Here is a 57,671-nt window from a genome sequence, read left to right as displayed (position 1 = left end):
ATTGCTAAACTCTTGTCGGATCCGGCTGAGACTATTCGACGCCAAGCTCACAAGTTGCCCGGTATAGGTCTCCTCACCCAGACTACGGGCGGATATGTTCCGGCAGAGCTTCCCCTTACTCTAGCCACGGTGTCGCTGGAGGTACATGGCCGCGCTCTGAGCGCAATGCTGTCTCACGCTCGTCATTTGGAGTCGATTGCGGCGCGACAGATTGAAGCGGGTCATGGCCCCATTCTGACAACCGGCCGATAAAGTCGGCGAGCGCGTCCCATTCAACCGCAGGCGCCCCTTTTGCACCACAATCGGGACTTGGGCATCGCGGCGCCCCATTTTGCGGCATCGCACTGTTGTAGCGTCGCGTCGTGAAGCTCACTCTGGGACGTCGCAACCGAGACGCCTTGTGAAGAGCGCGTATTCGGCGGCTGACAGGCGTCAAAGGAGGGGGCCGTGGGTAGACTAGGCCAAAAAGAGAGATCGGCGGTTACTTTTAGGGCGAAGCGCCTGTCCGTGGTGGGGGCCGCCTTCGCGCCGAAAATCTCGCCAACACTAAAGCAACACAGGGCTGAACCTGGCTGGCAAAACGACAATGTCCGCCCATGCGCCCGTCAGGCGGCCGCAACTGAACTTCCCGGCGGACGCGCCAACGATCCATCCATCGAAGGGCGCTGGTCTCCACGCACAACGTTGGGGCTTCTGATCGTCACCTGTGGCGCCTTCTGGTGCGCGGTGGGCTGGATTGTTGTTATCGCGTTCGGCCGCTTGAGCAGTCTGCCCGATTGAACCGGCGCTAAGCCGCAAGAGCAACCCTCTATGCCGGCTAGGACAACGGCGGTCAGCTCTGAGAGGTCTTCGCCTCACGCGTCCAGAGGTGCGAGCTCGATGCCATCGATCCCACCAGCTCCTTCAACGACATCATAACCCGCATCGTCCACCTGAGTCGCTCAGCTTGTAGGGTCGCTCGCGAGGCTTCGCTTGGCGGATCTGAACGTCCGTTAGGGGCGCCTTGGGGGTATCTCGCTCTTGGGGTTGTCAAACGTATCCCACAGCTACCCCCAAGACTCTTAGATGCACAAGGCTTCCGACGGACGTGGATGGACAGTTTCATCGCTTCAGTCTCAATGGGAAGCGCCAAAATTCCCTACTGCGTAAGGGTTTATGTCGACCCTTGTGGCCGCTTGTAGACGCCTGCCTTCGGAAGGGGAATGGTGCCGGATACAGGACTCGAACCCGTGACCTTCGGTTTACAAAACCCCAGGGCGCGTCGATTAGAGTGTTGATATTCAACGGGTTGTAGCCGCGTAGGCGCTGAGACTTCGGGACTATTCTGGGAGATTTGGTAAAGCTAGTGGTCTAGATCGTCTCGCACCTGGCTCGTCATGCCATGTGCGGCGGGAGACAACAGCTACCGCGGGGGCTCCGCTGGAACCCTATTTCCTGTCGCCGGCGTCCTCAGCCGACTGCGGATCTAGCGGCTCATCATCGTCGAGCGCAGCCCGCAGTTCCTCGGTCAGGACATGGGCGTATCGCTCCGAGCTGCTGACTCGTGCATGCCCCAGGAGGCCTTGGACGGCTTTCAGGTTTTTCGTCTTCTTCAAGATCATCGAGCCTGCATGGTGACGGGCTCCGTGGATGCGGCGACCACCTGAGATCTTGGCGGCGTTCGCCGCTTTGCTGATCCGGTGTTCCAGCATCCCGTAGGTGAGGGGAGTGACCGTCTCTCCGACCTCAACGCACCAGACCTGATCTATGCCTGCGCCGCGAGCCTTGGCGACGAGTTCAGTCAGGGCCCTGGCGTGATCCCGCCGCAGAGGAAGATGCAGAATGACGTCGCGCTTGCGACCCTTCTGAAGGGTTAGGGTGGGGTCGCTGACGTCAAGATTGAGGGCGTGCAGGGCAAAGAAGAGTTCGCCGTAACGCAGGCCATAGGTCAGCATCATATCCAGGGCTAGCCGCACGTCTCCGTCACAGGCCGCGAGCCAGGCTGCCTTTTCTGATTGGCTGTAGACGCGGCTTTGAGCGCGCGGCTCGGATAGGCGAAGGTCACGCCAGTCGATCTCCGGCAGGCCGTGCAGCGTCCCCTGTGGCGACCAATGGGTGCGCGCGCGCTTGAGGATCGGGCGCAAGGTCTCGATGATGTCGCGGTTCACCGTGCTGTTCGAAACCGGATAGGCTCGGGCCTTGTCGCCCTTGGCCTTCCTGAAGGTCTCAGTCCGCCTGCGTTCGATCGCGTCCGCGACCACCGCTTGATCAATGGCGCTCAGGCGAGTCTGAGGGCCTAAGAGCGACAAGAGGACTTCGATCCGACGCTCGACATCGACGGCGTCGCCACGGTGTCGCCCCTTCTCCTCCCAGTAACGACCAGCAGCTTCATCCAGCGGCAGCTGACCAATGGCGCCAAGCTTCCCGGTCGCCACCTCCTGGCGCATCCGCCGCTCAAACTCCTCGGCGGCTCTCCTATTGAGGACGCCGGTGGAGCCCACATACCGCCGGCCAGCCACGACGAAGTCGTACTGCCATATCCGGCTCTGTTTCGGCTTGTAGACGCTCACGCGCCGATCCGGGCGCGGCAACTGCGTTCGGAGAACTTGTAGGTCTGGGGCTTGGGGACGATCGTGGCGCGAGCCTTCGACCGTTGAGGCGTCGGCGTTGCAGCGACCTCGCCAAGCAGGAAGCAGCGCAGGTCTCGCTCGGTATAGGCCCGACGCTTTCCCCGGGGGACCGCGCGGATGATGCCGTCGGCGGTCAAGGCGTCGAGGGTGCCGGCATCCACACCGATAAGGCGTGCGGCCTCACGCTTATTCAACAGCGCGACCGTCGCGAACGCCTCAGCGAAACGCGCTTCGGTCGTCGGCCCAAGGAAGCCAGATGGGTCAGTTTCAGATCTCACCTATGTATATAGCGTTTTACGGCGAAAAAAAATATTTGAGCCGCGAACGGGGCCGAATGGCCCCAACTGGTCCGTCCTGCGACTGGATTTTTGCAATCTGACGGCCGGGCCATGCCCGCGCCTACAGCATCAGGCCCAACGCCTTTAAGCTGACCACCTCGTGGCCCGCGACGATCAGATGGTCGTGGACGACAATCCGTAAGGGACGACAGGCCTCGACGATTTCTTGAGTAGTCTTGAGGTCAGCGTTGGAGGGAGAGGTTTGGCCGCTTGGATGATTGTGCACCAAGATGACGGCGCAGGCGTCAAGCTGAAGCGCGCGACGCACGATCTCTCGGGGGTAGACTGGGGCGTGATCGACGGTGCCTTCACCGAGTACTTCATCGGCGATCAAGTGGTTGCGTCGGTCGAGAAACAGGACACGAAACTGCTCCCGGGTTCGTTCTGACAGTCGGATCCTGAGGTAGGCCTCAAGCGTCGAACTACTGGCGATGACGTCACGCCTCCGAACTTGCCCCTGGGCAAGTCGTAGCGCCGCTTCGTGCAGCACCTTCAGATCCGCTGCGGGCGCTTTGCCTATGACGGCTTCAAGATCCTTGATGTCCGCAGCCAGCACCCCGTCCAGGGTGCCCCAGGTCCCGAGTAGGACCTGCGCCCAAGTGCGCGCGCCAGTCGGCATGCACCGGGAAAGGAAGAGTTCGAGGACCTCGGGATCGCCGAGCGCTCCAAGCCCGTATGCGACGGCGCGCTCACGGAGCTCAATCACCGCGCTATCTGATGGTTGGCAGACGAACTTCATGGCCGCACCCCGCTCAATCACGGAGGTGCTTCGAAGGCGGGCGCGCGAAGTTGCGTGAGGGCGGTCGCGCCTTTGACTGGTCGAGTGGACCGCTCCAACTAGACGCGCGCCAACTCAGATTAAAGCCAGGTTGAGTTTGGTTCGGCATCAACCCCGCTGATCGAACCGTTCAGCTATGAGGCCTGCGCCCGCTACTCGCTGCTACCGACCCGGATAGAAAGTTTCGTCAGCTCTGGGCTCATTGCCGTCGTTACCAACTTCCGCTCTCGGGCAGGAGGCTGGCAGGTCGGCCGCGACGACCAGGTTGGGTCTAGGGCGACATTGGAAAGGTCCGCCGTGTGGACGGAGCCGGTGAGCCCTCTTGCTAACGATACCGCAAGTCGCCAGCCTCACCGTATGAACTCTGTGCCGCCCTACGACCCCGCCACCGCGCAGGTCGATCAATCGAGTGAGAAGCTGCTATGGACCGGGGCCGCCGCCAACGGGGCCTTGATCCTCGCCCTAGTCGGCTTCGCTGGCGGCGCTGACGATCAGATCGCGGCGCTCCGCATAATCACAATCCCAGCAATACTTTGCGTGACCGGCTTTTCGTTTGGCGCGACCGCGATAATGCATGGCGCGGCACGGCTTGCCCAACGTCTGCTTGAAGCGACCGCCCATGCGAGGATCGCGCTCGCGCATCATCAGGCGGCAGCCTTCAAAGATGTCTTCGAGACTCCATCAGTCGATCCGATAGTCGCCCGGCTCGTCTGGGGCGATCAGGCCGATGACGAGGTTCGGAAACTGCTCCTGGGCCGGTTAGCGAACGCCAAGGCCTCTACCGACAGGAGTGACGCGACCTTCGAGGAAGGGGTCGCCGGCCTGGAGGCATGCGCGAAGGCGGGCAATTTGCATCTCCGGGCGGCTCAGCGCTGGCTTGGCGCGTCGTTTGCGGCGGCGGCGGTCGCCGTCGTGGTGCTGCTGGGGCAGGCATGGGCGACAAATACCTCTCCGGCGTTGCCGACGTTGCCGGGCGTCGCAGCGGCGCGCCGAACTCTGGCGGCTCCTCCAGCCGTCGGGGCGAAGGCCCCGCCGATCGTTGCTCCGCCTCAAGACCTGCCGCCCTGCCGGAACGGAGCGAAGGACTGCAAGCCCTGGGAGCGGGACTGGCCGGAGCCTCCGCCCGTCGGGGCCGTAGTCCTGGAACCTCGGAGGGATACTAGGTAAGCGGCCTAGTCCTTAGGATCGCCAGGGATCCAAAACCCTCGCTTTCGACGCCACTCCCTGTCCCGCTCTAGTGTGACTCTAGGCGGCAGCTGATCGATTCGAACTTCTCGGCGGGCCGTGAGCACCTTGGTTCGCCCAACGAGAATGACGATCCTCGCCGACAGGGCTAAGACTTCGCCCATTGTTACCCGAGCCAGTACATCGCCCGTCATGCGGTGTTCGGCGCGGGGGTACATCTGGCACCTCACGAAGCCGCTCCATGGAGGTTCAGGCGCATCCGGACCAACCGGTAGCCTGATTGAGGCTGGCTTCGGGCCGAGTAGTGTAACCTCAGCAATGACAGGCTCGTGAATCTCGCCCGGCCGCTCGTACGTCAGGCGCAAGACCGCGAGGCCGCTTGTATCGGCCAAGGGTTCGATCCAGGAGATGAGGATGCCTGCACGCTGCGCTAGACGGTCCTTGAGCACGAGGTATGCTGTAAACACAGCGGCGGCGGCTGCTACCCATCCACCCCAAGCTGCTACCCAGTCTGCCATGCTGTTCATGTGCTCCCCACAAGCCTGAAGCACCAATCTACACTCAATCATGGGCACGCTGCGGTCCCCCGCGAGACGTCGGAACAATGTCAGCTGTCGGCGCGGACCCCAATATCAGCTGTTGGCGCGATCCCGCTTATTGCGCTGGCTGGCGGGTGGACGGCTGTTGCTCGGCCGGTTCGAGCAAGCCCTCATGTCCCAGGTGCTCAGAGCACGGGTCGGCCGAGTCACCGCAGATTTCGCTGACACGATCCAGAGTCTGCACGGCAATCCGCCGGAATGCGCTGTGTGCTGGGAGGGTGTCGTCATCCAGCTGACCTGCTAGCTCTACGGAACGGGGCGACCAGAGGTTGGCGTGCAGGCGCATTGGAAGGTGAGGAATCGGCGTCGGATCCCACCTCGACCTCACATGGACGATTCGGCCATCGACGAGCCAGTGGATGCTGCCGGGCGTCCATTCGACAGCATAAGTGTGGAAGTCCGCGGTAGCATCGAACCCAAGGTCGATCTCATGCGGTGTTCCGCGATAGCCGTAGGCTATCGCTGTGCCCTCGTCGCCGGGGTTGAAGTACACGTTTGCGAGCATCCTGTTCGGGCGAGAGCCGAGCAGTTCGACATCAATCTCCTGCCTCGGGAGATCCCTGTGCAGGAAAAAGCCGGTGACGAGCCCGCTGCCACGCGCCGGACGTATCTCGGCTTCGAACCGGCCGTAGGTGAAGCTGTCGGTTGAGGCAAGAGCACCCGAGCTTAGGGGGCGAACGCCGCTGGCGCTTTTCCGAAGTGCGAAGCTAGCGCCTTCGGCACTGTGTTCGATCCCCGTAGGCTCGAAAGTCGCCATGTTGCCGGGGAATGTTTCTGTGAGGGCGCGAAAAGCGGCCGAATGGGAGGTCAGATCTACGTTTAGGCAGGGTGTGAATTCGCACGCCCGCGCGCTTGTAGCGCTTACGTCTTGGCGGGGCCGCCAGGCAGTTGGTGGAAGCACCCAAGGGGATTCGTCGATCTTGTTAGTTCCCAGCCTGTCCGTCTTCCGCGCCAAGTTCGCCTCCTCGGCGCGGAACACTCCGATGCCGTGCGAAACGCCGCGTGGAAATGCATGGTCGGGCACTGGGAGCGCCAACAAGTGCGATAGCGGCTCCCAGGGATTGCCGGCGAGGGCATCCATTGGCACGACGGCGGATCTGGCGACCGGCAGCGAGCGATGGACTCTATCGGGTGTCGCAGGATGATCGCTGGACTGACTGGTCGCGCCGATCACGAACCGCGCGTCGGGCCGTTGTCGAACTAGCTCTTCAATCGCTGCATCACCGAGGTTGGCGTCCACGTAGGCGTCGAATAGGCCCTCGGACTCGAGCATGGTCGCGAGGCGGTTCGAAGGCGCCTCCGCCGGGAAGGTGCGGACGCGGTAACCGAGCGTCGACAACGCCATTCCCATGACATCCGTGGCACCTGGCGCGTTCCAAGCCAGCACAAGGCCGCGTCCGCCTGCCGTGGGGCCGACGGGGCTCGGGCCAGCATCGACTGTTCCGGATCGAGCGAGGTACGGCAAGATGGAATAGGCGTTGTCGGACCCACCGTCGCCGCGTTGAAGGAGCGCCGATTTGGAGAGCGCCAGTACCCTGAGATCCCCGAAGCGGTGGTTGATCCAGAGGTCGACAGGCCCAACGACCGGCATCATTCGGAGCAGGCGTTCGGCACCGCTGCGAGACAAAACATAGCCAGAGAAATACCAAAGACCCCTAATGGGTCGGAACAGGTTGGCGGTGACATCTGCCCGTTCCGCCGTGCCGCCGGCATCCAAATAGGAAAGATACAGAAGGTGTGGCCCCTCATCGGGACCAAGACCTTGCAGTGCGGCGCGCCAGCCCTGGTCGATCAGTCGGTGCGCGCCATGCACGAAGTACACATCGTCCTCCAGAACCAGCACATACTTGTGCGGGCCTCGCGCAATCCTCTTCCATGCCTCAACATGGGAGCGGGCTACGGCGATCTCCTGTCGTGACATGCGGATGGCCTGGTCGCGACCAAAACACTCCTCGAGCCGCGCATCAGGCTGCACAAATAGCTGATCGCCCATGGTGTAGATCGGGTCGACATCGGCTGTAGGCGCCGTTTCGCGGCCATCCCGGGCATCGATCGCGGGCAGGCGTTCCACGAGCTGCGAAAGGCGACGGCCGCCTTGCGCCCGGAAGCGCCCGAGCTCCTGCTGGAGCCACCGCCACCGACCGGGTTGACGGTCAAGATTGATCGCCAGGATCGCACCAATCTGATCATCGCCCGGTCCGAAGGCGTGGATCGACTTCGGGGGCAGCAGGCGCCTTGCCGCCAAAGCCACTCTAAAGCTTACGCCGCGCAGGCTCCCAAAGCCTTCACGCAGATTCATATCTTCCCCGCCGTACAGACCACGTCAGCCCCAATCGACATTTCGCCAGTTGCGCTCGTCAGCCCGGTAGGACAAATCCCATTTCGTTCTCGCAATGCGGTCCCAGCATCGCAGCAGTGCGAAGTCGTGGATGTGCCCAGCGAGGGCGAGTTCATGGGCGTGCGCGGCCAGCACTGCCGTGAGATTTCCAGGCCCGGTGATCGACTGAATGTCTCGGCGCGAAGAGCTGTTCAGAAGAGCAGCCGTGGCGCGCTCCAGAGCCCGCCGCAGCACGGGGTGCCCGGGCGGTGCCACCAACGGGTTGTTGTTTACGTAGTAGATGCGCCCTGCCTCGGGAGCGTCGTTATCCCAGAGTTCGGCACCCTCCACCATCGTGCCACTTGGCACGTCGTAGCAGAGCGGCTGGAGCTTCAGTCGGTCGTCACCATAGAGGAGCGGCCAAAGCCCCTCTGTCACGACGTCGTCAGCGTCGACATAGAAGCCGCCCAATGCAAGTACGTAACAAAGTCGGAAATAGTCGCTGCGCATAGCGGGATGGCCGCACTGCGCGAATGCCGCGGCATGTTCTAAACCATACGTCTGGGAGATGAAGGCGGTGGCAGAGACATCGTTGTATAAAGCGATCTCGAATCCGTCCTTCTCCAGAACCTCCCAGCTTTGAAGGCATCCCCTTACGTCCGCCGGCAAGGTCTCTGCATCATGCCAGAACCTGACGAGCACCTTCGGAATCGTGCACCAGCCAGTCGATTGGGTCTGTGCCGCGGACCCGTCGTGTAAGATGAGCCTTCGCATAAATCGGCTGCGCAGCTGATCATCTTCGTGGAAGCCAGCTGAAAAGCCCTCAGCCTCAAGGCTGAGCTCAATCGACATAGCATCGCCTGTCGATCAACGGACGGGCCGGTTGATAAGGTGATCTTGGCCAATGCATCACACCATCCAAGGCGGATAGCGCCGCCACTTTACCGTCAAGGTAGAGCTTGCCGGCACTGCTGCGCAACACGTGTATCAGCATATGAGCCGCCAATCGTGTATCTGGGCCTTCGCCGGAACTCGGCTTCCCGAATTGTGATGCGCCCCGCAGGATTGTCAGTGGAGAGGCGGCGATCGTCGCCTCCGGCGGTCTCAGGACGGGAGAAGTGCTTAGCGACTACTGACTGCCGTACTCCCCTCTCGGCTTGGGCGGTTCCCTCGGTGGTGTCGGTCTTCGGCAATGGGCGTCAGCTCTTCGGCCGGACGCGGATGTCAGCTCATGGCGCGGAGCCGCCGTAAGACCGCCTACCGGCCATATGGCCTGCGCGGTTGAGCGAAGGTAGTCTCGCTTGATGGAGCCCGTTCCCTATCTCGCTCAAACGACGGCCGGCGGCTGTGGGCCGTGCTCTTTCATCATGGTGGCGCGCTACTTCGATCCAGGCCTATCGCTCACCGAAGAAGATGCGCTGAAAGAGTTTGGATTCGGGGACAGGCCCCGGCACTTTGCCCTGGCGCCGTGCTTCTTCCACGCTGGGAAGGCTCTCGGATTGAAAGCCCAGATTAAGTCTATGGATCGCGCGACGCTGCGAGGCGAGTTGGAAGAAGGGCCGGTGATCGTCCTACACAGGGCGTCCGAGGAACCGGGCGCTGTGCCCCATTTTTCCGTAGCTCTGGCGGGGACCAAAACGCACATCACGCGGCACGATCCAGGGTTCGGGGCAGGGCTCATTGACGACTGGGAGCGCTTCGAACGCCTCTGGGGCGCGGTGAAGGTGGACTGGTTTCCCTTTGCAGGAAATCAGGCGGTGATTCTCCGCCCGGAACCGTGACTGAGCCCTTCAGCCTTAGACAGATGATTTGGCGGAGCGAGGTGAAGGTCGGCTTGTGGGCTATGAGCCAACTTCCGGACTTGGCGCATGACGGAAGTCGTCAGTTCAATCCTGATAGCGCTGAGGGAGTCGAACCAGGGACAAGGTGAATGTTCGCATTCTCTCGCAGCAGCCCCACGCGGTGCGCCCGCGGCCGATTGCTCGAAATGGAGCTGTGAGGGATTACTTGGCTCCAATTCGCGCCCGCCTTTCGGCGACGACTCGGAGGCGCCACCCGGCGCCCGGTCCCAAGGTCTGCGGGCGCGTGAGCCCGACGGGCAATCAGCCATGATGGGCTTCAAGCCGGGTTCCATCGACCACTAGATTTTGATCACTCGGCACGAAGAGGGCGCCAAGACCGACGCCGTTTTTGTCGAAATGGTCAATCACTCGAACTCGATCCCAAGCATCACTATCCGCGCATGGCTCGGCCCTCGCGCGCCGTCATGCCGATCAGCCCGAGCGCCCATCTTGATACTGCGGTGGCCGCGACGAACATCCGTCAGGCGAAGAGCCTGACCCACGGTCTGGAGACGATCTATCAGATCGCATGAAGCACAGCTGATGCTCGCGGAACGATGGATTTAAGAGTCGAAAAGAAGGCAAAGTAGACTGAGACCAAACTTAATTATACACCTTCCCGATCCGAGTGACACGATCGCTTTCGTCATGCCTCCGGACCTCCTGGTACGGCGACGAGACTACGAGTAGCCGACGCGTAATTCGTCTAACCACCGCGGAGCCAGTCACTATGGTCACGCCCAAGGCTAGCGACGCTGCTGGCAGAGCGCAGGTCAAGCGCAAGCGCAATCCGAAGATCGGGCCGCCACCGATTAGAACCATCCGTCTCAAGCTGGCGAACAAGCGGAGAGATGGAGAGGGCGTAGGCAAGGCGATCGTCTTTTCGATCGACGCTAAACACCCCGGCGTCATTCTGCCCGCACCGTTGAGCGGCAGCGAAGCAGCAAAGCTCAATTTCGTTCTCCAGCATCAATTCGCCGACCTTCGCGATGATGCTGACGCCTTCAGAGTCCGGCTTTCTGTCAAGGGCGAGTGGGACGAGCTGGTCGTTCCGTACAGCGCGCTAATCGACTTCTACGAGCGAGCGGACGTGCAACCGATCGCCGAAGGGGCGCCGTTCTCTTCTGCCGACATACCGCTCGAACCGCAGGCCATCCGAAGCGCGTTGGAGACCAAGTCGAAGGTCGGGCCGAGCGACACCCTTGGGATCCAACTGAACTTTCCGGCGGAACGGGCGACGTTCCAACCCGCAGCTCGGGCCACGGGCGCGTTCGAACTGATCATCGACAACAACTATTGGGACCTAGTGGTCGATGAGACGCAGTTCGCAATCACGGTAGAGGGGCCGCAAGGACGCCAGCGCATCACCGTACCGTATGACGCTGTCGAAGAAGCTTTCGCCTTCAGCTATCTCGGCGAAAGCGGCCTGGAACCACTGGGACTGGAAGTTGTCACCATCAACAAGGACGAGCTAGGAAAAGCTGAATCCCAGCTGCGGACAGGGTTGGTGGAGGCGCTGATCGGCATCAAGCCATCGCTGGCCATCGCCGTGTTCCTGACCGCCGCTACCTTGGCGGTTGCTTCAAGTGCGCTGATCCTCGTGGCCGCGTACGATCATAAAGTACCCGCGACGCATATCGCGTTCTTCTCATACATCAGTCCCCAACTCATGGCGGCGTTCAAAGCTGGCCATATTCCGCTCAGCACCTTTCTGACAGACAAGGCCATCCTGGGTGGGCTTAGCGCATTGTGGTCGGCGTTGCTGGCAGTCACGGCCCTGTCTCTTGTCTTGCCGATGCACGATCCAAAGCCGATGCATATGCAGGCGGGCATAAGGGGTTTCTTCTTCGCTTACGTCATCGTCCTGCTGATCTACGGCGGCTTCACGATCAGCTTCCGGTACTTGCCAGGCGTGTTGAGAATCCTCTGGATCATCGTGGTCTATGCGCTCGGCGAAAGGCTCAAGCGCGCCTACCCGCCGAAGCGGATGGGAGCGGAACATTTTTCCCAGATGGTCGACGGGCTTTTCGCGATAGCTGCCAGCCTGATCATCGCCCAAGGCATCGACAAGACGTATGACCAGGCGCTGTCCGGACCAGCCTACGTCCTCATCTACTTCCTCATCATGCTCGTCTTTGGCCGGTGGATGGTACGGGGAATGTTGATGCAGCAAATGGCCCGCGCCGACATGATGGCGCCGAACATTGAGCTTCCGGAGGGAGGGGGGCCGCGCTGGCGTCAAGCAGGCAATGCAGCGGTTGGGATTCTCTCCCAGTTCCGGCGCAGGCGCGAGCGGCTCGTGATGCTTTCGTTCGAAGAGCTGCTCGGCGAGTATAAGCGGCAGCTTCATGGGGAAGAGCGAAAGCTGTTTGCGAACGCCAGCCTGCGGGACGCGACGCCTGGAATGGTCGGGCTGCTATTTGCCGCGATGCTCGTCTGGAGCGTCCTCGTGATGTTTGCGATCTGGGGGGCGGCCAATATCGACCTTTATATCCTTGGCGTCGGTCGCTGATCGGGATGCGGTTGGCCAGCTGACGGAGCGCGGGAGCGCGACGCGGACGAATGACTACGAGAGGGATGACAGGCCTTTGACAATGATCTCGTTCTTGAAGGGGGCATTCATTACGCCACGTCGGCGACTAACCTAAGGCCCAACTAGAGTCGATCCAGTCCTGTGAGCTCAATGGCCGAACGTCCGGAATGTGGCTCGGTCCCAATGTCGGATCGTGGCGCGCAGCGGCCGCTAGCGTTCAAGCTGGGACCAGGCCGCGGCGACAGTGGCGAAGGCCTCCTCAGTGTCTTCGGTGTCGGGCAGCGGTGTGCTGGGATCGAAAAACGCCTTGAGAACGTACGACGTCATTTCGAACGAGGGGCTCTCGCTCTTCAAATCGAACAGCGCCGAGGCGCGGTTAAGACGCTCACTTGCGTGAGGATGTGTCGTCGACCCGCGGCGAACACGATCAATCAAGCCCAGCCAGGCGATGGCGCAGGCGACGCCGAATGTACGAAATTCGATGTGCTCTGGGGGGCAGTTCTGAAGCAGCCAATGGTTAGCGAACGCATCAGCATCCACCTCTTGCTGTTTCCGTTCGTCCGCGCTTACATTCTCAGAATGCTCAAGCTTAAGGTGGCCAATTTCGTGGAGCAACGCCCAGGCGCTAGCGAACAGGAACAGGTTATTCGCGGCTTTGCTGGCGACATCCTTGGCCTTGGTGTCGGGAGGAACTAGGTCATCGGGCCACTCCGCCGCCTGATCGCGGATCAAGGCGTCGGCCGCTCCGACTAGTTTCCACGCTTCAATAACCGTGGGTGCGTTGGCGGAAATTACACTCTCGGATCGCCGCAACGCCTGCGCGCCAGCGTCAGCGAACAGAAGCGCAGCCCGACACGCTGACCACAGGCTGAGGAGCCCGCTAAAGGAGCCTCGCACAATGTTGTCTTTCGCGTCGGCCCAGAAGTTTACCGGTCCATCCCAAAGCTCGAGCCCGGCAAAGCCGGAGCCCAGATAGCCGGCAAGTTCGTTTTGGCGCTCTGGCGCAGCGTGGAAGAGGACTCCTCCGAGCGGAGGGTCGAATGCGCGGATCAATGGTTCGGCTTTCATCAGCACCGAATAGCCAGATACGGGCGCTGAATGTCCAGTATCCGGAGGTGAGCCAATGTCTGCTCGTGGCGCTTCCCGGACATAACCCCGCGGCGTCGCACCGCTCCAACAGAGCCTTGGGCGATATCGGAATTGGAACGGTTTCTCCGCGATCTAGGAGAGTGGAGTTGCGCTGCCCAGGATGACAGCTTTGGCTTCCGCCAAACCGACCCACTCCCGCTTGAGAGCGATCAAGCGGTGCAGAAGCCGGTGGCAGGTGGCGCAGAGAAGGGCGACATCGGAGAGCTTCGTCGGGCCTTCCCCAGCCGTTGCGATTGGGACGATATGGTGAGCTTCGAAGGCCGCCGCGCGCAGCTCGGGGGACAATCCGGCGTGAGCCTCTCCGCAGACATCGCAGTGCAGGGCATCGCCCTGCCGCTTCTTCAAGAGCGCTTTGCGCAAACCCGCGCTCCGCTCGCGCCGAATGTGGCTTTGGGTGAGTAAACGACCCTCGTAGAACTCGAAGTCCTCAGCCTCATCGACCTGCCGTGATGCGGTCTCCAGGTTGGCGACGATTCCGGCGCGGATGAGCGTGGCGAGTCGAGTGACTTCGGCGGGATTGGCGCCAAGTTCGTCCCAGATTTCGCGGTCCATTCGCGAGACGTTGCCAAGGCCCTTTCCGGTCTCACGGCTCCGGAGGTTCTGCACCTTGAAAGCGGCTCCGTCGGGATTGCGGAACGTCGGCTTACGCGCCGCTTCGCCGTGATAGGGCAGGGCGCGCAGCGTCTGGGACAGGGCCATGATCTGGGGGTCTTTAGCGCTCGGGCTTTTGCCTGCCAGTGCGAAGTAGGCCTCAAGGGCCAGGATGGTTTCATCACGGTTCCAGTTGGGGTTCCCGTGCCCATGTGTGACCGCCATCGCTTCCCCAGACCTTGTCGCAGCTCACCGTAGCGCGGTCTGGTCGGCTGCGTCGATTGCACGGCGCCACTGTCGCAGTCGGCTATGACCGTCGCGCCCTATGCTGAACCCGAAGCGCGATCGCAGATAGGCCCCCGACTGCCGGGCCCCCCCCTGTGCCCGGCATCCGACACATGAGTAGGCACCAGGTGAGGTCTCAATCGGTGGCCTCGAGTTCCCGCGGTCGCGGCTTGAGCACGAAATCACCGTGCGGCTCAGGATCTTCAAGCAGCGCCTTGCCGCCGCCGTCGAGCTTCAGCCAATCCATCCCCTGCTGCAGCGTCAGGACGCGGGTCTGACGGCTGTGCAGCGGCTTTCCAGTGTCTGCCTGAGGCGTCGAGAACAACGGACCCGGCGGGCCGGTGACGAAGGTGAAGCTGGTGAGTGGGCCGTCATGGTCGGCCGGATGGGCCGTGTCCCATAGTCCCGCGAAGAACCTCACCCGGTCCCTCTCATGTGCCGGCGCCCAGCTGATCTCCCAGCGGCGTTTGGGCTCGCCCTTCTTCCAGCCCGGCGGCTCGTCGTATTCGATGAAGCTGGAGAAGGGGATTAGCGCGCGGCGGCGCTTGTAGGGCTCGCGGAAGGCCGCGGTTGTGTCCACGGTCTCAAGTCGGGCGTTCGTGCACATCGCCTTCCAGGCCGACAGGGGCCCCTTGTGGAAGAACGGCACTAACCACCATCGGGCCTCCAGACCCTCGACCCCGGCCATGGGATCGGCCGGATCGACGGCGCGGATCATCGTGGCGCGGTTAGTGGGTTTGAACGGCCGATCCAGCGGCCTGTTGGGCTCGGCGTCGGCCCAGTTGATCGGAACGTTCAGTTCCGAGAACTGCCAGTCATAGTCGCCGCGGCGGACCCGGAGCTGATATTCGTTGCACATTGCCTGAGTAAGGCGCGGCGTGGCGGCTCAGGCAAGCCTGCCGTCAGCCAGGAGGCCAGCGTCATGGCCGATCCGATCCGAGCCGCTCAGTACCTCCGGATGTCGACGGACGACCAGGTCTATTCGATCGAGAACCAGCGCTCGGCGATCGCCCGCTATGCCAGCGAGCGCGGCTTCGAGATCGTGTGCTCTTACGTCGATGCGGGCAGAAGCGGCCTGACTCTGACCGGTCGCCCAGGGCTGCAAGCGCTGCTCTCCGACGCCCGAGGACCTGCGCCCGACTTCCGGGCCATCCTGGTGTTCGACGTCAGCCGCTGGGGCCGTTTCCAGGATATCGACCAGGGGGCCCACTACGAGTTCCTGTGCCGGAAAGCCGGGATGGCGGTCGAGTATTGCGCCGATCCCTTCGACAATGACGGCGGCCTCGAGGGCGTGCTCATCAAAGAGCTTAAGCGGGCCATGGCCGCAGAGCTCAGCCGGGACATGTCGATGAGGCTCCGGATCGCCAAACGCACCGTGGCGAGGAAGGGCTATCTGGCCAGCGGGTCGGCGGTCTATGGCCTGCGCCGCCATGTCGTCGACCAGGCCGGCCGAGTGCACGGCGTCCTGGAAGCTGGGGAGCGAAAGGTCTCCAGCCGCTACCGGGTGATGCTGGCGCCCGGCCCCCCGTCGGAAGTCGCAACGGTGGCGCGGATCTTCCGGCTCTATGTTCTGACTGGCCTCCGCCCCGGCGGCATTGCGGCGCTGCTCAATGGTGAAGGTGTCACCGCTGTGGCCGGCCGTACCTGGAGCGCAGGGTGCGTCCGACGGGTGTTGCGCAATGACACCTATCTGGGCGTCCTCACTTTCGGCCGGCGATCGTGCCCACTCGGAGAACGCCCTGGCCCGATGCCTCAGGAAAGCTGGACGCAGGTTGAGGCGAGCTTCGAGCCACTCGTGTCACGAGATCTGTTTGCTGACGCCCAACGGCTGATGGATCGCTATCGGCGACTAAGTGACGAGGAAGCCCTGGCGCGCCTCGCGCGGGCGGTGTCGGCCTCCGTCCGAATGACCGGCGATCTCATCGACGCCAACCCGGACCTGCCTTGCGCGGCGGTCTATCGCAACCGGTTCGGCGGCCTCAAGAAGGCCTACGGCCTTATCGGCTATTCCCGGACGCGTAAGCCCGGCCAAGGGCCTGGTAGGTGGCCCCGGCTATCTTCACCGACCAGTCCGTGACGGGCTCGCCAATCCGGGCGGCGCAATACCTGCGCATGAGCCGGGACACGCAGCGGTATTCCCTGGAGAACCAGGAAGCCCAGATCGGCGCCTATGCCACTGAGCACGGCATTGAAATCGTGCGGACCTTTGCCGACGCCGGCAAGAGCGGTTTGCGACTGGAGGGCCGACCGTCGCTGCAGGCCTTGCTGGCCACTGTGCTTGCCGGGCAGGCCGACTTCGCGGTCATCCTCGTCCAGGACATTAGCCGCTGGGGCCGTTTCCAGGATTCCGACGAGGCCGCACACTACGAGTACATCTGTCGGGCGGCCGGGGTGGACGTCCGCTATTGCGCCGAGGCCTTCAGCAACGCTGCCACGCCGACCGGCTCCCTCCTGAAGGCGATGAAGCGTGTGATGGCGGCGGAGCACAGCCGTGAGCTCTCGCGTAAGTGCTTTGCCGGAGCTGCGCGACTATCGGCTTTAGGGTTTCGCCAAGGCGGGCCCGCCGGTTACGGCCTGCGCAGGTTGCTCGTCGATGAGAGCGGCCGGGCCAAGGCCATGCTGGCGGCTGGAGACCAGAAATACCTGGCGACTGATCGCGTGCTTCTGATCCTCGGTCCGCCCGAAGAGGTCGAGACGGTTCGCCGGATCTATCGGCTCTTCACCTATGAAGGCTGCGGCAAGCAGGCGATCGCCGATCGACTGAACCGCGAGGGAGTCCTGGGCGAGGCGGGTCGTCCGTGGCGCGCCTGGACGATCGCCCAGGTGCTTTCCAACGAGAAGTACACGGGAACGATGGTCTACGGCCGGGAAGCCCGCTGGCTTGGCGGGCGCAAGGTCATCCGCCCGCGGGCTGATCGTATTCGAGCCGACGGGGCTTTCGAGGCCATTGTGTCGCGAGAGTTGTTCATGGCCGCGCAGAAGGTCACCGAGGCCCAAGCCGTCCACGCGACGGACGCCCAACTGCTAGACCAGCTTGCCCGGCTCCATGCGCAGACAGGCGTCCTCACCGACAAGGTCGTCAACGATGCGCCGGGTGTCGCAAGCACAAACACCTACATCCGCCGGTTTGGCGGCCTGCGAGAGGCCTATCGAAGGATCGGCTATGTCCCCACCCGGTCCAGCCGGCAGGGATGCCCTCATATTCCAGAGCGCGAGATTTTATCCGGGTATATTGACGGCGACCGTGAGAGCGGCGAGAAGCAAGCCGCATCATCCCTTCAGGACCCTGTTGTCATGTTCACTGCGTTCGCCGGCGAGAAACGCATCGCCTCCGGCGACCTGCCGACAGTCGCATTGGCCGTGAAGACCGCCGTCGATGCGGGGGTCGAACGGAATATCGTTTTCGATGATGCGACCGGCAGGACCGTGGACCTGGACCTCCGCGGCACGCCGGATGAGGTAAAGGCGCGCTATGCGGCGCCCAAGCCAGAGGACGCGGCGTCTGGCGACGAGGCCGCCAAGCCCGGTCGTGGCCGACCCAAGCTCGGCGTGACGGCCCGTGAAGTGACACTGTTGCCGCGGCACTGGGACTGGCTGTCTGGACAGCCCGGAGGCGCGTCAGCAGCCCTGAGGCGTCTGGTTGAGGCGGCGCGCCGGGAAGGCGCCGAGGCTGACGCAGCGCGACGGGCCCAGGAAGGCGCCTACCGGGTCATGTCGACGCTGGCGGGAAACCTGCCCAACTTCGAGGAGGCCACGAGAGCGTTCTTCGCTGGGGACCAGAAGCAGTTTCATAAGCTCTGCGAGGGCTGGCCGCGCGATGTGCGGGAATATGTCGGCGGTCTGGTTGACGCGATCGGGCATGCCGACTGACAGGTCAGCGCACCGCTATAACCGGCGGTCCTCAGCTCAAGGCGATTGCCTGGCGCTGGCTGCGGCCAGAAGAGCTTGCGCAGATCTCATCCAAACGGGGGTAAGCGTGTGACTGACCGCGGCGTGGTTCGGGTGTTGGCCGGTCTGTGTGTCGTCTTGGCGATGATCTGCATAGGCCTGGCGTTTGCCTATGGGCGCAAGGTTGAGCAGGTGCGCTGCTATGCTGAGGCGGCAGAGGTTGGTCTCACCCCGCCCGAAAATTGCGACCCTCCGCGCTAGGCTCCCGCCGACCCATGGGAGCGCCGTCGCTGTCGATAGAAGACTGGAGAGGCCATGGAGGTTCTAACTTTTTCCGATCTGCAGGCCCGGCTTGAGGAAGTTTTGGAGCGTGTTGTGACGGGGCGCGCCCCTGTGCTGGTGACCCGCAAGGAGGGGGAGGCGGTGGTATTGGTGTCGCTGGCTGAATTCGAAGCTGGTGACGCGACACGCCACCTGATGGCTAGCCGGGCGAACGCCGAGCGTCTCGCCGAGGCGATCGCGCAACTGAGGGCGGGTGAAGCGGACTAGCCGGAAAAGTGGGTGCTGACCTAGGCGCCTCCGGTCTCACGCTAGGGCATGAGCGCGGGGATCAGGGCCGCGACAGCGCCACCAACGAGAAGCAGAACCACAATGATTGGGACAGCGATGACCCCCCGACCGGTGGCGTGCGCCTCGAGCCATCCGCCGACTTTGAGGGAGACGGAGTCGGGCGCGGCGGAGCGCTGGATCTGAGACTTGGGCATGAGTTGAACATATCAAACGATCGCCAAACACGCATCCAAAACTGTATGTTTCATACAGTCACTGCGTCCGCTTTTGTCGCCAGCTGTGCTGGTCCGCGGAGTGGCGACTGAGCTGAGGCAAACCTTCATCCCTTCTACCCAGGGGTTCGGACCTTGGTCTCCAAGGCCGCAAGTGGGAGTCGCCGGACTTCAGGCGCAGATGGTCGTCATTGCAGTGTCAGCCTGGCGCGGGCGGCGCCACTTGCCGCAAGACCTTCCAGTGGGCCCGGCCCCCTCGTGGCTCCACCTCAAACCAAGCGCTGTCGCCCTCAAAGGCTGGGACTTCGTGCGGCTCGAAGAACTTGTGCTGACGCGATCGGCTGCCGGACTTGATCATGAAATAGAGCGTCTTGCCGGTGCGGTCGGTTCGCCGCTCGATCTTACGGACTTGGGTGGCGCTCATGGTGACCTCCGGCCAAGTCCTTGGTCCAACTGATCGCGGTGGTCGAGGGGAGTGTTCCGTATTTGTTCGGAAACTCTGCAGGCTGTCGCTCGGCTCATTGCGAGGCAGTTTCGACCACCTCGTGGGGGCCAGCACCGCGAGCGCTAGACTTTCACGAACGTTCAATGGAAGCGTAGTTCGCAGCTGCGGGTCTCCAGACCGGAAAGACGCGACATTTTGCAGCCACTCGACCTCACAACAGCCGAGGGGAAGATCCTCGCTGATTTGCGCGCTCACATGAGCGAATTGCAGAGTCTCACCCGCGCTCCAGTCGAAGCGGTTGAGGACGGGATCCGAGTGCTCGTTGAACTACGACAAGCGACGTACGAGGACCTGAACCAAATCCAGCACGAATACGCGGCGCTGTGCGCTGTCCATTGGCTGATCGCACAGCGGCGTGTGCCTGGGGGCACCATCTGGCAGTGGAATCCGCGCCAAACCGGCGACGCCGGCGAACCGGACATCCGGGGCGTATTGGAGAATAAAGTGATCATTTCCGGCGAGGTGACGACGTCGCTCAAGCCCAAGGGTACCATCGACCGCCGCATGGCCCTCACTCTGAGAAAGTTGGCGGACATGCAAGGAGAGCGGTTCTACTTCGTCCTTTCACGAGAGATGGCCAATCGGGCGCGCACAAAGGCTTCCAAAGCGCAGTACGATCTTGAGGTAGTGCAGTTGCCGAGCGCCCGACTTGCCACTTAATCCTCCCCGGCTGCGGTCCCTCGGCGCTCTTCCACATCCGCAATCAGCCCCCGATCTCGGCGCCATTCGTAGGGGCTTTGGCTGTGCGCGTTTCCCGCTTCCTCATCGATCCGCCAGAGCTGTAGCTCAATTGCTCGCGGGTAGTACCAACTGGGTTCCGTCGGCCGCGCGGCCGCTCGCGCCTCGTCGAAATCGACCTTCGCGTAGCGTGCGGAGATATCCAAGAAGGTCGGAGATAACAGCGCGTCGAGTTCGGCCAGCCGACGACGGACCCATGCGACCATGGTGTCGAGACGCTCGCTTTCCTCGGCAGACGGCTGCTCGGCGTGCTCAAGCACGGCGCACAGCCGCGCCCGCTCCTGAAGCTTGTCAGCGATCAGTTCGACGAACCTCTCGCGGCGTTCTTCGCGTTGCTCGAACGCCTTCACACGCTCTTGGCGACGTTGCGCCGCCTCGGCCTCCATCCGGGCGATTTCGGCTTTGCGCCGGTTATCTTTGATGAGCGCGGCGCGGGCGATGCAGGCGGCTAGGAAGTCGCCGCTCATGTCTGCAAGCGAGCGCGTCGCTGTCTCGCTGAAGGTGCTCCGCAATCCCGAAGCGCCGTGGACTTCGATGACGAGTGACAGCTTGCCAGATGGGCTGTGATCGTACTTCGGCCAGGGCGTCCAACTCGCACTGTAGATGTGACCCCACTTCGCCTTCTCGGCAAGTTGGGCGCTCGTCGGTGTGTGTGGCGTACGCTCTGGCTTCTCTTCGATGCGAAACGCAATTTCCTCCTCATCCACGATGAAGATGGCCCGCTCCTCCTTGCGGTCAAGCCGTGCGCCTTGCGTCTCTGCGAAGCGAAGAAACTGGCCGAGCCAGTCGAGCATGCGTTCGATCGACTGAGGACCAACGACGACGGGCAATACGCCGCGCCCCTCGGCGTGCACGAAGCCCCTTCCATCCGGTTTTGCGCGCACCAAGGCCTTGCGGGTGGGCAAGAGCTTCGGATGCTCGGCCGAGCTATCCGAGAGCTCGCACTCTGCGAATTGGGGCGCGTCGTCTGCGATCGCTGACGGCGGAACCTCGACCGCTTTCTGTTCTGGCGACTTTGGGACGACGGCAGCAAGCCGCTCTTTCGCCTCTGTTAGAGCCGCGACCACCAACGGCGGAAGCGGCGCACCTTCGAAAGCGACTTCTTCGAGTGATGAGTGTTTGACCTGCCGCAGTGTTGGGCGCGGGAAAACCCGGCCGGCGTGTACTTGCGCCCAATATCCACGGCTTGGGAGGGGAATGTCATGACGCCCACAGATCTTGCGCAGCCCGTTGTCGCTCAGCCCAAACTCAGCGGCGACTTTGCTTACGGGCGCGGCCCAAACCTTCTCGAACAGTTCCTGTCTTGAGATCCTAGTCATTGGAGCCACTCTCGAAAATGGTGGTGCGTTGGTCGCGGCGCCCTAACCTAGAGCGAGGTGATCAGAGGGAAATTCAAATGCTGGTTAGGGATCTGCCAGCCCCGGTCACGGCCTCCAAAGCCGACTGGCTGCCCGGCGCGACCTGGCTGGGCTTCACACCATCGGATGGGTCGCTGCAAGCGCGGGCGCGATGCCAGGCCACGATCAAGAAGCAGTTCGGAAGCGGATATGTCCTTGAGTACATAACTGCCAACTTCGGGCAGCCGAATCCTGGGTTCGAAGCCGATGTCGACTATCTGCGAGAACGTGAAGAGCACAGGCATATCGGCGGTCGCCTTCTCGCAATCCACAGGCTGCAACCGAACTTCAAGCCGCTGCGCGATCTGATTGGGTCTGATGAGTACGCGCGGATCCAAGATATGTGGTCACAGGGAGCAGACCGCATTCGATGGTCGGTCGCGTTTCCCATCGTTGAGAGCTTCGAAATCGAAGGCCGACCTTCGGCGCGACAGGTGTTTGGCGAGGCGGGCTACAGACGCCTATACGCGCACCCATCAAAGACCCTGCGTCCGCTGAAAGACGAGGAGCGCCACTCGCTAGGCGAACTCAGCATCATCCGAAGGGAGGTCCAGAACGCATGGATCGCGCTTGAGGACGAATTCGCGGCCGCCGATAGAAGTGAGATCGATCCGAAAACCCTAACCGATATCGGCGACGACCTTTCTGATCAGGCGCTCGAAGGTTTCACAGCTGAGCAACGGGCCAAAATTAGACGGCGGGCAGCTTGGCTTGCTGAGGGGTTCGTTCGGCGTCGAAGGGAGGCTGGAACGCTCTCCTGCGATCACTGCCGCTTCGATCCAATATCGCTAATCGGGCAGCACAATATCACGCCGCGGAGCCTGCTCGATGTTCATCACAAGCATCCGATCTCACTGGGGACGCGATACAGCCGAATTGCCGATTTCTCCTTGCTCTGCCCAACCTGCCACCGGCTAGAGCACAGGCTACTGGCCGTGAACTCATCCCTGTTCCCCGGGGACTAATACGCCGAGCGCGGCGTGAGGGCGGGCCGATTCTAGCGACGCGAATATGCTCAAACCGGGTATTGCTTTCTGGCCGCCGCTCAACGCGGGTTGGGGGTCGGCGCGGAACTCTCTTTGTGGGCATCCAGCGCTACGCGATGGCGCTGAACCGCATCGCTGAAGGCCGCGGCGAGTATTCCTGTGGGCATTGCGATCAAGCCGATGCTGGAGATGGCGGCGATCGACGCCAGCAGCTTGCCGAGCGGCGTGATCGGATAGACGTCGCCATAGCCAATGGTGGTCATAGTGGCTACCGACCACCAGAGCGCCCTAGGTATGCTTCCAAACTTGTCGGGCTGAATGGCGCCCTCTGCCAGATAGAGCGCCGTCGCCGACACAAGCATCAACAGCAGGCCGGCGAACAGGCTGAGCAGAAGCTCGTCGCGCCGTGATGTGAGCGCCTCCAGCAGGTGCCCCATGGCGCGCGACATCCGTCCGAGTTTGGCCAGGCGAAGGATCCGCCCGAGGCGAACCAGCCGAAGCAGGAATGCGCTAGAACCGCCCGCCACGGCAAGCGAGGCCAACACTGCCACCAGGTCAATCAGGGCGGCCGGCGAAATGAGGAACCGAAGGCGTTCGCGCCAGGCAGGGCCTTCAGGGTTGCGTTCGGGAGCAGTCCACAGGCGAACCGCGTATTCGAGGGCAAAGAGCACGCCAAATATCAGTTCGGCCGTAGCGAAGGCTCGCCCGTTGTTGGGAAGAAGCGTGGGCTCAGTTTCGGCGATCGCCAGGCCGGTAGCCAGGAGGATCAAGATCACCAGTACAAGGTTGAGCGGCGAGAGGCCCGTCGAGCGCGCCCTCGGATCGAGGGCGGTGTGTAGGCGTCGCCGAACGCTCCCACGGGCTTGGGAGGCCGGCGCATCTGTCTGGCTGGTGGTCATCGGCTCGACGATCTTCTTTGGGGGCGCGCGGTCAAAGAGGAATGGCGAAGGCGATCGGCAGCGAGATCTTGGCTCCAACGTCGCCGGCCACCAGTTGCAGGCGGAACAGGTTGGCGAGTTTGAGCGCCGCCTCGCCGAACCCCATGTCAGACGGCGACTCCGATTCAAGGACGCAGGCATCCAGACTTCCGTCGGCCGCCACGACGCAGGTCACCACCGCCTCGCCGGCGACGCCCATCCGCTGCGCGCGGTCGGGGTAGTATCGGGCCATTTCTTGGGAACTCGGCCGCCGCATCCAGACTGGATGGGTCACGCGCGCGGCTGGTCGAGAGGGCATCGCGATCTCCACGCCAAGCGCCTGGAGCGTCTCCAAGTCCATTGCACCGCTGGGCGGGAGACGGTTGGCGGCCTGGAAGCGGGTCAGCGCATCCTTGGTCTGGGCACCTAGCTTCCCGTCAACGGGGCCTGGCCTAAATCCGCGCACCACCAGGGCGATCTGCACCTTGGTGATCATGTTGGCGAGCTCATCAGCGCCGAGGCGTTGGGCTGCGGTGGTTGAAGCCGCGGCCGGTCTGCTGGAGCTGTCGAAATACGGCGCGATAGGCGTAGCGGGGACCGGCTTGCGGGCCGGTGGCCTGGGGGCTGGTGCGCGAATGATAGGCGCCGGGGCCACATAGCCGCCGGACCCCGAGAAATGGGAGGGGCGGCTGCTATGGCCACCGCTACCGCTATAATGGCTGCTGTGGCTCCGATGACTGCTGTGACTTGAATGGGAGCGGTGGGCTGCGAACAGCAGCAAGCGCTCGCGCTCGGCCGGATCCCGGAAGAGCAGCAGGTCTTTCTGGATCTCTGGCGGGTCGAACACCCCCTGATCCCGATGGTCTATCAGGTCGGTTGCGGCAGCGTTGTCGGCCCCAAGCGCGAAGGGGCTGGCCGCGCCAAACAGCAGAATTAGGTGCTCACGCCAGTTCATCGGCGAGGTCCTCTCTATGAAGCGGTTGGACCGCACGGCTACGCCAGGCGACCCCGGCTGAGGCGAAGAAGCCCGCGCAATGATCCTTCACCACGCAGGCCTCGCACTCGGCGGGATAGTTGTTCTTCCACTCCGAGATCGATTGGCGGGCGAAGGGCCAAAGCTCGCGGGGCAGGGCGCAGAGGGGGAGGTTGTACACCGACACCGCAACCCCACGGTTGGCGAGGTGGAAGACGGCGGCGCGCAGTTGGGTCTGGTAGTCGACGGGGTCGATCCAGAGCTGATCGCGGTTGCGCTTGGCGAAGCCCATCGGCTCCAAACCCATAAGGGCGACGTGCCGCACGAAGGGCAGGCGGCGATAGATGAAGGCGGCGAGCTGCGGCAGGCGCGGGATGGTCAGGGCATGCAGCACCACCCTGATTTCGACCTGGGCGCCGTTCACCGCCAACTCATAGAGGCCATCGAGGGTCTCATCGAAGGCGCCCGGCGCCACCACGACCTGGTCATGGATCTGAGGGACGTCAGCGTAGAGGGGCACCGCCCAAGTGGTGCGAGAACCGCCGGCCGCGACCCAGTCCGCGGCCGCCGGCGTATCGCGAAATAGCCGACCGTTGGTGAGCACGTGCAGGGCGGTGTCAGGCAGATAGTCTCCGCAAGCCCGAAGGACCTCCGACAAACTGTCGCCCAGAAGAGTGGGCTCGCCCCCGGTGACGCCGAGCTGGGCCACATCCCGGTCGATCAGCGGAATGGTCTGCAGCAGCTCTGCGACGCGCCAGCTGTCGTCGTCGTCTCGCGGAGGCTGAGAACACATCAGGCAGAGGCTGTTGCAGCGCTCGGTGACGAACAGCGCATTGGCGCGTGCGCCGCGGCGCCAAAGAACCGAGACCAGACTGCTGCCCTCCCGGACCCGCACCACATCGCCGGCGGCCAACACCTGCGCGTCGCGCATCGAGGTGATCGAAACCTCTGCGGCGCCTCCGCCGGTCCATCCATAACCGTCGGCCACCAGTCGCCAGTCAGCCGCCAAGTCGCTGGCCGCGGCTTCGTCAATCGACATCAGCTTGAGGATGCGGACGCCATGCACCCCGGTGAGCTTGGCATGGGTGCTGAGGGCAAGACCGCGGGTCATTGTTCGACGAACCCCGCCTCGACGATGTCCTCCCGCGGGCGGTTCAGCGCCCAGGCTGTGAAGGTGCGCATAGTCTCAGGATCACCCTCTGCGATGTGCCCGAAGAGGATCTTAAAGAGGCCCATGTGCTTGGCGCAGAACTCGCTGGTCGCACGATCCCCGATCGGGTCACCTTGGGCGGCGGCGTGATAAACGGGGTCAGCCCCGCAGAAGGGCACAAAGGCGCAGTCGCGACACCCCGGCAAGGTCTCGGCGATCGACCCTTGGGCCAACCACCGCATGGCTGGAGACGTCAGCAGAGCCTCTAGGGTGTCATCGACCCTACCGAGCGCGAAGCGGGTGTCGCCGGTCTCGGCGGCCATTCGTGCCTCGTCCGCCGGATAGACCTGACCATCATAGTTGTAGACCAGCACACCAAGGCCCGCGCCGGCCGGCGACCTCAGGTCCACATAGCCAGTGTGGAAGGGCGACAGGATGTGCCGCAGGAGGATGGAGGCGTAGGTCTCCACCATGGTCTCTCCCTGGCGGTTTAGCTCCAGGAGATAGGCCAGGGCCTCGGCGTAGAACGACACGAAGTCCGACATCTCGTAGCCGATCGCCCGGCGGGTCTTGCGGGCAAACCCATAGGGACTGATCGGGCGCAGGAAGATCGAGCCGAAGCCCAGATCCCGGTAGGTGTCGATTACCTCACGGGGATTGGCGAGGGCGGCCTTGGTGAGGGTCGGCATCGCCGCCACGCCTTGATAGCCCAGTATGCTCCTGGCGCGCTCCAGGCCGGCAATGGTGCGGGTCCAGCTGTCGCGAGTGGGGTTGGGTCGTTGGCGGTCATGCAGGGCTGCAGGGCCATCGATCGAGGTGGAGATGTGGATCTCGTGGTCTCGGCAGAAGGCCAGCTCTTCGTCGCCAAGATGGTGCAGAGTTGAGACCATGGAGAACCGCAGCTGGCGACCGTGGAGGTCATTGCGGGCTTCCGCCTCAAGGACGATCTGGCGCACCAGGTCGAAGCGTAGCGCCGGCTCGCCGCCCTGGAATTCGATCGTCAACGCATGGGCTGGAGACTCAAAAACTCGGTCCAGCGCAGCGTTCGCATGCTCCCAGGACATGTCGTAGCCCTTGGCGTCGAGCGCGGCGCGCGAGACCTGGCAGTAGCCGCAGGCATGGTCGCAGCGCAGGGTCACCACAAAGATATGCAGGCTTGGCCCCTCGAGGGCGAAAGCCTTGCGCGTGCGGGCGACAGCGCGTTCCAGGCCCGTGCCGCCACGTTCGGGGCGGACAATGAAGTTGCGGGCCAACAGATCGAAATACCGCGGATGGTCCTCCGGGAGCGTTCCGGCGATCAGTCCGGCGTGATCGGGGGGCGACAGCAGTGCAAATTCACCAGCTACGTTCGTGACGAGCAGGGTCGGTGACGCCAACGCAAGGTCTATGGATCGGAACACGTTTCCCCCCGGAAGCGCCCACTATGCGCTAGCTGCGGACACTCGCAACCAAAAGTGGTCGTCGCTTACGTCCTGTGGGACGCTAAGGTTCTCGCGCCCATGCGCAGACGAAGATGCCGGCGTCACCGCCGCCTCAGCCAGTCGACCAGACGACCCGCAAGGGACCGCGAGGGGGAGGGGGCAGAGAGTTCCTCATTCCCAGGAACGGTATTCATCACTGGACGCGGCCGGTGCGGCGGACTATCGGCCGCCGGCATAGTGGCGCTCCGGTGGACCGCCCGCCTCAACCGCAGCAGTTCGCTCTCCAGCTCTGGCAACCTACTTCCTCAGCGACTTGTAGAAATGCCCTTCGACGGTGAGGAGCAGCGTTTTGAAGAGTTCCTTCTGGCCCGCTCCTGTCCGGTCTCGTGCGATTACGACGAAGCGGCACTCCTTTTCGCGGCCGCGCTCAAAGAGCGGTGAGGTCAAGGCTATGAATTGCGATCGGCTGACGGGGCCGCTGAGGAGTTGGGATGGGATCGGTAGTTCATTGCGATCCAGCTTTCTGGACGGTGGCGCGACGTCGCGCACACGGAGTGTGCCGCTGCCAAGGAGCTCGATGTCAAAGAGGTACTGAATTTCACCGGCCTCGGTGACCCAGCACGGCGGATACTCTCCACCCTTGCCCATGCGCGCCAGTTCCTTGCGGTATCGAGTGACTTGCCCTCGTAAGGTTGAGTTCTCGCGCAGGGTGCGTTCGGCGTCCTTGAGCATCTCGGTCGCCTGGGGGCGATCGACGCCGGCGTCCTTCGCAGCCTCGGCCAAGCCCACCGCCTCTGGAACGAGGTCGAACAGCTTATCGGACTTGGTTTGCGGCGAGAGTTTCTTGGTTTCGGCCTCAAGACGCGCGCCCAGTGCCGCCAATTCGCGGGTGCGATCCTTGGGGTCGGAGGTGTCCTTGAGGGCGGCTGCGAGCTGGGCGTTCTCTCGCAGCACACGCTCCTTTTCCACCAAGGCTGCGCGTTGCCGGGCGACCTCGGCCATCTGCTCTCGTGCGAGCACAACCTCACGTATGAAGGACTCTGGCGCCCGACCGTCCGCCAATCCCTGTAACACTTCAGCTCTGTTTTGCGCCTGGCGCAGCTGCGAGGTCATGTTCAACAACCGCGCACCGAGTGACGCGATGCTGTGATCTTTTTGCGAGAGCAGGGCGCCCAAGGCCAGCATCAAGGCGAAAAGAATGAGGAGCATCGCCTCGGCGACCGTCAGGCCTAGGAGGACGCCCTTCTTGTACTGCGCTCGTTGGCGAGCCTGCTCTCCAAGGTTCATTTCGCGTCCAGACGCGCGATGATCCAGCCTGCGAGTTCCGCCAACTCACGGCGAACCCGCTGCACCGCCTCGCTGGAGCCGGAGAACTCAGAATTCAAACTGGTGAGGGCGGCAGCCGCACGTTGCGCCGATTGGTCAATCTCAGACAGCGACGCGTTGGCGCGTTGGGCCAGTTGATCTGATGCGTGAGCCAAGGCGTCCATGGCGTCTTTGTTGTGCCGGACCTGCTCGTCGGCGATCTTCCCAAATTGGTCGCTATACGCAAAGGCCGCGTCGGCGGCCGAGCGCGAGGCCTGGTCCAACCGAACGAATGAATCCGCGCTCTCACCTATGGCGGAGGAGGCTTGGCTGAGCTTCTGGGAGGTCGCGTCGAGAGATGCTGCCGACTGATCGAAGACAGCGAGAGACTCCGATAGGGCTGAAAGCGCCGTCAGGCCCTTTGCCAGTCGCTTCTGCTCACCCTCGAAGGTCGCTGCGAATTCTGAAACTCGAGACTGCAGAGCATCAAACGCCGGGCGAATGCCGTCCTCAAGCATGTCGGAATCGGCACGGACGGCTCCAATGCGCTCACTCAGCGCCTCAACCACCTCAGCAAGTTTCTGCAACGACCCGTCGAATGCGCCAGCCCGCTGCTCGAAGGAACTCGCCGTGCCTTCAAATCGCCGGCCCATGTCGTCGGCCGCGCTCTCAAATCGCCCCACGGTGTTTGTCAGGGTCTCAAGGGTCGACTTGCTCGTCGCTTCGGAAACCTCCTGCAGAGCTTGCTTCGCGCCCACCGCAAAGCTCTGCATCTCCGCAAGCGACTGGTCCAAACCGCCCCTGAGGGCCCTGACGGACTCGGCGAGCGCCGTCTTCGCCTCGTACTCCAGGTCGTCTGGGTCTTCCCGGAACTGGCTGAGGAAAACGCGAAGCCCCAGCCCAACGATGGTGGTCGCAATCGCAATCCCAAAGTTTCGAAGAATGGCGTCTGCGGCATTCTCGGCGGTGGAGAACCGAAATAGCGCGACGCCCAGGCTGGTCAGAGTGAAAAGCAGGCCGAGATAGTAGGAGTTGTCGGCCGCCTGGTCGGGCCTCAAGCGCACGGCAGGGACCAGGCTGGTTGAGAGAGCGTACCCGAAGAGCAGCACTGTGCAGATGATTACGGCGAGCAGTTTGGGCACATGAAATGCGTCGAACGACACGATCAGAAGAGCGCCAGCCACAAAGAGCGCGAAGAACAGCCACTTGTCTGCGTGCGCGCGCAGCGTCGCCCAGTATGAATTGGAGGTCATGCTAACCTTCGACCGGAATGGCTTTGAAATCACTGGCGCCTTGGGCGGCGAACCAGCGCGCCCAAAAGTCGATGTGGTTGATCCCCTGCACGGAGGCGCCGTCGTCTCGCCTTAGGTAGAGAACGATAACGTCGACATCGGTCAGGTCGGAGGTGGCCCGGGCAAATTGTGGCGAGGCCTTGTAGTCGTCGAAATCAGGAAGCGAACCGTACTGAGATCCGGCCGGGCCGTGTTCGAGCATATCCGAGACAACCACCAGCCTACGCGGAGCCTCGTCCGGCAGATCTGAAGCTTGGAAGGTTGATACGGAGGCTGCCTGTATCGCCTCCATTATGGGCGAGCCGGCGGCGGGCGCCTTGTTCAAGAGGGAGCTCAGCGTCGCGGCGACCGCCGGTTTGAAGGTGCCATCATACTTTTGGCTCGCCAGCTTTTTGTTGCCAGTCAGCGCGCTGGTCTCAGCCGCAGCAGCTGGCCGACACATCGAGAATGCCGGTGTTAAGGGGTTCGCGCCCGGTGATATCTCGAAGACGGCGAGACGTTCATTCGCCTTCAGCTGCCGATCGATCTTGTTCAGCCGATTGATGATCGCAGTTCGCTGAACGCTGCTGATGCTATCGGTTGCGTCAATGAGGACCACGGTCACGGCGGACGGGCCGGTCGTGGCGCATAGTGTCGAGGCGTCGATGCGGGTTGCGCGACTGGTCGCCACCGCGGCCGCGCCGAGGCCGCCCAGCACCAGCAAGACAATGAGGCCCGCGCCAACCCATGGGAGCCAACTCCGCTTCTGGGTGGAGCGCCGAGGACGGGGTCTACGGCTCAAGTCGTCGGTTCCTTGCTCGACCACTCGGAGAGAGTGGGAAGTTTGTCGGCGGCTTCATCTCTTGCCGTGGCGATCCGTCGGATTGCGTCGCTGAGTAGCCCGTCAACCTCGTTGGCGTTAATCGACGGCGGAATGGGGGGGAGGCTGACCGTTGAGAGCTTCAGGGCTACCGGAGCGTCGAACCGTACCGGTGATGGGGAAGTCCGCGCGCGTTGATTTGCCTCACGATACCGGGTGATAAGGTCCTCAGCCGCGGCGCCAAGGGTCGCCTCGTACACCTTTAAGTCTTCGGCCAGCGCCGCGGCGCGTTGCGCCAGTTCGGGCCGCCGACTGGCGTTGGTTTCTGCCCGCTTCAGTGCGTCCTTCAGCCTGGCGATCGCGTCATCGGCGATCTCATCCAGCTGATAGAGAGCGTCATCTCGCTCCGCCTCAAAAGCGGCGGCAGCTGAGACTTTCGCATTGAAGTGGCTGGTGAACCCGGGGTGGGGATCATGCCAAATGAACGCGTCGATCGCGCCCAGAATGGCTGCGGCGAAGCCGGCGGCAAAGAGAACCCAGGACGTGATGTCGTTCAGTTCGAAGGTGGCGTGGAGCACGCGGTCCAACGCCATCTTGCCCGCGTCGGCTGAGAAGGCGAGGCCGAGGCTGTCGCGCCAATGGGCAACAGCCAGATTGAGAAAGAACGCCCAGCCGAACGCTAGGCCAAGGCCGGCCAGTCCGATGACCTTAGCCGATACGTTTTGGCGGGTGATTTGGCGCCCAATCATGAACACCAGGAAGAACACGCCACCGATGTTGAGTAGGGGGACGGCGATCACCTTGAGCGCCGCGCCAGCAAGGCCGAATTCGTCGCCAGCAGCGAAGGTCCCGATATTGATCGCAAGTTCGATAGCCGCGGCGACTACGAGGATTAGGATGCGGACGCCAAAGCTTTTTGGCTGCTTTGGAGGCCGGTCTAGACCCTCGCGGGTCTTGAAGGACTCCAATGCGCGGGACGCGTCGCGGTGCTGTTCGAAGGACGCTTTGAGGGTGTCCAACCTCGACCTGGCGCTTTGCTCCAACTGAGAGACAATGCTGTGTGGCTCGCCGACAAGGGTCTCTAGGTCCGTGGCGGAGGTCAGCGAGGCTGCGCGGGTTGAATAGCTTTCGTGGGCCGCCCGCGCGCCTTGAACGGCCTCATCCCAGTAGCTGCGAAACCGTCCGAGGATTTCGTTCTCAGCGGCCGTCGCGCGATTGCTCGTGGATGAAGGCACTTCAGCGCGGCCGTCCCGCTCGCCGAGCGCCTCAAGCTTCATCTCCTCGGCGATCAACTCGACATTGACGTCGCGGAAGATGGTGGTACCGGGCAGGTAGTCGTGTTTTGCCCTGAATAGGCGGTCGATTAGCGTACGCTTAGATTCTCGTGCCATTCAGTCCCCCAAGAGACGTTCGCACAACCCACGCGAGGTATGCAAGATTGACGTGTGAATTTGGCGCTCGCTCGCTAATGTAGCTGTGAGCGGCTTGCTCAAACGGCCTTATTGAGAGCGGGCAATCCTTTGACAGATGGCGGGCCCAAGGGCCGGTGGAGCCCGGCATGGTTGGCTCTGGTCGTCGTCATTCTCTTTTCGGTGGAGCCGGGGGCGTCCGTTGCTCGTCCCTCGATGCAGTGGTCTGGACAGGTCGTGGGGATTTCGGACGGCGACACGATCACCGTCCTCACCGACAATAAGCAGCCGATCAAAGTTCGGCTGACGGAGATCGACGCCCCGGAGAAGCGCCAGCCTTGGGGTGCGAAATCCAAGCAGCTCCTTTCGGATCTCGTCTATTCCAAACGCGTCCGCGTTCAGGAGAACGGCCAAGATCGCTACGGGCGGACCCTTGGGCGCGTCTACCTAGGCGATCTTGATGTGAGCGCCGAAATGATCCGCCGTGGCGGGGCGTGGGCCTATCGCAAGTATCTCACCGATCCGTCCCTGCTGGTTGTGGAGGGTCGCGCCAAGGCTGCGAAGAGGGGCCTTTGGTCACTGCCTGAAGGCCAACGACAGCCGCCCTGGGAGTGGCGGCGACGGGGCCGCATGAGCGGCCAGTCCGGTGGACCAGATGCGACACGGATGGCTCAAGCTCGCCGTGGCGCCCCCGCCAATGAGATCCGCGCTGCCTAGGGCGTTTCGCCTGCCAGAGCCTTCAGCTGCCGTATGCGCTCAAGGTACATGCCATAGATGCTATCGGGGTCGGGTGGGGCATTGTTGCGCTGCTCAATGAAGCGGATTTGTGCCGCTCTGAGCACAGCTGGGGCGGTGCTGAACGCCATGGCGCGCGTGTAGATTCTGGCCAACTCTCGGTCGGCCGCTGACAATTCAGACGTGCCGCAGATGAGTTTCAAATTTGCGCTGGAAACCCGTGAACAGTCAAAGCTCGGCCCTGCGGCGTTTGCCGGCGCAACATACATCGGGCTCATGTAGCCCTGAGCGCCGAGAAAAGCCCGCAGCGCCTCTGGATAGGTCGGGAAGGTGACTTCTGATCCTGTGGGGCAAGTTCCCTGTCCGATGGGTAGTCGGCAGCCGGTGGGGTTGATCCAGTCGCTTTGCGGGTCGTAAGACGCCAGCATAATCGGCCAAGCCCAGTCAGACTTCCCGACGCGCGAGGCGGCAGCCACGAAGGCAGCGCAGGCTCCGTTCTCCCGCTTGGCGCATTCGGCCTGCGCCTGGGACATGTAGCGCTCATATTGTTTGCGGAAGCCCTTTCCGCCCGAGACATCCTGCAGCTCACCATTGTGGAGTTCGGAATACAATGGGGGCGCCCAGCTCATGGCGTAGGCCGTGAAAGCGTACAGGAAACTCCCATCGAGGAGCTCGAATTCCGGGCGGCCATTTCCATCTCGGTCGGTTGGAAACGTCCCAATTTCCGATCCGTCCTGCACAGCGACCTGTATCGTCTTCCAGGTCCCATCGATGTAGTCCAGGACCCTGACGGTCACGCAGCAGTGCGCGCCCCCTGAGAAGGTCGTGAAAATGACCTCAGGTGTCGGCGTGCCCATGTCGACATCGCCCACTGCGAACTCAGCCGCAGCGTGGTCGAACGCTGCGAGTTCGGTCAGTTCGATCGCGGGTCCTTCCGGCCCGCGAATATTGAGCACGGTGAGGCGATCGGTGCCTTGGGTCCGGCCTGAAAGCGTAATGACCACTCCGTCTATGGCGAAGACGGTGGTCCCCGGCGTCTCCTGCTCGTCCCACTCGATCATCTGACCCGCCGGCCTGACGAGTGCTCCGGCGGGTGGCGAAGCAAGAGCTAGCCCCCCGGTACTGCGCTGCGGCGCCTGCAAACCGGTGCCTGAATCCAGGCCGCGACGGCCGTCCAACGTCAGGAGCAACGCGACCACCGCGACGGCGAGCAGGGACAGGCTGATGGCAAGCATGGCGCCTTGCCGGCGCCCCCTCATCACCTCGCTGGGTTGCGAGTTTGAGCTGAGACCCTCACCATCTGCGAGCCCATCACTGGGCGGAGGAGTATCCGCAGTATCAGCAGGCAGAGTCTCTGCTGCCTTTTCGCCATCTGCAGGCTCTGCGGCGCTGGCAGTCGAAACTAGGCGACGCCTGTTCCTGCGGTCGCGGCGCAGCCTGTCGTACTCAGCCCGTTTTCGACGATCGCCTAAGACCTCGTAGGCTTCATTGATATCCAACCATTTCTTGTCGGCCTTGATCGTTGGCTCTGTCGTGGTGTCGGGGTGATAGCGCTGGGCCAGTGCGCGATAGGCTGCCTTGATGACAACTTCTTCTGACTGCGCGCTGACGCCCAACAGACGATAGTAGTCTCGATCTTCGCGCATCGCGGCCCCTCTAGTTCTAGCTAGTCTTTAGAGACCTGCTTGATGGCACAAGCTCTCATAGGCCCGGGCGTGCGCCGGCCGATCGGAGTGGATCACCCCTTGGGAATTTGAACTCAGCGCCAAGGGGGGGTGTTTTTCCAACACCAAATTTCTGGCCACGGGGTGATGATCCGCTTGTAGGCAGCGAGCCATTTCCGGAGTTGGTGCGGAAGGCTCAGCGAGGGGCTTTGCTAGCTGTGAAGCAGACTCCGGCAGCGAGGGGGCAAACTGACCTCTCCCCGCAAGCAAGCTTCTGTTCCTGGCCCTTTGAGGCCTGTGCCAGGCCCTATGGTCTTGGGGTCAGTATTGGTCAGACCCAATGTCCACGGCAGGAGACTTCTGAACATTCGTCGCCAGCGATGCCTTATCCTTCGCCGGGAATAGACCTTCTATCGAGCGGGTGAATACGTAAGGCATTACGACCCATGCTACGGCCATTGCCGCGGCGGCGGCTTGCTGTGGCGCGCTTCCAGCGTTGTTCAGGTCGCTTGCAAACGTCAGCAGGCTAAAGGCGGAAATAAGAGCCGTCGCTCCCCAGCAGATTCGAACCATCATTTGAATTTGTCCCCCTAAGGAGCACCCATCTTGCCGCAACCTGCTGCTCAGACAAGGAGCTCAGCAACTGGGAGAAGGTTAGCTCCCAAGCCCGTCTCCTACGTCTGCTCGTGCCGCTCGCCGAAAACAACCGACGGCGCCGAACGACCGGACCCGCTCACTGAGAATGCGTCTGCGCGCACCAGTCCGGTGGTTCGGCTCCGTCACTGCTTTCTCGTCGTGGCTCACTCGCACCCTCCCATTACACAGCTAAAAGCTACTGATAGTCTGTAGATATAAAGTCATCATCGCCCGAACGATCGGGCCATGGCTGGTGAGTTTGCGGGGACCCTCAGGGTGGTGGTGGCGGCCAATGTCCGCCGTCTGCGCAAGGCCCAAGGATTCAGCCAGGAAGCCTTCGCCGACGCCTGCGGGCTCCATCGCACCTATGTTGGGGCGATCGAGCGCGCAGAGCGCAATCTATCGATCGACAACATCGAGAGGGTGGCCAAGGCGCTCGGGGTGAACGGCTGGGAGTTGCTGCACCCCTAGCGGCCCACCTCAGGAAGGCTGCGACGTCCGATCATCGTAATGACCGCCGCAACCTTGGCCCCGTCGGTGCAAAGGCTGGCGACCTCGTCCATCCGAATAAGCGCCTTGGCCCGACTGGCCTCCTCAGCTGCAGCCTCCAAGAGGCTTTGAAGAACGCTGAGGAGAGCTTCCTGAGTGACCTTGGCTCGACCAGCCGGGAGTACGCGCATGGGTGGCCCCTAGATCAGCTCGTGGACGGGGCCGAAGTCGCAGTAGCGCTTATCAAGCGCGTCGGCGAACTCGGCTGCGCCGGCGGCCCGGATATGACCGAGCATGTCCTCCAGGGTCAGGGTGTCGAAGGCGCAGAGATTGTCGCCCGCGGCCAGGTGCCCGTTATACTGAGCGCAGGCCCGCTGGACCGGATCATTGAGCTTAGGCGCCAGGCAGACGAAGACGCCGCGGTCATACATCCGGTTGGAGATCAGGCACTGGGCCAGCATGTGCTCGCGCCAAAGCTGCTGGACGGGGTTTCCCCGAAGCTTCGGATCGTTCGGATCACGATAGAGACCACAGCTCGCCGACAGCTCATCGTAGCGCGGGCGGCCCTTGGCCTCCGGTTCGACCATGGCCTCGGAGTATTTCACCTCGATGGCGACGAAGGTCTTGGCGCCATCGGCGTCACGGCAGGAAAGGAAGGCGTCAAAGGCCGTGCCGTCGGCCGTGAAGGCCAGATCGCCGCGGCCCGGGGAGTGTTCGAACTGGATGTGGCAGATCTCATCGACGAGCTCAGGCCAGAGCGTGCGCGCCACCTGATGGGCCAGGTCGGGGTTGAGCTTCAGACCACCGATGAGGTTGAAGGTCAGCGGCATGGACGAAAGCATGTTGGACCAGACGCGGTGCTCATCGATCATCGCCCCGGGTTCGCGATAGGCCATTTCCCGGCGGGCGAGCCGTCGAATGTCGGCGCTGAGGAAGTTGGCGCCTCCCGCTGAGGCGAGCGCGCTGAGGCGGCTGCCGAGGGGCTTCTTGCGGCCCTTTCCATTGACGTAGAAGCCCATGGGTATGCCTTGCCGTTCGCGCCACAGCGACTGCAGAAGGCGGGCAGCCGAGCGGAACCGCGTGTCGAAGGGCTCATGAACCTTGTGCTGACGAAGGATGGTCTCCGGCACGAGGGGGAGGCGGTCGGGGTAGGCGATTTCCAGCTGCATCTGAGCTCCTGTGGTGGTGCAGGAGCTTCGAAGGCGGAGACGAGAAATTGCGACCAGGGCTCGGTCTAGACAGGACCTACACCGTGATCGGCCCGCTGCGCACGCGTGTTCAGGGGGTTCGGTGGAGGTCCGCGACGGCGTCGTAGCAGGCGCCGCAAATAGCCCTTGGCTTCAGTAGCCGAAGTGCGGCGCCTCGCCATCCGCCACCCGCGACGCGCCGTGCATTACAGGCGCTGCAGCAGGCATCAGGCCTCGGTTCTTCGACTGTTGGGGCCTTGTGGTGGAAGCCCAGAGGCAAACCATGGGCCCTTGTGGCAACCTGCTGGCAGACGAAGGTCGCGACCTGGGAACCGTGGTTGCTGCAGACAAGGAACTGGGGAGATTGGACTCGCATGCCGCCGGCGGTCATGCGTTTCAAAACACAAGCCAACGGGTTACATACTCGTCGATCGCCGGACTGAGCGAGGCCTCAGCAACTCGGCAGGTCGTCGTCTCTAATCCCCTCTTTGGCAAACTCGCTTCCATTGAAGTTCAAACGAAGTCGGCCTGAGAATACGCCCGAATACGAGACCTCAAGTGTCTGGTCGTCTACCCGCGTCAAGGTGGTCGCCAAACGATCACGCTCCCCCTCGCCGCTATAAGCCGAGAGGTAGCTTGTCGTAATTGGACCGTTTGGCGTGAGCACAATCAGATCGGTTGTGCTGGCACCGCAGCCTTGGAGGTAGAACCCGCCAGTTACCTCAACGACAGGGAAGGCCAGGAGGTCGGCTCGCAGCTTCAGGCCTGAGGTGGTTCCTCCAGAGCCAGACGAAACAAGGGCTGGCCACGCTCCGATGGACTGCGGCGTGCCGTCACTGCCCTGGCCGAAGTAGTGGACAGCCACCACCGCCGGCTGGCCTTCAGCAGCTTCCTCGGCCGGGATCTCGGCCAGGGATACAAGAGCGAACGTGTGGTCAGCGACGAGGACCGCGAACTCCGGATGCGCTTGGTAGGCCCCGTTGCCTATGAGAACAGGCGCTGGTGCAGCTGCGCCATAGGCCAGCTGGAAGAGGGCGTCTCGCGCGGATGCCGGGATTTGCACCACAGTCGTCACGGGTGGTCCAGGCGCCGGACCAGCGGTGGGTTCCTGGGATACAGTGGGGACCGGCGACGTGGTATTGACCGCAAGTGCGGAAGGCGCCGCAGCCCGGAAGAAGTAGGATGCAAACCCTACGCAGAGCACGAAGCAAACGCCGAAGCACGCCACGATAGGCGCCCCCCACGTTCGGACGCGATGGCTGGGCCCAGACGGCGGGCCGAGTTTTCGCGCCGCAAGCGCAGCTTCGAGGCCGGCCAACGTTAGAAACACACTCGCCGTGAGCCAATAGCGCCCTCCGGCGCGGTGCAGGAAGCCACCCAGGTCGAAGGCCAGGAAGCAGCCAGCCGCAAGGAGGATCAAACCGGTTGCAGACCTGGGGGAGGCGACGAGGCGCGAGCAAACCCACAGAAGCGCCAAGGCTCCGCCGAAAGTGAACGCCAGGAATATAGCCTTACCCTCGCCGGTCAGGCCTGCGATCCGCTCTGGCTCTGCAATCGCCATGAACCCCCACCACGCCAGACGACTGACCGCGTACAGCGCGGGGAGGGCCGCGATCTTCACCAAGTCGCCTCTGCGGATAAGCTCAGGGGCGTGGGGGAGGAGGGTCGGCGAAACCATTTCATCGACCGCCGACACAGGTTCTTCAGGCGCGTTGGCGCCGTCATCAATTTTGGTCATAGATCGCTCTCCCCCGTGCGCATGCTACTTATCGTCTGTCTCCTGATAGTCATCAATCCCTGAGCTTCGCCATATCGCGAACGAGATGAGCGTTGGCAGAGGCTCCTGTGGTGGTGCGGGAGGTTCTGAGATGGCGACGAAGAGTTGCGACCCTCGACAGGCCCGAGTGTCCGGCCTGACCTTCCCGACCTGGCGAGCGCCGATGCGGCACGACGAAGTTCAGTTCAGGTCAGTCCGATCGGTCGCTCCGTCGTCAAGGTATGAGGCCAGGCTCATCTTGGGTCTGAAGGCCAGGTCACGCTGGACCGCGAGGCCTCGGTCCTGTGCGAACCTCTCGATCTCCGTCAGACGAATCCAGCCCAGACGACGGTGACCGCGCGCGGCGCTCAATCCAAAGAAGAAGTCGGGATCGTCTGGGTCGGCTTCCGATAAGAGCCAGAAGCCGCGGGCGCCGCAGAGCGAAATCCGGACGAAGGGATGCAGGTCCACGAGGTGGTCAAACCGGCCAAGGGTCCTCTGCAGGAGATAATTCGCGACAAGACGGGCGCGGAGCCGCGGCGGCATTGGTTCGATCATGATGAAGCTTCGGTCGCCCGCCTGCAAAATTGATGGCGAAGTGCTGCGGTCCAAAGGAAGGGCAGGGTGAGAGGATTGGCGCCTATGCTGGAGCTGGCGTGGGGGAGTTGGTGAAAGTTGACGAGCAGCATTGCGAGATGAAGAGGTGATCGAGCGCGATCGCCGTGAGCCCGGTCCATTGTGCGGCTCGGGAGGTGGGTGAGGTTCTAAGGCTTGGGCGTGCGCGCATGACGGTCGTCCGAGGAAGACTCAGACCAGGAGATAGCCGAGCTTGCGGGCGACCCGCGCATAAACGGAGAGGGGCATCGTCGCATTCCAATGAAGGTCACGCTCCACAGGCAGGCCCATCCTGCCGCGTAGATGGATGATCTCACGAAGGCTGACATACCCGAGCTCAGGCGACCCCAGGCCGAGGTCGCAAAGCCCGAAAGCCGTATCCTGGTCAGCAGGGTCGAGTTCAGTGAGGAGCCAGGTGCAGGAGGCGTCCGGAGTGAACAGCTTCACGACGGGATGAAGATCGAGCTCGTGCGCTGTTCCTCTTAGTGGCCGCTGCCGACGCGCGTTGTCGCCGAGGGCATGAAGGGTCGGGAGGTCAAGGAGAGGCTGCATTGTCCAGCTTCAATGAAGCCGGCGTGAAGTTGATGGACCAGCGAGGGGGGGAGGCGCGACGGGGGCTCATCCTGCCGGCCCAGGATGTGGGGGGTGGTAGCAGCAGGTGGTGGGGGGAGGGGGAATGGGAAGGGGAAGGCGAAGGGGAAGGCGAAGGGAAGGGTAGGCGGGGGAGGGGAGGCAGAGCGCCGGGGGGGTAAGTAATAATAGAGTTTTGCTAGCCTTTTCACTATCCGGCCCTTCTCGGGCAGAGTTGAGCGAGGCGCTGCCTGCCTACAGCGCCGCAGCGGACGATCGACGCCACGCACCAGGGGGCGACTCCTTGGTCGACCTGTCATTGAAAACCAAAAGCCAAGAAGGTCCCATATTATATTGAAATATAAGAAGAAATGACCGACCAGTGTCACTGGTGAGCGATTTTTCTCCGCGAGAATGGCACGGGTCGGTCCTTCGCCTGCCGCCGCAAAACCGTCGTGACACTGGAGCTGACTCGCAAGTAATTTTGGCTCGGCAAATGGCCCACGCAGTCTTGCAGAGCTTCGTCTTACAACGCAGCCGATGGGCGCAGCCGGAAGGGAAACGTCGTGGGGTATCAGACGCGGAACGATGAGGATGTGTTCCTGGAGGATTTCCGACCTGACAATGACGGCGTCGGGCGGGAATGGATCACGGACGTCCAATCGGAGATGGCTCAGTTCACTGTTGTGCGCGAACTTGGGCCGCCGGGAGTCTATCCGAGCGCTTTTCATCCGGAGGCATTCCAAGCCGAAGCGGAGGTTCGCGATGAAGCCTGTGATGCGATCTGGCGGGACCTAGGGGAAAGCCCAAAGACGGTTGAGGCGCGATATCTCCGTGCGTGGGAAGGCCTCGTACTGGAAGAGAGGTCCATGCTGCAGCCCATGTCTGTGCCCGATCTGTTGGCCGCCGCAAAGTGCCCGTCATGGACGCTAGCTGAAGCCCCGGCCGTCTTACTGGGCTGGCGGCCGACCCCGGAACTCCTGGGTTGGGCAATCGCCAATGCGCCCGTCTCACGCCCCGCCGAGGAACTGAACCTCCTGGCATCCGAGCTTTGGCAGGCTTTTCAAGCGGGCGAATTCAACCACGCCCTTGTGGAAGAGCCGCTCGCCAAGAGCGATGCGGGTCCGCCTTTTGAATCGGCCAACGGCGGTTACCTGATCAGGCCAGACGTTCTGGCTCTATGGGCATGGGAGCACGGGTTCTTCGTTCATCGGCTCGTCAGGCGTTATCTCTTGGCGCCAGACTACGAGTACTCGCATCAGGCGCTCAGGGCTGCCATAGGAAAGGTGGGGCGCCTCGAGAAGAGAGCGAAGGACGCCGAAAACAAGGCGAAGTCAGCTGGAAAGCGGGATTGGGAGAAACACATATTGGTGTTTTCGGTTATCTTACGGGCTCTTGAGAGTAGCAATAAAAAGCTTTCCGTGGAGGCCGTTAGGGGTCAACTAGACCTTCAGGGTGGAGACGTTTCCGCGCAGGTCATCAAGAATTACTTTAACGAAGCGAGGGAGGCTATGAAAGTCCTCCGGCAGAAGACCGAGCAAGAACATGCGTCGAGGCCCCTTCGGTAGCGGAAGTTTTGCCGGTCCTCCTCAGGCGCGGCCGCGAGGTGTGCGGCCGGCTCACCTCTGTCCAAACACGCTTGCTACTGTCCCAGCCCGCGAAGTGGATGCGCTATGTGGAATGCCCCTTTAACGGAGGCATTCCGATGGAAGCCAAATCTTCTCCTACTCCCACCCACGAATCCGGCGACGAAGTCCCGGGCGGCTCCGGCCTTCCGTTCGCAAGTCGTATTGCGATCGCCAGCCAAACCGGTGCTGTGCCCATCCCTGCCATCGCTGGCGGTCCGATGGAGGTCGAGCAAGCCCTCGACGGAACGCAAGATCACACCTTGACGCTGCGCCTCGGCATTGACCTTCCGCCTCAGGGCAAAGTCTTCAGGTATGTCGCCCCCACCCTGGAAGATCTTGAGGCGATCCAGGATAAGGGTGACCTGGCGGTCGCCCTGAACTGCGTGCGCCTGCGTGCCGTCTGCCCGCGTACGCGCGCCTTGCTCGAGCGCGTCAAGGACGAGGGCATCCTGGGCGCAGCTGCTTACATGGCCGGCGTCGGTCCGCCGCCGGAGGCCCCCCGCGACAAGCTCAAGGCGCGCAAGCGTCCCAAGTTCGCCAAGGTGAACTGGCCGAATGTGTTCTCGACCGCCGAGTCCGTTCCGACCCTGATGGCCGATCCGCCCCAGGCGATCGCAACGTCGCTGGAGGACAACAATGCCGAAGGTTAAGGATGATGGCGCCGTCGAGCGCGACCGCCTTCGCGCGGAGCCTGGTTCGGCAGGTCAGATCTGGCGTACGGTCTTCGGTCAGAACGAGGCTGAGTTTGCTGCGATGATGGAGTGGGAGGAGGCCAATGAACAATCCCGCGCCCCGCAACGCCTGATCCGTAAGTACCGCCCGGGCCGCAAAGCTTAATGAAGACTTCGGATATGTGGACGGCGGCTGAAAGGCCGCCGTCCCGTTTCGTTTCGGAGGCTGAGTTCGCCGCAGTTACTTCCGCCGCCGATTTTGCCTGGGAACACGGGCTATATTTCAACACCCACCTCACCATCAACTGGGCGCTACTGGGCGCCCCCGGAGCTGAAGACGCCCAAACGGAACTTACCGCCTTCCTGAAGTGTCAGCGGGAGTGGTTTCATAGTCAGGGCCTGCCGCAGGCTTGGGTGTATTCCCATGAATGTGGCCGCAAGCATGGCCTTCACTCCCACTTCGCCATCGCCGTGCCGGGCGCCGTCGAGGGCGGGCCAGAGCGCAACTTCCGCCGAGAATTTCGGCAGTGGGCCATGGGCTGGCCCCAGCGGCGGCTTGGCCGTCGGGCGGCCAGGTCGATAAGGGTCCGGGGCCCGGCCGTCGAGACGCCCTGGCTGCATTGGCTTCTGGTCCACTACCTGCTCAAGGGCTACGACCGCAGCGCTATCGTCCAGTCGGCACGAAGTTCACCTGACGGCATGCCCGTCCTTCTCGGCGACCTCATATCGGCGGAATGGCGCGACCCTGGCCCGGTGGCGATGAAGAGCCGTGTCGGCGTATCACGCAGCCTTGGACCTGAACGCCGCGCTGCCGGCGCCATCCCAGGTTTCAGGTCGCCCCGCGGCCCCGTGATCGTGGATCCATTTCGAAACCTCCGCCAGCCTCATGCGACGCCGACACGTGAACCCTTCCGGTCCCGCTATGAAGATGGCGTCCGCGACGTTCGGGGACTCTATCCTGCGGAATACCTCGATCGCATCCGCAACCTGCCCGCATTAGACCCCCTGGAAGACATCGATATTGAAGCGTTTCTGGCCGGCCTCGACGTCTAGGGCGGATGAGCGAAGGCCGCCTCGGGGTCCAGAGCGGGTGCGGGTGCGGTTCAACTGAGCGCTAACACCCGACATCGCGTTCGATGCGCATTGGACAGTCAGCCTACGTCCCGCTGGTCTCCGCTTCCAGCGAGGCTCTTACGTCCCGCCGAATGGCGAACGATGTGGACCATAGTGGCTGGAGGGAGGTCGTCGGCGCCTAACCCGGGCTTCAGAGCGTCCGGACGGCGACATGGCGAATGACCGAGTTGGGCTCGTAGCTGAAGTTGAAAGGGCCTGCTTCGGGCGATCATCTGATCGCGCCGTTGAAGGCGCGTTACTGGACTCGGAAAATGCCAGGGAGGCATGGCTCCAAGAACAGGGCACCTGCTTGGAGGCTAGGGCGCGTATTCACCTTCGAACGTCAGCAAGTGGTCGGCATCAAGCCGCTTGGACGGGATAGATCATCAACGTCCACATGCCCGCAGGCGAGCCCCGCTTCCTGAACACCGAAGTCTAGCAGAGGGAGGGCGGGTTATGGTCCAGCGCATCCATGCGTTCGATCCGCTCTTGGACCGTGCATAGCGCCTCGACTGCGCTATTCCTCCGCCGGAGCTTCAGCCTCGCCGGCTGTCTGAGCGGCCTGCGCCTGAGCCGCCTGGGAGGCAGCGTCGCGCCGCGATTTCCAGAAGGCCTGGTAGGATGGCCCCCGGGAATCCGGTGGGCTGGTCGGCGGGTGGATGAACACAGGCAGTGGGGCCGGGAGGTCCGGGCCGATGATGATCGCTTCGCCCGGCCCCAGCATCGGAATGAACTGCGCCGCCCCACGGTCGAGGTCGCCGCAGGCGCTCTCGACGGTGTCGCGGTCCTGCTTGTTGGTGAGTCGATGAACGAACAGGGTCCCGAGCTGGCTCAGGACGTCGTGCGGGATGTCGCGGGGCCGTTGCGTGGCGAGCACGCACGTTAGCCCGTATTTGCGGCCTTCCTTTGCAATTAGGCCGAAGGAGTCAAGCTGCGTGCTGCCGTATTCGTCGCCGACCGTCTGGCCCAGGAACTGATGCGCTTCGTCGAGGAACACCACCAGCGGCCGTTCCCGGAACGCGCCCTGGCGGGCCAAACCCAGCAGGTGGCGGCCGATGATGTTGAGCAGGATCTCGCGTGTGTTGTGCTCCAACCTAACTTCGCGAAAGGAGATAACCGCCACATCCTTCGTCGGGTCGGCCAGGAAGGCAGCCAGCTCCTCAACGAGCGAAGCCCCATTTGTTTGAAAGAGGCATTGCAGCTCAGGCGAGTTTATCTGGGTTGCGATGCGAGAGACCAGCGTCTCGCAATATCCTCCGGTCGCAGGATCGAGTTTGCCGAAATTCTGCGGCTGCTCGAAATCCGACGAATGAACGCACTCGGCTTTGATCTGGTCTGCCAGCTTGGAGATGTCGAAGTCGCAGAACGGCGAGTGGATCACGTCTGCACTGGCTGCGATTGCCGTGTAAAATGGGGTGCGCGGCTTCAATCTTTTTGCGACCAAGCCTTGGACAAAGGTGACGCCTGCGGGCGCTACGCCTGCGAGCGCTTCGACAAGCTTCAGGCTCTTGATCGCCTCGCGGAGTTTGGGACCCTGGCTCTGCCCGGACGGCCGAAAGAGCGAGAACAGGTCGTCCTCCGTGACCTTCCGATACGGGAAGTGCACCAGCTTGTGGCCAGCGGCCGCCTCGAACACGAAGACCTGGTCCACCGGGTCGATGTCGACGAATTCACCGGTAGGATCGAGCAGGATCGCCTTGCCGCCCGCGCCCTTGAGCTCCTGGATGAGGGTCGCCAAGGTCCAACTTTTGCCGCCCCCGGTGGCTCCGAAGATTCCGGCATGCCGCCCAAAGACCTTCTCCGGCGGCAGGCAGATGTCGACGCCGTCGGCCGCATCGATCCGGCCGACGCTGAGCGTCACGTCGCCCTTGTGGGTGACGGCGTTACGGATGAGCTGCGCGAGCAAACGCGGATCGGCTAGGTGCACGCTGTCGCCGATGCGCGGGAAGGCGGGGATCCCGCGCCGCAGTTCATCGGAGCCCTGCTCAACGGCCGCTAGGAGTTGGACCCGGCCGATCGGGTTGGGGTCAGGCGTCTCGCCCAGTCGCGGCTCGACGCTGAGGCGCTCGCCATCAGGAATCCTCGTCTCGATAACGCGGCCCAATAGCTTCACGCGTTCGCAGTCGATGAAGACGAAGTCGCCCACGGCACCGCGCGACAGTCCGCGCCGCTCAGGACGCGCCGTGGCGTTCGGAAAGTTCACCTGGACCTGGGAGGCCGTGACCTCCGTCACGGTCCCGAGGTAGAGGCCAGGGTCGACGGGGCTGGGGAGACGGCTGGTCACTGTGCGGGCTCGTCGCGCAGCGAACGAACCCGCGCGATGTGGCGTTCCCGGTCAGTCTCACCGACTAGGTCGGGGAGGGCCTTGGCCATGTCGCTGAAGCGGCCATTCAGCAGGTGGACCCTTGGGTCCCCGCCCTTCGCGAGTCGATAGAAGGCCGTGAGATAGGGATTTTGGGTCTTCAGCTCGGCCTCGATCACGTGCTCGTCGATCGCAAGATCCTCGGCGGCGAGGAACGCGGGATCGCAGACCACCAAGCGCATCGACATATTGGCTTCCATCGCCGCTAGGATTGGGCGGCTGAGATGGTCATCGTTGAAGCCAAACCCCGAGACGATCAGCGCCGTATCGGGCTCGCGAAGCGACGCCTGAAGCGCCCCAATCATGTCGAGGTAGGGTGCCTCGAAGGACTCTTGGTACTTGCTGGATCGGGGGTAAATCAGGACTGGGTCGCCCTTCGGCCCCTTGGACCGGTAGATCTCGCTGTCGATCCGCCGCCAATCCACCGAGCCGTGCAGCTTGTACAGTTGGAAGACGTTTTCGATGTAGTCCGGAGCGTCCTTGCCTTGCTCGCGGCGAACGATGTCCAAGTCGAAGTTCGCGCGGTCGTACGTCTGGTCGAGCGCGTGCGAGAAGCCGTCGATGATTGTGAAGCGGTGGCGGCGCGCGGCCTCTTCGAAGCACAGGTCGTAGTTGGTGGTGAAGAATCTCGCCCGGGGCTTTCGCATGCCGCGCCGGCCAATTTTTTGGATGACTGTGGCGTGGGCGTTCAAGCCAGTGCTGGCGTCGACAAAATCGACCTTGGCCAGGATCGCATCTTCCGCGTCCTTCACGAACGCGGCGACGGCCTTGGTTTCCTGGGTTTCGGAGGTCTGGTTGAGCTCTAGGTAGAGCTTGCAAAGCGTCAGGAGCTTTTCAATGTTGCCGTTGACGGGAGCGTTGGGGAACAGCGCGCAGATCGTCTCGAATGTGCCGTCGCCGACCTTTGCCTTCACTGCGGTCCAGAGGTCGCTCATGCCGACGGGCTGGGGTTTGTCAGCGCCGTTCTTGGCCGCGAGCGACGAGCCGCTGCCGGTTAGAACCAGAAGGTTCGTGGCGTTGAGCGCGTTCAAGAACGCGCTTTCGATCAGACGCTTGGCGCCGGCAGCTTCGAGCTTGCCGTCCTCGTCGCTGAGCTTGTCGGCGTGGCGCTTCCAGCCCTCGCCCGGCACGAAAAGGCGAAGATGCGCTTCGTCCGCAGGGTCGTTCGCCCAATCGGGCATAGGATGTGCCTCTCTCCAAGGACGCCGAACAACCTTAAGTGCAACTGAAAGGAGTGAATAGCCGATGTCTTGCCCTGCAGCGGCGCGAGGACGACGGACATGCATCTAGGTCGGCGTGGGCGACGTGCTGAGGTCTGGAATTGGCGCGCTGGCCTGTAATTCCAGTGGCTACGTGACGGATCAGCGAGTTCGATAGCCTGAAAGCCGCGCGCGCCTGATCGGTCAGTAGCCGCCGTCGTCAAACCCGAAGACGTCGTCGTCCTCATCGTCGTCGGCGTCGAAGATGTCGTCAAAGTCGCCTTCGGAGCCGTCCTCGATCGCGTCCCGCAGGCGCTCCAGCCTAGCGTTGGTCTGCCGCAGGCCACGCAGCGTTTCAGCTAGCGAGGTGAAGCCAAGATCGATGTCCAGGAATCGAACCTTCTTGTCCCGCAGCAGCGAAAAGTACTGGTCGTCCGCGATGAAATCGTCAGCTACGCCTGGCAGGAAACCTTGGGTCACGGCCTCATAAGCGTAGAGCCACATAGGCCCACGCAGACCGCTGCCGTTGAGCGACCGGTCCCAGGTGGAACGGTCGATCTTACCTTGGACCAGGCCACGAGCTTCTAAGCATACGACCAGCAGGGCAACGAGAGCGTTTTCTATGCCGAACAAGCTCGCCAGTCGTCGTGCCGACAGGATGATGCGCAGCCGGATTGCCAGGAAGAGGAGCCAGACCAGTTCGCCTGTGCGACTGCTGCGCGCCAGGACATCGATGCGGTTCTCGAGGAACTCGCCGAGGTCAGGCTTGACGACGTCGGCGTGGGCAACCTGCCGCAGGAGGCAAAGCTCGACCAGCAGGGAAACCAAGCTGGGATTGCGTCGATAAGCGCTGATCAAGTTGGCCTGGATCGGCACCCAATCCGTGGCGGCAACGAGTGACTGACGCGCGTTGAGCAACCCGAATTTCTCGATGTTCGTGTCGACGTGATCACTGCAGAGACGGCCAAGCTCATAGAAGAACTGCATGAGGGCCGTCGTCTCGACGTCGCCGCCGCGCTGCGCCGGCCGCGGTATGCGGGCGCGGACCGCTGCCTGCCAGCCGCTCATCTGGCGCGCCGACGTCGGGACAATCGCGCTCTTTTCGCTGTTGAGCTCGAGCTCGAAGGCCGACACTGAGGCCCGCAACTGGGCCAGGAGTTCCTCGCCCGACAGACCCTTGGCGCTGCTGAGCGTGTAATCATCGATGTACCGCGACGCGTCGCGCCTTCGAAGTTTCAAGCGCTTCTGCAGTGGCACATCGATAGCGGAGGCGACGACTTCGGCGATGAGGCGCGAGGTGTCCGGCCCAACCGGCAGCCCGATGGTCTGGCCGGCCTGGGCGTTGCGGCACAGAAGGTCGATGACGTTGCCGAAGTGATTCAACCCGCGGTTTTGCTTGGCGAATTCCTTCTCATGAACGGCCCAGGCGATCGCGTGAGTGTAGATCGAGTGAAAAAACGCGCGGACGTCCGCGGCGACATAAATCTCGCGCCGAGCAGCGAGCTCGACGCGAAAATCATCACGGATGCTGACGTTATCCCGCGCGAGCGCCCGCGGCCCGCTCCAATCGAACACGAGCGGTGAGCGCGACAGCCTGGAGGCGCGCGCGACCTTGCGCAGCGCGACGTAGTGGTCTGCCAGCACCCGCGATAGCACGAGGTGGGCGATGGGGTTGGGGATCCCGTGACGGCGGTCGTCCTTCCCGAAACGCGGGAAATAGAACCAGGTCGGCTCGGAGATGTAGCGGTAGTGCGCAGGATTGCCCTGTTTCGTCAGGGGCATCTGGTCGATGCTCGCAAGGATCGCCTTGCTGTGCCGGGCCAGATCGATCGAGGTGAAGCAAGGCGGAAGTTCGGGCGCGAAGTAACCGTGCGAGACCAATCGCTCACGTCGTTCGCGTTTTGTGCCGATGTGCATTTGGCCTCTGGCCTCCCCCGGCACCATTGAGGCCGGTGCGCGGCGGATTTGCAATCCAGGGAACACTAGAAGACGCCACCCGACGGCAAGATCGGCTCCCTGGACCTGCATCACTTAGGAGATCGCGCGGAGAGGGGAAACGCTCGCACCTTGTCGTGCAGTCAGGCCGCGGATCGGGGGGCATCGGCCGGGCATGGTACACTCGATGTCTGCTTCCAGGCATCGAACCAATGTCAGCTCCTGGCGCCACAACGACCCCGTCTAGACACAGTTCATCGGGGGGCGCGCGTCACCGGGCGACACACCAAAGGATCGCCATAGACATGGAGCGCATGTCGCGCGCTGGCCAAGCCCCGGGTCGTCTCATTGGCGTACGCGTTGGCGTCTATCACCGGCATGCCTTGGTTCCAGGCTTCCAGGAATGCCGGCAACCACATCGCCGGAACATCCCCTCCCAGGGACCACGGCGAGCCGATCACGGCCGAGCATCCTCGATCCAGCAGGTGACGCGCCAACCCTAGGCCTGCCTGGGCTCCAGGCTCGAGGTCGATCCGCGCGCCGCTGCAAACAAACAAGATCGCGACCTTGGCGCCCGCCAGGCCATGGGCGAGGCGATTGGCGGCCATCACCTGACCGACCTCGTCGGACAGGCCCCGGAAAAACCGTTCCTCAAGCGCGCCCAGCCCTCCATGGGCACCGATAATCGCCAGTTCCGCGTTCACCAGGTCGGGCGGCATGGCCGCGTCCCGCGTCAGGCCGATCCCCTCGCGGGCCAGCAGCGCAGTCAGGTCGTTGGCGACCCGAGGCAGTAGGCTGTCCTCGGCCGCGCCGACGGTGGGAATCCAGCAGTGCGACGGGCCGACCGGCCGATCTCGCTGCGAGGCAGCCGCAGCCAACCAAGTCAAGGATGGGGCCGCGGCCATGGCGCGCCGTTCCCCCGCGAAGACGCCGTCGACCGACAACAGGTTCACAGGTAGGTCCGACAGGCGCGCGTCCGGCACGACCACGACCCTCTGGGGTGGCAGATCCGTCACGGCCAACCCCGCCATACTTTCGTCGAACGCGCGAATGACCTCGAACGCGTCCGGGCGGCTGCCATCGGGTCGGGTGTCGTCCAGATGCGCGTAGGCCGCTGGAAAAGCCTCGCGCCATACGATCAGTCGATCTTCAGAAAACAGCGCCGCAGCCTCGCGCACGGGAGGCCGCACCTCGCCATCCACCACGTCGATCCGCACCAGCCGGCCGCTTTCATCGAGGCCCAGCAGGGTCACGCCGAGGCCTGTCGTGGAGATCGACGTGGCCGTCGCCAGCACCAAGTCTGGTGAAGTGGGCAGCGACGCCGGCGTTTCCAGACCGAACTCGTCGCGCTCTAGAAGACCGTGGTCGGCAAGGAGCTGGACGGCATAGGCCGCCCCTTGGGCGTCGAGCGGCTCCAGGGCCAGGTAGCGACGGGTAAGGGCCACGAGCTGTGAGATGTCCTGGACCAGGTTTCGGCCATATCGCACCCCAGCCAGTTCGCTTGCTTGCTCGGCCAGTGTCCCGACGGTCGGATCATCCAGGAACCGGCCCAGCCGGGCGACGGCGCCGGGCGCCATCTTGTCCATTAACGCCGCGGCGACCGCGTCGGCGTCCTGTGGAAGCTCGACGCCGCGTTGACGGCCCAGACGCAGCATCTGGGACAGGATTGCCAGGATGGGTCCGGGTTCGTCTTCAACTTCCAAAACCGCGCGGCCATTGGCGACCGCGCTGACCAACAACCGTCGCAACGCTTCGGCGTTGGGCGGGCTCTGGCGCATGAGCTCCATCTGGTCGACCTGCAAGCGCAAGGTGTCCAAGCGCGCGCCGTAGTCGGCGGTCCGTTGAAGGGCCCCGAGAATGCCGTCCCCTCGATCGATCATGCCACGCGCGATGCCGGGCTCGGCAAGGTCGCGGAAGACGCGGGCCAGGTCGAGCGTCTCGTGCCAGGCCTCGGTCAAGGTGATAGGCACCTCGACTGACAGTGCCGCCGAGAACGCTTGGGCAGCCTCATAGGGGTCACCCGCCAAGCGGTGCACCTCACCATAAGCGGACCATGCGAGGCGCCGCCGCCGGGGCGACGTCCCAGCGGCCTGCAGCGCCGTCTCGATCAAGTCCCGGGCCTGTTGTAGCCGTCCGGCCCGGGCCAGCTGGCTGGCGGCCAACTTCAAGGCGGCGATGTCGAGGTCTTGGTCGGGTCCCTCAACGTAGGATGCGAAGCCACAGACGATCCCGACATAGCGTAGGAAACCCTCGTCCTCCTCGGGTGGTCCAAGCAGTCGCCCATGTGTCTCGATCGTCGATACCAATTCCCAGAGAAGACCGCCATGGAACGAGATTGGAACCAAGTTTTCGGGGCAGCGCGATTGCCCGATCAGCAACGCGGTCTCGGCAGAAATCCAGGCTTCGCCCGCCACTTGGAAGGCGTCGGCTTCCTGCTCGGTGAAGGGAGGGCGTACCGGCTCCGCGAGACTGGTGTCTGGGGCCACGCGCGCGCGCCGGACCAGCGCATTGCGCAGCACCACTCGCCCCATCAACCCGCTTTCCTCAGTCGACAGCAGGTTGCCTATCTCGCCTCTCAGGGATGTGCTGGACGGAACCTCTCCAAGGCGAACCAGGGCAAGTTCGGTGGTCTCCGCCAAGACGCCCAAGACCGCGTTGGGATCGACCGAATAGTCGGCCAACAACAGTTCCCGCGTCGCGCCGATCAGCCACCCCAGATCGCCACCAGGCACGTCGGCCGGATGGTCCAGCAGCAAACGCGCAGCCTGAAGCCGGAATCCCTGGCGCCCTGCATCGACGACACACGCCCTCAGCGCGTCGCCTATACGAGCTGAATCTGTCTCGGCGGTGGCGGCTAGCACGCGCTCGTAGTCAGGGCGAGCATGATCGATCTGTCCCACCAGGTCTCGGTAGAACGCCGCGTGGGCTTGCTGGCCCGCGGCGTCCAGGTGATTGGCGGCGGCTTGAAGGTCCCCATCGCGGAGCGCCGCAGCCAGCCTATGGTCCATCAGGGCCACCGATCTTGGAAAGAGCTCGGCTAACCTGGCCACGCCTTGGCTAGCGAGCACCTCGTGGTCCAAATGATCGGCGAGCTCTAGCGCGCCTTCCAAGACCTCAAGAGTCTCCGCCCGATCGATAGCTTGGGTGAGGAATTCCGCCGCCAAGGCGCTCTGCTGGGCGCGATGCGCCAAGCGGGCGACTTGCAGCGCTGCGTCGCCGGTTGGGGGCACGCCGCCTTCTCGCGCCAGACGCAACTCCTCGGCGGCGGGGCCGATCATGCCGGCCTCCAGATAGATCGCCGCCTTGGACGCGGCGCGGGCCGCGGGGCCATGCGGCAGAGTGTCGACTAGGGCCAAGGCCTCGCCGAACCGACGCTCCGCGGTCAAGGCCTCGATGCGACGAGCCAAGGTGCGCAACTCCACTTCGGGATTGTCTTGCAGGATCCCGGACATGACCGAGCAGTCATCATCCGCCTCCAGCAGCATGCGCGTGCCTTCGAAGTCTTCGACCATGCCTTGCCCAGTGTCGATTAGAACGAACCCTTCGTTCAGCCGGGCTGCGGCGCAGGCCTGCCGGGCAAGCTCGGCGACATTGGCGGCCCAGATACGCTCAGAGGGTCCCGTGACGGCCACGCCGCGATAACGGGCGGCATGGGGGATGATCATCGCGATGTTGCGCTCGCCAGTCCCTGGAAGCGCGGCGATCACGTCGGCAACGTCCAGGGTCGCGGCTTCTAGGGCCTCGACCTGCTCGCGGAATGCCGCCACGGCGTTGTTCGCCGAGCCCGCGTCGATGCGTGCGCGAAGCACGGTTTCCCCCGCCGTGTGCAGTTCGGCGATCCCGGGACTGCCCGGCGGCATCAAGACCCGAACCTTGCGATAGAGCCGGCGGCCCTCGACCGTGCAGAAGAGGAGGATCGAGGCTGCCTCAGCGACCCTATCAATGTCGGCCGGCCCTACGCACCAGATCGTCGCGCCGTTGGGCTCCGGCGCTTGCGCGCTGAAGGCCGTTTCCGGTGTGAAACGCCCTGCGTTAGTCCCTTCCGGCGCAACATTGGTCATGTGTTCAACTCCTGGACCAAGCGCGCGAAACGTCCGGTCTCGGCAAGGCCTGTCTTCGTGTCTGGCATAGCGGCTTTCCTTTCCGCGCGTTCAGAAGACCTTCCTCCGAGCCTTCAGAGCTGGGCCGCCGCTGTTAGCGGGCTTTCATTTAGCATCCGCAATCATACCTCGGTCACATCAGGAAATGGCCGGCGCATGGACCTCTTCACGCCCGTCTCGGCGTCTCGCGGCGAAGGTCGCAAGGTCCAGAACGTCTGCTTCTGGGCTCGAAGCTAGTTTCTGCAACTGGCGCTGAGCCGACTCCGGGCGATCGGCTGCGCCAGCCTCGGCCAAGGGTGGCAAGCGGAAGTGGCGCAGGAGGTGTGAAGCTCAACTCCAAGCACAGGCGATCGCGCTGATTCCCGTTTCCGTGGGTTTCAGCCAGCTCAGATTTGTACCCCGAAAAGGGTTTTCAGGACCCTGCTAACGACCAGGCGATAATTCGCAACATCGCTGGTGGTGACATCGACGGTCGCGCGTTCATGAACCAGCTTGTTGCGAATGCCGTAATAGTGCTCGCAGAGCCGGAAGACCTCGTCTGGGATTGAAACTTTCGCTTTGATCTCGTTGAGGACCAAATATCGGCGCGCGAAGATCTGGGTTAGCTTCGTCTGGTCGTAGGTTCGCGGCGGGAAGAGGCTGTCCTCGTGGACGATGAACTCCTTCAACGCGATCTCGAAAGTGCTGTCGAGCAAGATCAATGCGATCCGGTTTCCGGTCTCTAGCTTCTGTCGGCCGATCGCATCCACGGCGCCAAAGGCCTCGACCATTCCCAGCGTCCAAGGCTTAGTTTGCAGGACCGTCTTGTTGCGCGCCTTCAACTTTTCGATCTGAGATTTGTTCAGCTTAGGCAGCGGCGGGAGGACTATCCGGCCAGCGCTCGTCACCTCTTCGGGGTCGATATGTTGGACCGCCCCATCGTCATATTTGAAGACGCCGTCTTCGCGGTCATTCTTCAGGTGCCGCGAGATTTTGCTGAACCGGCTAACGAGCTGGATGAGGCTCGGCCTTATGCAAAGGTAAGCCTCGTGCCCGAAGTCGATCTGGCTCTTGCTGCTATTCCACGGCATCAGCCGGGCTGGGCCGTTCAGCTCGACGATGACCCTGCAGAGCGAGGCGTCTGGGTGAGGAACACCGGCCTCAGTAGAGACAAAATAGCCAACGTCGCGAGTCTTCAGCTCTTTCGCGACGAGGCGACCGTTGAGGTAAAAATAGACCCCGTAGTTTCCCTCCGCCGCGTCGCGGTCCCGAATCAGACCGGCTGTGATCTTGGCCTGTATCGGCTTGGGATGACCGAGATCGCAGCTGAGCGCGACACGTACGGGCTCGAAGCCAGGGGGATAGGCCCAAGTGTCAAATCCCAGCGGCGCGATGGGCGCGCCGTTCACCTCGATTGTGCAATCCGCGCCGAGGAAGCCCTTATAGACTTCGGCTAGGTGTTGGCGCACTGCCTCTACGCCATCCACGCTGATGGGCTTGCGAAGCTGGGCGATGACGACCTGGGTGGCGTTGGGCTCGAAGTCTGGGATCTGGTAGGCCGGCATCTCCCAGCCGCCGTCCGCAAGCCAGTCTTTAGTGATGTTGATCTCGAAGCTCTCGCCCTTGCTATGGCGGGTCTTGATCTCAACGTACTCACCAAGGGCGACGCCGGCCCGCTTGCTACCGACGCCGAAGAGACCGATGACCTCGGCCTCGGGGTCGTTGGCGCTGCCACCTGGCGTAACGAGAAGGTCGAGGCTATCGCGCGGCACGCCACCGGCGTTGTCCCGAACCGTGATGGTTTGCTGTTGAACATTGAGATCGACCAGCACAGTCAATGGACGTTTCCGCTCGCCGCGGTTCCAAAGATCTATGGCATTGTCGACGAGCTCGCAGACGCCGGTGAGCAGGCCGTAGTCACTTATGATCGACCAGAACATCCGCTTTACCGGTGTCCCGTTGATTGGCGCGATCTCGGTTTTTCTATCGACTGAGGCCATTCGTCCCCCGGCGTGTGCACCGACGGCGCAGGGCTCAACCAAGACTTACAGGTAATGTCGTTTAATACTTAAGGGGGAGCTTAGCCGCTGGCAAGGTTGAGGCCTAAGTCGGCTTTCATGCCGCGTAGCCGAACAGGACCGAACAGGCTTCGGACGCAGTGCGATGCTCCAAGAAGCGGACCTCCTCGAGATCGCCTATGGGGCGAAGTCAGACCTACCGGGCCATGGCGCGTCAACGTCCGCCTCCGAACCTCAAGCCAAGTTCCGGAATTGGCGCAGAGGCGACGGCCTGCGCCGGGCCGGCCGAACGCCCGCGGTGGGTGGAAGTCTCACATCCCCGGAACGCCCGTTTGCGGTGCCGTTTGAGCGGCCGCATTGGATGCCACGCCTGTCAGGTACTGCGTTTGGTCCGTCCCATGAGTTGAACGTAATCGGGTATCATCAGCTCACCATCGTCGTCGTCCTGCCAAAACGGTGGAACTCCGTACTCTGCGGCGAGGCGGGTGAGTGACGTATCCCCGGCGGTCGTGATCTCCAGTTTCTGGAGGACGCCCCCAACGGTCTCGTTTGCGTCGTGCAATATCCGTTCAATGACGCTCTCCTCGACCTGTTTTCGAATGGCGTTCTCGCTACGTTGGGATTCGAGCTCGACTTCGAATGCGCTGACCACATCCGCCGGCATACCAAGGCCGTTCTTGTGTCGTCGGACTGCCCGCTGGATGAGTTCAACTTCGTCCGCCACGAAGGTCGCTTCCTCACCCGAAACGAGGAAGGTGTCATCGGTGAACGCATCACCCCCCTGGCTGAAGCCCTCGGAGCCGCCCCAGCGCACCTTCACCCAAAATGGAGTGCTCCCATCCCACCCGAAGAGGTAGAATGTCAGGCTGACGCTGTCTCTCTGCCGATGGTCACGGAAATAGCTCTGGACGAGCTTTCCAAACCAAGACGCCACATGAGCAGGTTTTGGCTGTGGGCGCCCGGAGACCGCCAGCAGGTTGGTGAGCAGTCTCTGCGCGTGCGCAACGATGCTCAAAGCTTCGATGACACCCTTGCCTGAGAAGGCGAGGCCGATCCGCCCAGTGCTGTAACGATCGCCGAGGACGCCAATCTCGTTCTCGATCCGCCCGTAGGCGTTCGCCTCAAGAACAAACAGCTTGGGTGTCAGGTCCGAGATCGTGAAGCGGTTTGCTTGATCGTCCTTTGCTGAAATCCTCATGTCCGCGAGCGCCGTGATCCGGCGCGTGCCGCCGCTTCGATCCAGCCAAGCGCAAATCAAAGTCAAAGCGGCCTCCAGGCTCGTGACCAAAAAGTTGGTGTGGTGAGACATCCGAGTAGAGCACCGACCTATCGGTGGCCACGACAATGGTGTCCGTCCGCTTCTTGCAGGCCATGCGAGGGTGTGGCGGCTGGACGTCCGCTTCTTGGCCCCAAGCTAATGTCCGCTACTGGCGCTATGCGGACGCTGCGTTGGCCGGGGGAGGGGCGAACTGTTTCACAGCAAAGCCGCATTCCATCGCTCTGTTCGGGCCTTTGGAGGGGCGAACTGGCTTCGGGACAATTTCGGGACTCTTGTCCCGAAATGCCCTGTTTTCTCCCGAAGTCGCCCCCAATCGCACTCATCGACGCCGCCCCGAGAGAGGGTATTTATTGCTAGAATTCAATAAGATAGGTGGTGCCGGATACAGGACTCGAACCCGTGACCTTCGGTTTACAAAACCGCTGCTCTACCAGCTGAGCTAATCCGGCGTCTGGTGGCCCGCTCGGGCCGACCCTCCTTAGCCGTTTCGGCCGCTGCGGGGCAACGGCTTCCGGTCTTGACCTGAGTCAACGAGCGCGGCCGACGCGCCGCCTAGTCTGCCGGTCAGGAGGTGACCCATGGCGGATCCGGAACTCGGCCCCACGACCTTTGGACGCGAAGGCGCGATGGTGACGGCCAGTCTCACGCGCTGGCTTGAGGCGTCTCCCGACGAGGTGTGGGCGGCCCTGTCCACGCCTGAGCGGCTGGTGCAGTGGCTGGCGCCGGGAAGCATCGACCTTCGGGTCGGCGGCGTGGTGCGTCTCGACTTCGGCGACAGCGGCATCGTCATCGACAGCGCGGTGACGGCTGTGACGCCGCTTGAGCGGCTGGAATATTCCTGGAGCGGGCCCTCCGATCCGTCCCGCCCGATCCGCTGGCGGCTCGAGCCCCGGGATGGCGGCGTCGAGCTGACCCTTACCCTGATCCTGCCGCCGGATGACGATGTCGGACGATCGGCCGCCGGCTGGGCGGCGCATCTGGAAATGCTGGCCTGCGCCCTGGCTGGGGCGCCCATCGCCTTCCCGTTTGAACGGTTCAAGGCGACGCGGGAGGTCTATCGCGGCCAGGTCGCCTCGCAAGCCAGCGCCTGACGCCCACGGAAAAGGCGCTTCCGACCGAGCCAGAAGCGCCTACCTGTCCCCCGGCAGGTCGACGGTCGCTCCGCAGGAGCGCCGGTCCCGAAACCTGCACGGGTTATGTCGGAGTCTCGCGGACTTCGCAAATCGACGTCTTGCCGCGGGGAGAAAGAGAAAGCCCCGGCGCTCCTGAAAAGGAGCCCGGGGCCAGGGCGACGGCTCAAGTCGGGGGGGCGATTTGCCGTCGCCCCCTATCAATTCGCCGGACGGAAGAGTGTTCCAAAGAAAAATGCTCCAGACGCGAATTTCTGTCTCGTCCCGATTGGGCCCTCTGTGATCCTCTGTCGCAAACAGGGAGAACGGCCATGAAGTTCGAGGAATATCGCCGGCACGACGCCGTGGGCCTGGCCGGACTGGTGAGCAAGGGCGAGGTTTCCGCCGCCGAACTGCTCGACACCGCCCTGGAGCGGATGGCTCAGGTCAATCCGGCGCTCAACGCCGTCACCCTGGAGCTCGCGGACTTCGGACGGAAGGAAGCCGCTGACAAGCCCACCGGCGCGCTGGCCGGCGTGCCCTATCTGCTGAAGGACCTGGGCGCCCTGTTGGAGGGCACAGTCACCTCGTCGGGCTCGGCCCTGCTGAAGGACAATGTCGCGGCCGCCGACAGCGCCATCACCAAGGCCTATCGCGACGCGGGCCTGGTGATCTTCGGCAAGACCAACACCCCGGAGTTCGGTCTGCTGCCGGTCACCGAGAGCACCTTCCTGGGGCCCTGCCGTAATCCCTGGGATGTTTCGCGCACACCCGGCGGCTCCTCGGGCGGGGCGGCCGCGGCGGTCGCGGCCGGGATCGTGCCCGCGGCCCACGCCAGC

Annotated in this window: 45 protein-coding genes and 1 tRNA gene; 16 read left to right on the top strand and 30 right to left on the bottom strand. The window is 63.0% G+C overall.

Features of this window, described 5'->3' with window-relative positions; translation table 11 throughout:
- Nucleotides 1-1,427: 1,427 nt before the first annotated feature.
- The 3 genes from OCL97_RS08695 to radC all read right to left on the bottom strand — a co-directional run bounded on the left by OCL97_RS08695 (nucleotide 1,428) and on the right by radC (nucleotide 3,686).
- Nucleotides 1,428-2,549: a tyrosine-type recombinase/integrase gene (locus OCL97_RS08695; protein WP_377369395.1), complete on the bottom strand. Its 1,122-nt coding sequence runs from the start codon at nucleotides 2,547-2,549 to the stop codon at nucleotides 1,428-1,430.
- Entirely contained in the window at nucleotides 2,546-2,803 is a 258-nt protein-coding gene (locus tag OCL97_RS08690; protein WP_377369393.1) for a hypothetical protein, read from the bottom strand. The genes OCL97_RS08695 and OCL97_RS08690 overlap by 4 nt, the downstream gene beginning before the upstream one ends.
- A gap of 205 nt (nucleotides 2,804-3,008) precedes the next feature.
- A complete protein-coding gene (gene radC / locus OCL97_RS08685) occupies nucleotides 3,009-3,686 on the bottom strand; it encodes a RadC family protein (RefSeq protein WP_377369391.1) in 678 nt (225 codons plus the stop codon).
- A 396-nt stretch (nucleotides 3,687-4,082) separates the two neighbouring features.
- Between radC and OCL97_RS08680 the strand changes: the two genes are divergently transcribed.
- Entirely contained in the window at nucleotides 4,083-4,892 is an 810-nt protein-coding gene (locus OCL97_RS08680) for a hypothetical protein (protein WP_377369389.1), read from the top strand.
- A 672-nt stretch (nucleotides 4,893-5,564) separates the two neighbouring features.
- Here OCL97_RS08680 and OCL97_RS08675 read toward each other — a convergent pair.
- Both OCL97_RS08675 and OCL97_RS08670 read right to left on the bottom strand, forming a co-directional pair.
- On the bottom strand, nucleotides 5,565-7,808 hold the full coding sequence (locus tag OCL97_RS08675; RefSeq protein ID WP_377369387.1) for a family 16 glycosylhydrolase: 2,244 nt from the start codon (nucleotides 7,806-7,808) through the stop codon (nucleotides 5,565-5,567).
- 24 nt (nucleotides 7,809-7,832) lie between these two features.
- Nucleotides 7,833-8,678: a glycosyltransferase family 32 protein gene (locus OCL97_RS08670; protein ID WP_377369385.1), complete on the bottom strand. Its 846-nt coding sequence runs from the start codon at nucleotides 8,676-8,678 to the stop codon at nucleotides 7,833-7,835.
- 452 nt (nucleotides 8,679-9,130) lie between these two features.
- On the opposite strand from OCL97_RS08670, the gene OCL97_RS08665 reads away from it, so the two are divergent.
- Complete coding sequence (locus OCL97_RS08665; protein WP_377369383.1) at nucleotides 9,131-9,607, top strand: hypothetical protein; 477 nt, start codon at nucleotides 9,131-9,133, stop codon at nucleotides 9,605-9,607.
- Between the two features lie 790 nt (nucleotides 9,608-10,397).
- Nucleotides 10,398-12,179, top strand: a complete 1,782-nt coding sequence (locus OCL97_RS08660; RefSeq protein WP_377369381.1) for a ClpXP protease specificity-enhancing factor SspB — start codon at nucleotides 10,398-10,400, stop codon at nucleotides 12,177-12,179.
- Between the two features lie 231 nt (nucleotides 12,180-12,410).
- On the opposite strand, the gene OCL97_RS08655 is transcribed toward OCL97_RS08660, so the two are convergent.
- The 3 genes from OCL97_RS08655 to OCL97_RS08645 form a co-directional block, all read right to left on the bottom strand.
- Entirely contained in the window at nucleotides 12,411-13,268 is an 858-nt protein-coding gene (locus tag OCL97_RS08655; RefSeq protein ID WP_377369455.1) for a phage exclusion protein Lit family protein, read from the bottom strand.
- 153 nt (nucleotides 13,269-13,421) lie between these two features.
- Nucleotides 13,422-14,165 carry an HNH endonuclease gene (locus tag OCL97_RS08650; protein ID WP_377369379.1) on the bottom strand — a complete coding sequence of 248 codons (744 nt, stop codon included), beginning with the start codon at nucleotides 14,163-14,165 and terminating at the stop codon, nucleotides 13,422-13,424.
- A gap of 196 nt (nucleotides 14,166-14,361) precedes the next feature.
- Nucleotides 14,362-15,084, bottom strand: a complete 723-nt coding sequence (locus tag OCL97_RS08645) for an SOS response-associated peptidase family protein (protein ID WP_377369377.1) — start codon at nucleotides 15,082-15,084, stop codon at nucleotides 14,362-14,364.
- A 63-nt stretch (nucleotides 15,085-15,147) separates the two neighbouring features.
- Here OCL97_RS08645 and OCL97_RS08640 point away from each other — a divergent pair, with 63 nt between their 5' ends.
- From OCL97_RS08640 to OCL97_RS08630, 3 genes are all read left to right on the top strand, one after another.
- Entirely contained in the window at nucleotides 15,148-16,302 is a 1,155-nt protein-coding gene (locus OCL97_RS08640) for a recombinase family protein (RefSeq protein ID WP_377369375.1), read from the top strand.
- Nucleotides 16,269-18,095, top strand: coding sequence for a DUF2239 family protein (locus OCL97_RS08635; protein ID WP_377369373.1), 1,827 nt, complete (start codon nucleotides 16,269-16,271; stop codon nucleotides 18,093-18,095). Before OCL97_RS08640 ends, OCL97_RS08635 begins: the two co-directional genes overlap by 34 nt.
- A 333-nt stretch (nucleotides 18,096-18,428) precedes the next feature.
- On the top strand, nucleotides 18,429-18,662 hold the full coding sequence (locus OCL97_RS08630; protein ID WP_377369371.1) for a type II toxin-antitoxin system Phd/YefM family antitoxin: 234 nt from the start codon (nucleotides 18,429-18,431) through the stop codon (nucleotides 18,660-18,662).
- A 432-nt stretch (nucleotides 18,663-19,094) separates the two neighbouring features.
- Here the strand turns inward: OCL97_RS08630 and OCL97_RS08625 are convergent, their stop codons facing one another.
- A complete protein-coding gene (locus OCL97_RS08625; protein WP_377369369.1) occupies nucleotides 19,095-19,319 on the bottom strand; it encodes a hypothetical protein in 225 nt (74 codons plus the stop codon).
- 276 nt (nucleotides 19,320-19,595) lie between these two features.
- Here OCL97_RS08625 and OCL97_RS08620 point away from each other — a divergent pair, with 276 nt between their 5' ends.
- Nucleotides 19,596-20,060 carry a hypothetical protein gene (locus OCL97_RS08620; protein WP_377369367.1) on the top strand — a complete coding sequence of 155 codons (465 nt, stop codon included), beginning with the start codon at nucleotides 19,596-19,598 and terminating at the stop codon, nucleotides 20,058-20,060.
- On the opposite strand, the gene OCL97_RS08615 is transcribed toward OCL97_RS08620, so the two are convergent.
- Nucleotides 20,057-21,457 (bottom strand): hypothetical protein, encoded by a 1,401-nt coding sequence (locus OCL97_RS08615; protein WP_377369365.1) that lies wholly within the window; start codon nucleotides 21,455-21,457, stop codon nucleotides 20,057-20,059. The two genes, OCL97_RS08620 and OCL97_RS08615, sit on opposite strands and share 4 nt — an antisense overlap.
- A gap of 77 nt (nucleotides 21,458-21,534) precedes the next feature.
- On the opposite strand from OCL97_RS08615, the gene OCL97_RS08610 reads away from it, so the two are divergent.
- Nucleotides 21,535-22,500 (top strand): HNH endonuclease, encoded by a 966-nt coding sequence (locus OCL97_RS08610; RefSeq protein WP_377369363.1) that lies wholly within the window; start codon nucleotides 21,535-21,537, stop codon nucleotides 22,498-22,500.
- An 80-nt stretch (nucleotides 22,501-22,580) separates the two neighbouring features.
- Here OCL97_RS08610 and OCL97_RS08605 read toward each other — a convergent pair whose 3' ends face one another.
- The 8 genes from OCL97_RS08605 to OCL97_RS08570 all read right to left on the bottom strand — a co-directional run bounded on the left by OCL97_RS08605 (nucleotide 22,581) and on the right by OCL97_RS08570 (nucleotide 31,769).
- Entirely contained in the window at nucleotides 22,581-23,420 is an 840-nt protein-coding gene (locus OCL97_RS08605) for an ion transporter (protein ID WP_377369360.1), read from the bottom strand.
- A gap of 31 nt (nucleotides 23,421-23,451) precedes the next feature.
- On the bottom strand, nucleotides 23,452-24,393 hold the full coding sequence (locus OCL97_RS08600) for a TonB family protein (protein ID WP_377369358.1): 942 nt from the start codon (nucleotides 24,391-24,393) through the stop codon (nucleotides 23,452-23,454).
- The gene (hxsC, locus tag OCL97_RS08595; RefSeq protein ID WP_377369356.1) at nucleotides 24,380-25,522 is read right to left on the bottom strand and encodes a His-Xaa-Ser system radical SAM maturase HxsC; all 1,143 of its coding nucleotides are present in this window, start codon (nucleotides 25,520-25,522) and stop codon (nucleotides 24,380-24,382) included. Before hxsC ends, OCL97_RS08600 begins: the two co-directional genes overlap by 14 nt.
- Nucleotides 25,519-26,937: a His-Xaa-Ser system radical SAM maturase HxsB gene (gene hxsB, locus OCL97_RS08590; protein ID WP_377369354.1), complete on the bottom strand. Its 1,419-nt coding sequence runs from the start codon at nucleotides 26,935-26,937 to the stop codon at nucleotides 25,519-25,521. Before hxsB ends, hxsC begins: the two co-directional genes overlap by 4 nt.
- A 342-nt stretch (nucleotides 26,938-27,279) precedes the next feature.
- Nucleotides 27,280-28,269 carry a hypothetical protein gene (locus OCL97_RS08585; protein ID WP_377369352.1) on the bottom strand — a complete coding sequence of 330 codons (990 nt, stop codon included), beginning with the start codon at nucleotides 28,267-28,269 and terminating at the stop codon, nucleotides 27,280-27,282.
- Nucleotides 28,266-29,540 (bottom strand): hypothetical protein, encoded by a 1,275-nt coding sequence (locus tag OCL97_RS08580; RefSeq protein ID WP_377369350.1) that lies wholly within the window; start codon nucleotides 29,538-29,540, stop codon nucleotides 28,266-28,268. The genes OCL97_RS08585 and OCL97_RS08580 overlap by 4 nt, the downstream gene beginning before the upstream one ends.
- A 1-nt stretch (nucleotide 29,541) precedes the next feature.
- Nucleotides 29,542-30,282: a hypothetical protein gene (locus OCL97_RS08575; RefSeq protein WP_377369348.1), complete on the bottom strand. Its 741-nt coding sequence runs from the start codon at nucleotides 30,280-30,282 to the stop codon at nucleotides 29,542-29,544.
- Nucleotides 30,283-30,356: 74 nt separating this feature from the next.
- Nucleotides 30,357-31,769 (bottom strand): hypothetical protein, encoded by a 1,413-nt coding sequence (locus OCL97_RS08570; RefSeq protein WP_377369346.1) that lies wholly within the window; start codon nucleotides 31,767-31,769, stop codon nucleotides 30,357-30,359.
- 171 nt (nucleotides 31,770-31,940) lie between these two features.
- On the opposite strand from OCL97_RS08570, the gene OCL97_RS08565 reads away from it, so the two are divergent.
- Nucleotides 31,941-32,504, top strand: coding sequence for a thermonuclease family protein (locus tag OCL97_RS08565; RefSeq protein WP_377369344.1), 564 nt, complete (start codon nucleotides 31,941-31,943; stop codon nucleotides 32,502-32,504).
- Here the strand turns inward: OCL97_RS08565 and OCL97_RS08560 are convergent.
- Nucleotides 32,501-34,168, bottom strand: a complete 1,668-nt coding sequence (locus OCL97_RS08560) for a DnaJ domain-containing protein (protein WP_377369342.1) — start codon at nucleotides 34,166-34,168, stop codon at nucleotides 32,501-32,503. The genes OCL97_RS08565 and OCL97_RS08560 overlap by 4 nt on opposite strands.
- Nucleotides 34,169-35,068: 900 nt before the next feature.
- Here OCL97_RS08560 and OCL97_RS08555 point away from each other — a divergent pair.
- Complete coding sequence (locus OCL97_RS08555) at nucleotides 35,069-35,293, top strand: helix-turn-helix domain-containing protein (RefSeq protein WP_377369340.1); 225 nt, start codon at nucleotides 35,069-35,071, stop codon at nucleotides 35,291-35,293.
- 218 nt (nucleotides 35,294-35,511) lie between these two features.
- Here the strand turns inward: OCL97_RS08555 and OCL97_RS08550 are convergent, their stop codons facing one another.
- The 4 genes from OCL97_RS08550 to OCL97_RS08535 form a co-directional block, all read right to left on the bottom strand.
- Entirely contained in the window at nucleotides 35,512-36,480 is a 969-nt protein-coding gene (locus OCL97_RS08550; protein ID WP_377369338.1) for a PGN_0703 family putative restriction endonuclease, read from the bottom strand.
- A 469-nt stretch (nucleotides 36,481-36,949) separates the two neighbouring features.
- Complete coding sequence (locus OCL97_RS08545; RefSeq protein WP_377369336.1) at nucleotides 36,950-38,236, bottom strand: hypothetical protein; 1,287 nt, start codon at nucleotides 38,234-38,236, stop codon at nucleotides 36,950-36,952.
- Nucleotides 38,237-38,455: 219 nt separating this feature from the next.
- Nucleotides 38,456-38,866 (bottom strand): DUF2958 domain-containing protein, encoded by a 411-nt coding sequence (locus tag OCL97_RS08540; protein ID WP_377369334.1) that lies wholly within the window; start codon nucleotides 38,864-38,866, stop codon nucleotides 38,456-38,458.
- Nucleotides 38,867-39,061: 195 nt separating this feature from the next.
- Nucleotides 39,062-39,421, bottom strand: coding sequence for a DUF2958 domain-containing protein (locus tag OCL97_RS08535; protein WP_377369332.1), 360 nt, complete (start codon nucleotides 39,419-39,421; stop codon nucleotides 39,062-39,064).
- A gap of 584 nt (nucleotides 39,422-40,005) precedes the next feature.
- Here OCL97_RS08535 and OCL97_RS08530 point away from each other — a divergent pair.
- The 4 genes from OCL97_RS08530 (at nucleotide 40,006) to OCL97_RS08515 (ending at nucleotide 42,791) form a co-directional block, all read left to right on the top strand.
- The gene (locus OCL97_RS08530) at nucleotides 40,006-41,007 is read left to right on the top strand and encodes a hypothetical protein (protein WP_377369330.1); all 1,002 of its coding nucleotides are present in this window, start codon (nucleotides 40,006-40,008) and stop codon (nucleotides 41,005-41,007) included.
- 137 nt (nucleotides 41,008-41,144) lie between these two features.
- Nucleotides 41,145-41,717: a hypothetical protein gene (locus tag OCL97_RS08525; RefSeq protein ID WP_377369328.1), complete on the top strand. Its 573-nt coding sequence runs from the start codon at nucleotides 41,145-41,147 to the stop codon at nucleotides 41,715-41,717.
- Complete coding sequence (locus OCL97_RS08520; protein WP_377369326.1) at nucleotides 41,704-41,904, top strand: hypothetical protein; 201 nt, start codon at nucleotides 41,704-41,706, stop codon at nucleotides 41,902-41,904. Before OCL97_RS08525 ends, OCL97_RS08520 begins: the two co-directional genes overlap by 14 nt.
- Nucleotides 41,904-42,791: a hypothetical protein gene (locus OCL97_RS08515; RefSeq protein ID WP_377369324.1), complete on the top strand. Its 888-nt coding sequence runs from the start codon at nucleotides 41,904-41,906 to the stop codon at nucleotides 42,789-42,791. Before OCL97_RS08520 ends, OCL97_RS08515 begins: the two co-directional genes overlap by 1 nt.
- 577 nt (nucleotides 42,792-43,368) lie before the next feature.
- Here OCL97_RS08515 and OCL97_RS08510 read toward each other — a convergent pair.
- The 7 genes from OCL97_RS08510 to OCL97_RS08480 all read right to left on the bottom strand — a co-directional run bounded on the left by OCL97_RS08510 (nucleotide 43,369) and on the right by OCL97_RS08480 (nucleotide 56,172).
- Nucleotides 43,369-45,135, bottom strand: coding sequence for an ATP-binding protein (locus tag OCL97_RS08510; protein WP_377369322.1), 1,767 nt, complete (start codon nucleotides 45,133-45,135; stop codon nucleotides 43,369-43,371).
- A complete protein-coding gene (locus OCL97_RS08505; RefSeq protein ID WP_377369320.1) occupies nucleotides 45,132-46,394 on the bottom strand; it encodes an SIR2 family protein in 1,263 nt (420 codons plus the stop codon). Before OCL97_RS08505 ends, OCL97_RS08510 begins: the two co-directional genes overlap by 4 nt.
- Nucleotides 46,395-46,616: 222 nt before the next feature.
- On the bottom strand, nucleotides 46,617-48,329 hold the full coding sequence (locus OCL97_RS08500; RefSeq protein WP_377369318.1) for an RNA-directed DNA polymerase: 1,713 nt from the start codon (nucleotides 48,327-48,329) through the stop codon (nucleotides 46,617-46,619).
- Between the two features lie 272 nt (nucleotides 48,330-48,601).
- Complete coding sequence (locus OCL97_RS08495; RefSeq protein ID WP_377369316.1) at nucleotides 48,602-52,408, bottom strand: CHAT domain-containing protein; 3,807 nt, start codon at nucleotides 52,406-52,408, stop codon at nucleotides 48,602-48,604.
- Nucleotides 52,409-52,833: 425 nt separating this feature from the next.
- Nucleotides 52,834-54,426, bottom strand: coding sequence for an ATP-binding protein (locus tag OCL97_RS08490; RefSeq protein ID WP_377369314.1), 1,593 nt, complete (start codon nucleotides 54,424-54,426; stop codon nucleotides 52,834-52,836).
- Nucleotides 54,427-54,817: 391 nt separating this feature from the next.
- Nucleotides 54,818-55,753, bottom strand: coding sequence for a hypothetical protein (locus OCL97_RS08485; protein ID WP_377369312.1), 936 nt, complete (start codon nucleotides 55,751-55,753; stop codon nucleotides 54,818-54,820).
- A 343-nt stretch (nucleotides 55,754-56,096) separates the two neighbouring features.
- Nucleotides 56,097-56,172: transfer RNA gene (locus OCL97_RS08480), tRNA-Thr, on the bottom strand.
- 129 nt (nucleotides 56,173-56,301) lie between these two features.
- Between OCL97_RS08480 and OCL97_RS08475 the strand changes: the two genes are divergently transcribed.
- Nucleotides 56,302-56,814: an SRPBCC family protein gene (locus OCL97_RS08475; protein ID WP_377369310.1), complete on the top strand. Its 513-nt coding sequence runs from the start codon at nucleotides 56,302-56,304 to the stop codon at nucleotides 56,812-56,814.
- A gap of 350 nt (nucleotides 56,815-57,164) precedes the next feature.
- Nucleotides 57,165-57,671, top strand: a 507-nt coding sequence (locus tag OCL97_RS08470; RefSeq protein ID WP_377369308.1) for an amidase family protein, incomplete at its 3' end; no start/stop codon positions are given.

Origin of the sequence: Phenylobacterium ferrooxidans, assembly GCF_042714595.1 — a bacterium.
Lineage (GTDB): Bacteria > Pseudomonadota > Alphaproteobacteria > Caulobacterales > Caulobacteraceae > Phenylobacterium > Phenylobacterium ferrooxidans.
Note: the sequence above shows the minus strand (reverse complement) of the source record. Positions and strands in the feature narration are given on the sequence as shown.

Coding starts and splice junctions, on each gene's coding strand:
- radC (WP_377369391.1), bottom strand. CDS start 3,686: ATGAAGTTCGTCTGCCAACCATCAGATAGCGCGGTGATTGAGCTCCGT.
- OCL97_RS08680 (WP_377369389.1), top strand. CDS start 4,083: ATGAACTCTGTGCCGCCCTACGACCCCGCCACCGCGCAGGTCGATCAA.
- OCL97_RS08675 (WP_377369387.1), bottom strand. CDS start 7,808: ATGAATCTGCGTGAAGGCTTTGGGAGCCTGCGCGGCGTAAGCTTTAGA.
- OCL97_RS08670 (WP_377369385.1), bottom strand. CDS start 8,678: ATGTCGATTGAGCTCAGCCTTGAGGCTGAGGGCTTTTCAGCTGGCTTC.
- OCL97_RS08665 (WP_377369383.1), top strand. CDS start 9,131: ATGGAGCCCGTTCCCTATCTCGCTCAAACGACGGCCGGCGGCTGTGGG.
- OCL97_RS08660 (WP_377369381.1), top strand. CDS start 10,398: ATGGTCACGCCCAAGGCTAGCGACGCTGCTGGCAGAGCGCAGGTCAAG.
- OCL97_RS08655 (WP_377369455.1), bottom strand. CDS start 13,268: ATGAAAGCCGAACCATTGATCCGCGCATTCGACCCTCCGCTCGGAGGA.
- OCL97_RS08650 (WP_377369379.1), bottom strand. CDS start 14,165: ATGGCGGTCACACATGGGCACGGGAACCCCAACTGGAACCGTGATGAA.
- OCL97_RS08645 (WP_377369377.1), bottom strand. CDS start 15,084: ATGTGCAACGAATATCAGCTCCGGGTCCGCCGCGGCGACTATGACTGG.
- OCL97_RS08640 (WP_377369375.1), top strand. CDS start 15,148: ATGGCCGATCCGATCCGAGCCGCTCAGTACCTCCGGATGTCGACGGAC.
- OCL97_RS08630 (WP_377369371.1), top strand. CDS start 18,429: ATGGAGGTTCTAACTTTTTCCGATCTGCAGGCCCGGCTTGAGGAAGTT.
- OCL97_RS08625 (WP_377369369.1), bottom strand. CDS start 19,319: ATGAGCGCCACCCAAGTCCGTAAGATCGAGCGGCGAACCGACCGCACC.
- OCL97_RS08620 (WP_377369367.1), top strand. CDS start 19,596: ATGAGCGAATTGCAGAGTCTCACCCGCGCTCCAGTCGAAGCGGTTGAG.
- OCL97_RS08615 (WP_377369365.1), bottom strand. CDS start 21,457: ATGACTAGGATCTCAAGACAGGAACTGTTCGAGAAGGTTTGGGCCGCG.
- OCL97_RS08610 (WP_377369363.1), top strand. CDS start 21,535: ATGCTGGTTAGGGATCTGCCAGCCCCGGTCACGGCCTCCAAAGCCGAC.
- OCL97_RS08605 (WP_377369360.1), bottom strand. CDS start 23,420: ATGACCACCAGCCAGACAGATGCGCCGGCCTCCCAAGCCCGTGGGAGC.
- OCL97_RS08600 (WP_377369358.1), bottom strand. CDS start 24,393: ATGAACTGGCGTGAGCACCTAATTCTGCTGTTTGGCGCGGCCAGCCCC.
- hxsC (WP_377369356.1), bottom strand. CDS start 25,522: ATGACCCGCGGTCTTGCCCTCAGCACCCATGCCAAGCTCACCGGGGTG.
- OCL97_RS08585 (WP_377369352.1), bottom strand. CDS start 28,269: ATGAACCTTGGAGAGCAGGCTCGCCAACGAGCGCAGTACAAGAAGGGC.
- OCL97_RS08580 (WP_377369350.1), bottom strand. CDS start 29,540: ATGACCTCCAATTCATACTGGGCGACGCTGCGCGCGCACGCAGACAAG.
- OCL97_RS08570 (WP_377369346.1), bottom strand. CDS start 31,769: ATGGCACGAGAATCTAAGCGTACGCTAATCGACCGCCTATTCAGGGCA.
- OCL97_RS08560 (WP_377369342.1), bottom strand. CDS start 34,168: ATGCGCGAAGATCGAGACTACTATCGTCTGTTGGGCGTCAGCGCGCAG.
- OCL97_RS08555 (WP_377369340.1), top strand. CDS start 35,069: ATGGCTGGTGAGTTTGCGGGGACCCTCAGGGTGGTGGTGGCGGCCAAT.
- OCL97_RS08550 (WP_377369338.1), bottom strand. CDS start 36,480: ATGCAGCTGGAAATCGCCTACCCCGACCGCCTCCCCCTCGTGCCGGAG.
- OCL97_RS08545 (WP_377369336.1), bottom strand. CDS start 38,236: ATGACCAAAATTGATGACGGCGCCAACGCGCCTGAAGAACCTGTGTCG.
- OCL97_RS08535 (WP_377369332.1), bottom strand. CDS start 39,421: ATGCAGCCTCTCCTTGACCTCCCGACCCTTCATGCCCTCGGCGACAAC.
- OCL97_RS08525 (WP_377369328.1), top strand. CDS start 41,145: ATGGAAGCCAAATCTTCTCCTACTCCCACCCACGAATCCGGCGACGAA.
- OCL97_RS08520 (WP_377369326.1), top strand. CDS start 41,704: ATGCCGAAGGTTAAGGATGATGGCGCCGTCGAGCGCGACCGCCTTCGC.
- OCL97_RS08515 (WP_377369324.1), top strand. CDS start 41,904: ATGAAGACTTCGGATATGTGGACGGCGGCTGAAAGGCCGCCGTCCCGT.
- OCL97_RS08505 (WP_377369320.1), bottom strand. CDS start 46,394: ATGCCCGATTGGGCGAACGACCCTGCGGACGAAGCGCATCTTCGCCTT.
- OCL97_RS08500 (WP_377369318.1), bottom strand. CDS start 48,329: ATGCACATCGGCACAAAACGCGAACGACGTGAGCGATTGGTCTCGCAC.
- OCL97_RS08495 (WP_377369316.1), bottom strand. CDS start 52,408: ATGACCAATGTTGCGCCGGAAGGGACTAACGCAGGGCGTTTCACACCG.
- OCL97_RS08490 (WP_377369314.1), bottom strand. CDS start 54,426: ATGGCCTCAGTCGATAGAAAAACCGAGATCGCGCCAATCAACGGGACA.
- OCL97_RS08485 (WP_377369312.1), bottom strand. CDS start 55,753: ATGTCTCACCACACCAACTTTTTGGTCACGAGCCTGGAGGCCGCTTTG.
- OCL97_RS08475 (WP_377369310.1), top strand. CDS start 56,302: ATGGCGGATCCGGAACTCGGCCCCACGACCTTTGGACGCGAAGGCGCG.